Raw genomic sequence first — 55713 nt, 5'->3', positions numbered from 1 at the left:
AGCGCGGCTACCGCCGGGCGCTCGCGCTGAACCTCGCCCTCAACGCGGGGTGGAGCTGGGTCTTCTTCACGAAGCACGACACCGGCCTGGCCACGGTCACGGCCGCGGCGCTGACCGTCAGCACCGCCGATCTCGCGCGCCGGGCGGCGCAGGCACGGCCCCTGCACGGCGCCGCCCTGCTCCCCTACGCCGGCTGGTGCGGCTTCGCCACGGTCCTGAGCGCCCGCATCCACCAGCTCAACTTCTGAAGCGGGTCCGGGCGGCCCGGGCCCGCTCAGCGGGCGGAGACCGTGATCGCGCCGTGGCGGTAGCCGATCGATCCGCCCTGGAAGCGCTGGACGACCGTGTCCCCGGAGCGCTGCTCCGGGGTCACCGGGTAGCCCAGGCGGCCGTGCTCGCCCCGGAGGTCGGCGTGGGCCCGGCCGATCGCCCCGCGCACGGGCTGCGCGCCGGTCGCGGGCGACCACAGGATCCTGCCCCGCTCGAAGGACTGGTGCGCCCCGCCGGCCGGGCCGCGGTGCTCACCGCCCAGCGGGTGCCCCAGCAGACCCGTCTCCGCGCCGAGGGCCGCCCAGCGCGCGCCGACGGCGCCGTGCACGGGGGCCGCACCGGTCCCGGCGCTCCAGACGACCGTGCCCCGCTGGAAGTGCTGGTGGACGCCGCCGGCGCCGTTGTCGCGCTCCCCGGTCCGGGGATAGCCCAGGAGGCCGTTCACGCCGCCGGCGCGGTTCCAGGCGCCGCGCACACCGCCGTGCACCCACCGGGCGCCCGAGTCCGCGCTCCAGTAGACGGCTCCGCGCTCGAACTCCTGGTAGCAGCCGTCCCGGGCGAGGCCGCACCGTTCGTGCGAGCGCGGCGCCCCGGTGGAGGCGCCGATCCGGGCGTGGAGGGCGCCGATGGCGCCCTGGGTGCGGTAGCCCTCCTGGAGCGTGGCCCGGGCGACGGCGGCCCTGGGGTGCACGAGCCCTGCGCCGCAGCCGCCCGGGCAGGACCCGGGCAGGGGCCGGGCCGTGGCGGCCAGGACCTCCTTGACCTGGGCCGGGGAGAGGGACGGGTCCGTCTCGCGGACCAGCGCCACGACCCCCGCGACCGTGGGGCTGGCCATCGAGGTGCCGTACTTGTAGGAGTAGGTGCCGCCGCCGGGCCGGGCGCTCCCGGTGTCGGCGGTGGACAGGATCTGCCGGGAGGGGTCCCCGCCCGGGGCGGCCAGCGTGACCCGGCCCCAGTTGGAGTACCCGGCGCGGGCGCCCTGGGCGGTGCTGGCGGCCACGGTGATCACCCCCCGGCAGTTGGCCGGGGACTCCATCCTGGCGTCGCGGTCGTGGTTGCCCGCCGCCACGACCACGCTCGCCCCCCGGGACAGGGCCCGGTCGATCCCGTCCTGCAGGGCGGCCGGGCACGTGCCGGAGAGGAAGCCCAGGCTGAGGTTCACCACGGTCGCCGGGTGGGGGTTCACCGGGACGGCGTCGACGTCGTCGCCGGCGGCCCAGGCGATGGCCACGGCGATGTCGGACACGTACCCGTCCCCGCAGGCCCCGAGGGCGCGCACCGGCAGGAGCGCCGCGCCGTGGGCGACACCGGCCACACCGGTGGCGTTGTTGCCCCGCGCCGCCGCGATGCCCGCCGTGTGCGTGCCGTGCCAGGAGGAGGAGCGGGCGGCGGAGCCGGATCCGCACTCGCCGGCACCGGCGTGGTCCCCCTCGTCCCGCGGGTCCGGGTCCCAGCCGTCCCCGTCGCGGGAGTGGCCCGGCTGCACGCCCCCGGCGTGCAGGGAGACGAAGTCGTGGCCCGGCACCACGTTGGCGTCCAGGTCGGGGTGGGCCGTGATCCCGGTGTCGACGACCGCGATGGTCTGGCCCCGGCCGGTCGCCCGGTCCCAGGCGGTGGGCAGGTCGAGGCCCGCCGCGGCGGGCTGGAGGTTCCACTGCGACGTCGCGTAGTACGGGTCGTCGGGCACCGCGGTGATGCTCGCGAGGTGGTCCGGCTCGGCGTACTCGACGGCCGGGTCCTCCTCGAGGGCGCCGGTCAGGGTCTCGAGCTGTTCCGCGTCGAGGAGCCCGTCCGCCGCCACGACCCGGGCCGAGTCCACGGTCCGGCTGATCTCGTCCAGCAGGGGCGCCGCCGCCGGCTCGCCCGCCGCCGCGCCCCCGGGCGCGATCCGTTCCGCGGCCTCCGCGTAGACGCGCTCGCGGGCCCGCGGGGCGGGTTCCGCGCCGTCCTTGAACTTCACGATCACCCGGTCGGTCGCGCCGGGGCTCCCGGCCCCCTCCGCAGCGGGCGCGGGCGCGGGCGCCGGTGCGGCGGGCACGGTGGCCTCGGCCGGGGGCCGGGCCGCGGCGGGGGCCGCGGCGCCGGCCAGGATCAGGACCAGGGCGGCCGTCAGGGCGCGGCCGTGGAAGGACGTCATGGACTCTCCAGCCGGTGGGGGGGTGCAGCGCGCAGCGGGGGAGCTGCGGCGCGCCGACCACGGGAAGGGGAGTCGGCGCCGCTGCGCTCAGCGTACGGAGCGTTTCCTCTTGTTACCGAATGGGAAGATCCATGCTTTTCACTGGACTTTGAGGTCGCCCCGGAGGAACGGCCCGGGGACGACGACGGCGCCGCCCACCCCGAGCGGGTGGACGGCGCCGGCGGGCGGGGCGAGGGTCAGCCGGCGGCGGGGATCGCCCACCACTGGGCCGGGAGGACCTGCTGCCAGCGGGCCCCGAGGCCGGCGTTCCAGACGATCCAGCCGTTGGCGAACTCCTGGAAGCAGGGCGTGCCGCCCAGGGCGCACAGCTCCCGGGAGCGGGCCTCGCCGGTGGTCGCGCCGATCTTCCGGTGCAGCGCCCCGATGCCGCCCGCGGTGCTGAAGGGCTCGCCGCCCTGCACCGCGACCAGCGCGGAGACCGGGTCGACGATGCCGGCGCCGCAGCCGGGCGCGCACCCGCCGGGGGCCTGCCGGGCCGTCGAGGTCAGGGCGTCCTGGAGACCCGCCACGCCCAGCCCCGGGGCGAGCTCCCGGAGCAGCGCCACGGTGCCGGCGACCGCCGGGGCCGCCATGGACGTGCCGTTGCGCTCCGTGTACGTGGGTGCGCCGAGGCCCTGCGCCCCGGCGTTGCCGGTCGAGAGGATCTGCGCGTAGGGGTCCCCGCCCGGGGCCGCGACCGTGACCGAGCCGAAGTTGGAGTAGGGGGCCAGCGCGCCCGAGACGTCCGTCGCGGCGACCGAGATCACGCCGGCGCAGTTGGCCGGCGCGGACTGCGCGGCGTCCACGGCCTGGTTGCCCGCGGCCACGACCACGGGGATCCCGCGGTTCACGGCCTCGCTGATCGCGGACTGCAGCACCGCCGGGCACTCCCCCGGCACGCCGAGGCTGAGGTTGATGACCGTCGCGGGGTTCGGGTTGGCGGCGGCGCCCGCCACCGGGGCGCCGGCGGCCCACAGGACGCCGGCGGCGACGTCGGTGATGTACCCCTGGCTGCAGGCGCCCACGGCGCGCACGGGCAGGATCCTCGCGTCCGGGGCCACCCCCGCGACGCCCAGTCCGTTGTTCGCGTCGGCCGCGGCGATGCCGGCCGTGTGGGTGCCGTGCCAGGTGGAGCTCGGGGGCATGGGGCTGTTGGGGCACAGCACGGCGTCGGGGTAGTCGCCCATGTCCGTCGGGTCGGCGTCCCACCCGTCGCCGTCCCGGCCGTTCTGGGCCGTGGAGACGAAGTCGTAGCCGGGCAGGACGTTGGCGTCCAGGTCGGGGTGGGCGGTGATGCCGGTGTCCACGACGGCGATGGTCTGCCCGGCGCCGGTGGCCCGGTCCCACGCGAGGGGCATGCCCAGTCCGGCCGGGTCGTCCCACAGGCTCCACTGCAGCGCGGCGTAGGACGGGTCGTTCGGCACGGCGGTGGTGGTCGCCAGGAGGTCCGGCTCCGCGTACTCCACGGCGGGGTCCTGCTCCAGGGCGGTGGTCAGCGCCTCGAGCTCGGCGCCGGCCAGCATCCCGTCGGTCCGCACCACCTGGGCGCCGTCCGCGGTGGCCGTGGTCTCCACGAGCCTGGCGCCCCCGGACCGGCCGGCGGCCTGCGCGTACACGACGTCGCGGGAGTCCTCGGGGGCGGTGCCGTCCCGGAACTTCACGACGACGCGGTCGGTCGCCGCCGCCGTTGCCGAGTCGGCACCGGGAGCGGTTCCGGTGGTCGCCGGGACCGGCTGGACGGCCTGGCCCGCGGTCGCGGCGGCCCCGGGCTCCGCCGCGGCGGAGCCCAGCGGGACGAGGGCGAGGGCGGCCGCGAGCGCGAGGGAAGCGGTGGTGCTGCGGGTGGTGGTCAAGGATTCCTCCGGCCGTCGGGACGGGAGGCGGCATGGTGCGCACGGCCCACCCCCCGATGAACTGGAGCGAGAGCGATCCCCCTGCGGAAACGGAGCCCCCACTCCTGTGCTCTGCCCAGCGTAGGGAGGGTGTGCGTGTGTGACCGAATGCGAACCCCGCGGACCGGGGTCCGGAGGTCGCCCCGGGCCGGGCGGCGGGCGCTCAGCCCGCCCGGGCGATGCGCAGGGCTCCGGCGATCAGGGGGACCTGCAGGGGGAGCCGCACGAGCGTCACGGCCCGCCGCGCCGGGGAGCCGCGGCGGGCCCGCCAGGCCATGGTGACGTTGCCGGGCCACACGCCCACGAACAGGGCGGCCGCGGCCCAGCCGCCGGCGCGGCGGGTGCCGGGACGGAGCAGCAGCGACCCGACGCCGATCTCCGCCGCCCCGGAGCCCAGCGTCCAGGCGCGGGGCGGGCCCGGCAGGGACCGCGGGATCAGCCCGTCGAAGAGCGCGGGCCGGACGAGGTGGAGCACGCCCGTCCCGCACAGGGCCGCGCCCAGGCGGAGGGCGCGTGCCGCCTCGGCGCCGGAGCGGGCCGCGCGGCGGTCCGATCCGGACAGGAGCTGCGGGAGACGGAGGGGCATGGGGCCAGGGTACCCAGCGGGAGGCGCCGCGACGTGACGGACGGCACACGACGTCCCCGGCATAGACCCGCCCCGCTCTTTGTTGACGTGTACATCAAGATGACCGTGCCTCCGAAAGGACACCCCGTGGCCCCTGAGACCCTGCAGGACCAGCTCACCCTCGACGCCCTCTCCGCCGACCTCCTCTTCCGCGAGGCCCGCACGGCCTCGGATTTCCTCGACGAGCCCGTGGCCGACGAGCAGCTCCGGGCGGCCTTCGAGCTCGCCAAGATGGGCCCCACGGCCATGAACATCCAGCCGCTGCGCGTGACGTGGATCCGCTCCGCGGAGGCCCGGGAGCGTCTGCTCCCCCACATGGCCGAGGGCAACCGGGCGAAGACCGCCGCCGCGCCCGCTATCGCGGTGCTCAGCTACGACGTGGACTGGCACGAGCACCTGCCCGTCGTCTTCCCGCCCGCCGCCGGCAACCAGGAGATGTTCGCGGGCAACGAGGAGCTGCGCGCGCAGATGGGCCGGGACAACGCCCACCTGCAGGCCGGGTACTTCGTGCTGGCCGTGCGCGCCGTCGGTCTCGCCGCGGGCCCCATGGGCGGTTTCGACGCCCCCGGGGTGGACGCCGAGTTCCACGCGGGGACGAGCCTGCGCGCGCTGATGGTCGTGAACATCGGCGCCCCCGCCGCCCCGCGCCACGACCGGCTGCCGCGCCTTGGCTTCGACGCCGCGACCCGCACTGTCTGAGGCGGCCCCGGGCGGACCCGCCGGCCGCGGGTCCGCCCGGCCCCCGCGCGCCCTCCGTGGCACCTGTCGGCCCGAGGACGGATACTGGACGGGATGACGCCCGCACTCCTGTCCCTCGGCACGGCCCTCCCGCCGCACGTGCTCGAGCAGACCGACGCCCAGGACCTCTACCAGGCCCAGCCCGGCACCGACCGGCTCAACGCCCGGCTGCTGCGCACGGTGTTCGGCGCCTCCGGGGTTCGGCGCCGGCACACGGTGCTGTCCGAGCTGGTCGAGGACGGCGCCCGCGCCGGATCCCCGTACATCACGGAGGACGGCCGGTTCCTGACCCCCCTCACCGGCGTCCGGAACCGGACCTACGTGGAGCAGGCCCCCGCGCTCTTCGCCGAGGCCGCGCGGGACGCCCTCGCCCGCTGCCCCGGGCTCGACCCCGCGACCGTCACCGACGTGGTGACCGTCTCCTGCACCGGCTTCTTCGCCCCGGGCCCCGACTACCAGCTGGTCCGGGACCTCGGCCTCGACCCGGCCGTCCGCCGTGCGCACATCGGCTTCATGGGCTGCCACGGCGGGCTGATCGGGCTGCGCCAGGCCGCGGCCATCGCCACGGCGGACCCGGACGCCGTCGTCCTGCTCGTGGCCGTGGAGCTGTGCACGCTGCACCTGCGCCCGGCCCGGGACCCGGACGCCATCCGGGGGGCCGCGCTCTTCGCCGACGGCGCCGCGGCGGCCGTGGTCAGCGCGCGGGCCCCCGAGGGCGTCACCCCGCTGCTCGAGCTCGACCGGTTCCGCACCCTCGTGATCCCGGACGGGGAGGACGCCATGGCCTGGACCATCGGCGACGCCGGGTTCGAGATGATCCTCGGCGCCGCGGTGCCCCAGGTCCTCGAGGCCAACATCCACACCGCCCTCGCCGCGCTGCTGGACGGGCCGGAGGGGCCCGTCGACCGGGACCGCATCACCGACTGGGCCCTCCACCCCGGCGGCCGCGGCATCCTCGACAAGCTCGAGGACACCCTGGGGCTGCCGCCCGAGGCGCTGCGGGAGTCCCGCGACGTGCTCGCCACGCGCGGCAACATGAGCAGCGTGACCGTCCTGCACGTCCTGCGCCAGGTGATCGACGCGGCCCCCGCGGACGAGACCCGCACCGTCTGCGCCCTGGCGTTCGGGCCGGGCCTGACCGTAGAGTCGGCGCTGTTCACGATCCCCGCCCGGGCCGCGGCACCGGCCGCGGAGCTCGATCCCGCCGCGGCCGTCCCGATCCGCTAGGAGGTTCCCGTGGACCACGACGTCGTCGTCGTCGGCGCCGGGCTCGCCGGTCTGCAGTGCGCCCACCTGCTCGAACGGCACGGACTGGACGTGGTGGTGCTGGAGGCCTCCGACGGCGTCGGGGGCCGGATCCGCACCGACACGGTCGACGGCTTCCGCTGCGACCGCGGGTTCCAGGTGCTCAACCCCGCTTACACCGAGCTGCGGCGCAGCGTGGACGTCGCGGCCCTGGGGATCCAGAAGTTCGACGCCGCCGCCGGGGTCCGCCGCGGCGACGGCATCGACGTCCTCGCCGACCCCCGCCGCGTCCCCTCCCGGCTGCCGGGGACGCTGCGCAGCCCGCTCGTGGAGCTGCGCCGGCTGCCCGCCCTGGCGGCCTGGCTCGCCCCGGGCCTGGACCTCCGCGCACGGCGCCGGGAGCGGCGGGACCTGCCCTGGCACGAGTCCCTCGACGCCGCCGGGGTGCGGGGACCGCTGCGGGACCTGGTGCTCGAGCCGTTCCTGGCCGGCGTGATCCTCGAGGACGAGGGCCGCACCTCGGCCGCCTTCGTGCGCGAGCTCGTCGGCTGGTTCCTGCTCGGCACCCCCGGCCTGCCCTCCGGGGGCATGGGCGCGCTCCCGGCCTGGATCCACGACGGGCTCCGGTCCCCGGCCGTCCTCGGTGCCCGCGTGGACGCGGTGGAGCGCACCGGGAACGGGTGGACCGTGGGCGCCGGGGACGCCGCCTGGCGGGCGTCCTCCGTGGTCGTGGCCACCGAGGGCCCGGCCGCCGCCCGGCTCCTGGACCTGCCGGACACCCCCATGAAGGGCGAGGCGACCTGGTGGTTCGCGGCGGACGCCGCGCCCTCCGACCTCGGGTGCCTGGTCCTGCCGGGCGAGTCGACCGGCCCGCTCGTCGACACGGCCGTGGTCAGCAACGCCGCCCCCAGCTACGCCCCGGACGGCCGGGCGCTGATCCAGGCGACCGCCCTCCTGCCGCGGGGCGCCGAGCTCCCCGCCGAGGCCGACGTCCGCCGGCAGCTGGGCACGATCTGGTCCGCCGACGCCGCCGCCTGGGACCTGCTGACCGTGCACGAGGTGCGCCGGGCGCTGCCGGAGCAGCCGCCCGGGCTCGTGGCCGACCGGCCCGCCGCCCTCGGCGACGGCCTGTACGTGTGCGGCGACCACCGCACCGACGGCTCGACCCAGGGCGCCCTGCGCTCCGGGCGCCGCGCGGCCGAGGCCCTGCTGGCCTGAGCCCGCTGGTTGCGGGGGGGGTGACCCGGCCGCGCCGGGTCAGTCGTCGTAGGTGTCGGCGAGTCGGCGGCGCTGGTGCTCCCGGCGGCTGTAGGTGGCCTCGCGGATGGCCTCGTCGCTGTCGAAGTTCGAGCCCAGGGCGCCGGCCAGGGTGCCCAGCGACGCGGCGAGCCAGGACAGGTGCAGGTAGTCGAGGAGATCGACGGGATGGCCCAGCTGGGACTCGAGGTAGCCGGCCTCGATCACCGCCAGGCCCACGAGGAGCAGCATCGCCCACAGGAGTACGTACATCAGGGCCACGCTCAGCCACACGGTGATGACGGTGGAGGCGTTGTCCGACCGGGACCGCCAGGGTTCGCCGTCGTCCGCGGAACGGTTCCACAGGCCGTTGTGGAGGATGAGCCAGCCGCTGAGCGCGGCGGTGACCACCACGCTGATCGTGGCCAGCCGGAGCGGGGACAGGACGTCGGACATGTTCCAGATGGAGGCGTAGAAGATGCCGAAGGCGCCGGTGGCGGCCGCGGCCGCCACGCAGCTGGCCAGGGCCGGCAGCAGGCGCCCGGGCTGGTTGCTCAGGATCATGCCGATCAGCAGCCGCAGCCGGTTCATCCGCCCGGGAAGCACGACGTAGGCCGCGCCTCCCGCCTCCCCGGAGGAGACCTTGCGCGCCGCCGCCCGTCCCAGGGCCCCGTGCACCGCGGACGGCGAAGGGGCGTCCTCGGCGCCGTCCCGGATCGCGCCGACCAGGGCGGCCAGCAGCCGGCAGGCCTTGCGGGAGAAGTGGTCAGCGCCCAGGCCCGGCAGCGAGACCAGCGCCGCGGCGTCGGCCGCGCCGACCTCGCAGAGCAGCGGTTCCCCGTCGTGGACGCGCGGCAGGTCCGTCAGGTACACCACGAAGTCCCACCCGTGCTCCTCGCGCAGCCGGCCGGCCTTGTCCAGCAGCGGGATGTTCCCCTCGGCCGTCAGGGGCAGGGTCTCGCGGCTGACCTCCACCGTCCAGGAGATCTCCGGGCCGGAGCGTTCCCGGCCGGAGCGTTCCGCGAGCGCCCGCGGCAGGTCCTCGGCCACCCGGCGGGCCACCTTCTCCGGCAACCCCGGATCAGCGAGAACCCCTACGGTCAGTGACTGCACATGGCCTCCTCCCCCGAGCGCACGGCACGTGGCGCCGCGGCCTCGGAGGCTGCCCCGCGGAGCAGCTCGACGTCGTCCCCCGAGCTTAGCCATCGGCAGGCCGACGACCGGACGGAACCAGTGGGGCGCCGGTGCGCGAGGTTCCCGCCGCCGTTGCGGAGCCCCGTCCCCTGCCGAGGAGCAGGCCCCGCGGCCGCCGGTCGTCAGCGGGTTCGTCGAGCCGGTGCCGTGGTGGAGGGCGCGTCGGCGGGCCGGGCGGTGCGGTGGCCGCGGAGCACGGTCGGCAGGCCCGCGGCGGCCAGGAGCGCGAGCACGACCAGAGGCGCCCAGGGGGTGCCGGGCCACCAGTGGTGCCGGTCGGTGAGATCGAGCAGCTGCCCGAGCACGGCGTTGCCGGCCAGCACGGTGATGCCGCCGCAGGTGGCGGCCAGCCCGTAGTAGGCGCCCCGCCCCGAGGTGGGTCCGTGCGCCGGGACGAACGACGGGATCAGGGACAGGATCGTGGGGGTCAGGAGCATGTGGCCCAGGATCAGGACGGCGACGGCGCCCATCAGCGGCGCCATCGAGCCGGTGGCGGTCCCGGGGTGCATCGAGGTCGCGGCGACCAGGGCGAACGCGCCGGCTTCGAGCACGAAACCGACCGCCAGGGCGGCGCCGGGGCCCATGCGCAGACCGGCGGCGGAGACCGGCAGCTGCAGCAGCAGGGTCAGGACCGAGGCGAGCAGGAACAGCGCGCCGAGCCAGGCACCGTCGAGGCCTCGCCGTCCCAGCTCGACGGGCACGGCGAAGTAGAGCTGGTGGTAGGCCAGCATCTTCACCCCGGCCAGTGCGCAGAACGTCACGAAGCGCCGGTCCCGCAGGCAGGCCCACCGGGGGCCGGCCGCGGAGGGCGCCGCGGTGGGCGTCCCGGCCGCTCGGTCCGGTTGAGGGTGGGCCGGTTCGGCCGGGAGCAGGTACCAGAGCAGGACCGTCACCGCGGTGAACACCCCGATCCCCAGGAACAGGGCCGCGTCGAATCCCCAGCCCAGGAGGAACGATCCCAGCACCGGGCCCAGGACGGCGCCGATCTCTCCGGTGATCGCCAGCCACACGAACACCGACCGCCGGCGGCCGGTCCGGCGGCCCGGGCCCTCCGTCCCCGCCGGCTGGTCGGCGTGGGAGAGCCGGGACTCCAGGGCGGGTGAGAACAGGGCGCCCCCGGCACCGGTGAGCACCGCGCCCAGGAGGAACAGGGCGAAGTCGGACGCCGCCGCCAGCGTGGCGTAGCCGGCGATGCGCACCAGGCAGCCGGTGAGGACGGCCCGGCGGGCACCCCACCGGTCGGCCAGCATGCCGCCGAGCAGGAACATGCCCTGCTGGCTGAAGGTCCGGGCCCCCAGCACCAGTCCGATGGCCGCGGCGCCCAGGCCGTACTCGGTGCCCATGGCTCCGGCCAGGAAGGGCACCACGGCGTAGAAGCCGAGGTTGAACACCAGCTGGGCGCCCAGCAGGGTGCGCGTCTCGACCCGGTGGTCACGGAAGGACATCGAGGTGCTCCTCGGACAGGCGGTGGGTGTCCAGGATCGCGCACACCTGGGGCAGTGCCGCCGCCACCAGCTGCCTGCTGTGCTCGTGGCGCGGCCGGGCGAAGAGCTCGGAGGTCTCCGCGAGCTCGACCAGGCGGCCCCGGAAGAGCACCGCGACCCGGTGGCTCATGTAGCGGACGACGCTCAGGTCGTGGGAGATCATCACCAGGGACAGGCGCCGGTCCCGGTGCAGGCGCAGCAGCAGGTCCAGGACGGTGCGCTGGGTCACCGCGTCCAGGGCCGAGGTGGCCTCGTCGCAGATGAGCACCGACGGTTCCAGCAGCAGGGCTCTGGCGATGGTGAGCCGCTGCAGCTGGCCTCCGGAGCACTGGCCGGGACGCCTGTCCAGCAGCTCCGGCTCCAGTCCCACCTCCCGCACCACCTCGTGGATGCTCGCACGCCGTTGCTCGGGCGTGCCGTTCCGGTGCCGCAGGAGGGGGGCCTCCAGGCTGGTGCCCAACGGCATGCGGGGATCGAAGGAGTCGTGCGGGTCCTGGAAGACGAGCTGCACGTGCGAGGCCGCCGCGCCGGAGCCGGCGCGGCCGGCGCCCGGGGTGCTGGTGACCCGTCCGCCGTCCGGTGCCTCGAGTCCGACGACCAACCGGGCGAGCGTGCTCTTCCCGGAGCCCGACTGCCCCAGCACCCCGAGGATCTCGCCCTCCCGCAGGTCGAGGGACACCCGGTCCACCGCGGGACGGGCCTCCCGCCGCTTCGGTCCGAAGCGCTTGGTGAGCTCGTCCAGCACCACGAGGGGGCGCGCCCCGCCGGTGGCGGGCGGAGTCCCGGTGGGGGTGAGGGCAGATGCCTCCAGGAGGGCCTTCGTGCACGTGCTGCGCGGATCGTTGAGCACGGTGCCGGCCGGCCCGGACTCCTGCACGCGCCCGGCGTCCAGCACCACGACCCGATCGGCGTAGGCGGACACGGTGGCCAGGTTGTGGGTGATGTAGAGGACCCCCAGCCCTCGGTCGCGCCGTTCGCGGTCGATCAGCTCCAGGATCTGCCGCTCGAGCACCGTGTCCAGGGCCGACGTCGGCTCGTCGGCCAGCAGCAGTCCGGGGCGGCCGGCCAGGGCCAGGGCCACCATGGCCCGTTGGGCCATGCCGCCGGAGAGCTGGTGGGGACGTGCCCGGGCGCACCACCGGGGGTCCTCGAACCCCACCTCGGCCAGCAGTTCCAGCGTCCGTGCACGAGCCTGCGTGCCGCGGAGGCCGGCATGGAGTCCCAGCGGTTCCCGCAGGTGCTCGCCGACGGTCCGGCGGGGGTTGAACATGCGCTGGGGCTGCTGGTAGAGCATGCCGATCCGGCCGCCGCGCACACGGTTCAGCTCCGCTTCGCCGGCCCGGGCGAGGTCGGTGTCACCCAGCCGGATCGTCCCGGCGTCCCGGTGCACCTGCGGGGGCAGCAGGCCCAGGACGGACATGGCCGTCAGGGTCTTGCCCGACCCGGAGGCGCCCACCAGCGCCACGAACTCCCCCGGAGCCACGGTGAGGTCGACGCCGGACAGGAGGGGGCGGCCACCGGCGCCGTCCGCGCCCGGCCGGTGGCTGAGGTGCAGTCCCTCGACGACCAGGCGCTCAGACATCGCGTTCCGTCCGCGACGATGCCGGCAGCAGCATGCGGGTGCTGCTCATGTGCGCCAGCCGTTGGCCGATCAGGGTCACGCACAGCGCAACGGTGAAGACCACCAGACCCGGGGCGAGGATCGTCACCGGCGCCCGGACGGCGTACGGCTGGGCCGCGGCCAGCATCGCCCCCCAGTCCGACTGCGGCGGCTGCACCCCCAGCCCCAGGTAGGACAGGGCGCCGACGGTGATCAGGAACTGGCCGAACCGCAGCGCGGCCTGTCCGAGGAGGGGTCCGGACAGGTGCGGCAGGATGTGCCGGAGGACGATGAAGGACGGCGAGCACCCCAGGACACGCGCGGCCTCGACGAAGCCCCGGGCCGAGACGTCGTAGGCCAGTGCCCGGGCCAGCCGCGCGAAGGGCGTCCAGCCGGTCACGGTCAGGGCCAGGAGCAGGGACAGGGGGCCGGGTCCCAGCACGGCGACCAGGAACAGGGCCACCACCATCTCCGGCAGCGCCAGCAGGACGTCGTTGGTCCGGGTGAGCAGCTCGTCCACCCACCCCCGGCGGCGGGCGCTCAGCACCCCGATCCCCGTGCCGATCACAGCGGTCAGCACGGTGGCCACGGCGGCGGTCACCAGGGAGAACCGGCCGCCGTCGAGCAGCCGGCTCAGGGTGTCCCGGCCCAGGTGGTCCGTCCCCAGCCAGTGCGCCGGGCCGGGCGGGGCGAGCCGTGCCGTGAGGTCCTGGGCTGCCGGCGGGTACGGTGCGATCCAGGGCGAGAACACCACGGACAGCACGATCAGGGCCAGGAGCGCCGCCGCCACCCAGACCAGGACGGGCCGGTCACGCATGACGCCCCCTGATCCGGGGGTTGAGGATGCCGTGCACCAGGTCCGCCGCGGTCGTCAGGACGACCGCCAGTCCCACGACCACCACCACGCCGCCCTGGGCGAGGGGGATGTCGCTGTTGCGGACGGCGTCGAACAGCAGCCTCCCCATGCCCGGGATCGCGAAGACGACCTCCACGATGACGGACCCGCCCAGCAGACCGGCGAACCACACGGCCACCAGCGTGGTGAGGGGCAGCAGGCCGTTGGGGAGCACGTGGCTCCGCACAGCCTGCGCGTGGCTGAGCCCCCGGGCCCGGGCGGCCGCGACGTGCTCGGCGCCCAGCGCCTCGAGCATCCCCTCGCGCACCGCCGAGGTGAAGTAGCTGATGGGGCGCAGGGCCAGGACCGCCACCGGCAGGACCGCGGACGCGGGGCCCTCCCACCCGGCGGAGGGCAGCACGGACAGCTGCAGCGCGAAGACCAGCACGAGCATCGGGGCCAGCCAGTACTCCGGCATCGCGATGAAGGCCTGGGTGACCGTGGTGATCACCCGGTCGGCCGGGCGCCCCTCCTGCAGGGCGGCGACGGTCCCCAGCACCACGGACACCGCGGCCGCCACCCCGAGGGTCACGACCACCAGGCTCAGGGTGATCCACAGGGCGGGCAGCACCTGCTCGATCACCGGTGTCCGGCTGGCGTAGGACAGGCCCAGGTCACCCCGGGCGAGCCGGCCGAGCCAGCGCAGGTACTGCACGGCGAGAGGATCCTGGAGTCCCAGCTCGAGCGCCAGCCCCTGGGCGGCGGCGTCGTCGACCACCTCCCCCGCCACCCGCGAGCGGATGATCTTGCGCACCGGGTCCCCCGGGGTGACGTAGGGGATGAGGAAGACCACGAAGGACGCCAGTAGGACGGTGATCCCCAGGGTCGCCGTCCTCCTGGCGAGGAACGCCGTCATCGACGCCCCCGCGCTCGCGGGGCTCCGCGGCTGCCGGTCGTGCTCACGAGCCGGACTTCGTCGTCTCCGCGCGCAGCACGTACCGGGACAGCGGGTCCTGGACGTAGTTCTGCAGGTCGGTGCGGACCGCGTCGATGGCCTGCTCGTTGACGAGCCAGACGTTCACGGCTTCGTCCTCGAGGATCTGTCCTGCCTGGGCGTAGAGCTCGTAGCGCTGCTCGGCGTCGGCGGTCCCGGCGGCCCGGGCGATGAGCGCGTCGTAGTCCTCGTCGCAGAAGTGGCTGAGGTTGTAGCTGCCCTCGCACGTGTAGTCGGCGGTGAGGAACCCGATAGGGTCGGCGATGTCGATCAGGCGGTTGCGCTGGCTGAGCACCATGTCGTAGTCCCCGGACAGCAGGTCCGGCTCCACCGCGGCGTACTCCTTGGTCGTGATGGTGACGGGGACGCCGACGCTCTCCAGGTTCTCCTGGATGACGGTGGCCACGTCGGCGAACTCCGCCCGCTCCACGATCGCGATGATCTCCAGCGGGCGCTCGGCGGTGTAGCCGGCGCTGGCCAGGAGCTCCTTCGCCGCCGCCACGTCCTGCTGCGGCGTCTCGGCCTCCTCGCCCGCCCAGGGCTCGGACGAGGCGAAGGGCCCGGTGCTCGGCAGGGCCGCGCCCTCGTAGACGCTGCCGGCCAGGGCGTCCAGATCCAGTGCGGAGCGGACGGCCCTGCGGAAGTCGACGTCGTCGAACGGCGCCCTGCCGTTGTTCATGTACAGCGTCGCGGTCCGCGGGGACTCGGCCTTGAGGACCTCGACGCCGGGATCGGCCTCCAGTGCGGACAGGTTGGCGACGGGGATGGACAGGGAGACGTCGGCCTCGCCGGTCTGCACCTGCGTCGCCCGCGTCGCCCCGTCCGTGATGAACCGGACCTCGGCCCCGGCGAGCTGCACCGGTCCGCCCCAGTAGTCCTCGTTCCGGTCCAGGGTCAGTGACTGCTTGGGCTGCTCCGAGACCGGGGTGAACGGCCCGGTGCAGTGCCCGAACGGGTCCACCGTCCCGCCCTCGAAGGCGGCGGGGGCCAGCACGCCGGTGTTGACACTGGCCAGCCGGTAGGGAACCAGGGGGCTCTCCTCCGGAGTGGTGACCCGCACCGTGCGCTCGTCGACGGCCTCGACGCCGCTGACGACGGCCGGGCTGAAGGCCCGGGCCGGGACCTCCGCGTCCAGGACGTCCTGCAGCGAGGTCACCACCGCTTCGGCGGTGAGCTGGGTGCCGTCCTGGAACTGCACGCCGTCCCGCAGGGTGAAGTCCCACTCCGTGGGGGAGACCTGGTCCCACTCCGTGGCCAGGGCCGGGACGATCTCCCCCTGGGTCTCGTCGTAGCGGGTCAGGGTCTCCAGGCACCCGGACAGGGACAGGATGTAGGCGGCGTCGCTCTCGAGGGCCCAGTCGGCCACCGGTGCACGGAAGTTGTCCACCACGATCCGCTGGCCGGTATCCGCCGCCTGCTCGCTCCCTCCGTCCCCACCGCTGAAGCCGCATCCCGACAACGTGAGAACGGCGACGGCACCCGTTGATGCCGTTACCCGGAAAACTGCGCGCACAGAACCACCTCAGGTCGACGTCCCTGGACAGAGCGCCCGCCGAGGACATGTGAATGATCGGGGAATCCCCCGGAGGAGAGGTTAGGCTACCCTCAGTCTGCGGTCCACTCGGCGGACCGGGATCGTCACGAACGGGACCGGATCCGGCGTCCGCCACGGAGGTGCCGGTGCTCCGTCGGGGCCGTCCGCCCGATGGCGACGCCCCCGTCGGGCCCGTTCCGTCAGGATCCCGGCCGGCGCCGTCTCGGGGCGAAGGTGGCCGGCTTGTCGGCGGCGTGGAAGTCGGTGATCAGGCGCGCGCACAGCTGCGGCTTCTCGACCAGCACGCCGTGGGAGGCGTGCGGGACCACGGCCAGCTCCCCGCGGGGCAGGGCGCGGTACGCGGCCACGGCGTGCTCGAGCCGCACCTCGTCGTCGTCGCCGACGAGCACCAGGACGGGGAGGTCGAGGCCCGCCAGGTCCGGGTCCGTGAAGACCGGCCCCTCCTCGTGCATCCGCCGCAGCTTGGCCGCGACCTCGCCGTAGTGCTCGCGCCCGTCGGGGGAGACCTCCGCGTAGGCGTCGACCATGAAGGCCGGCACCTCCGCCTCGCCCGCCAGGACGCCGGGCTCCCACCCGTCGCGGTGGTGCACCCCCGCCGCGAGCACCAGGTCCCGGACCAGGTCGGGACGGCGCAGCGCCACGGTCAGGGCGACGACGGCGCCGTCGCTGTACCCCAGCAGGTGCACCGGGGCACCGGCCTGATCCTCGAGGAAGGCGATCGTGTCCTCGGCCATCGCCGCGTAGGAGAGCGGGCCCTCCCGGTCGGGGGTGCGGCCGTGCGCGCGCTGATCGGGGGTGATCACCCGGTACCGGCCGGCCAGTTCCGCGACCAGCGGGTCCAGGGCCCGGGAGTCCGTGCCCCCGGGGTGCAGCAGGACGAACTCCGGCCCGCTCCCCCGGGCGCGGGACCACAGTCCCCCGGCCCGCTCCTCGCTCATGTGGTCAGTATCGCCCCTCCCGGGGACACCGCACCAGCTCCGGGGCGGCGCCGCAGGTCAGTCGCGCAGCATCTCCCCCACCCGCCGGACCCCTTCGGTGATGTCCTCCGGCGAGGCCGCGGAGTAGGCGAGGCGCAGGCTCGTGGAGGCGCGCCCGTCCGCGTAGCAGGCGCCGCCGGGCACCAGCACCACGCCGTGCCCGATGGCCCGGCCCAGGAGGTCCCCGTGGTCGAGGGCCGGGTCCAGGTCCAGCCACGTGAAGAAGCCGCCGGCGGGACGCGTCCAGCGCACCCCCTCGGGCATGAACCGCTCGAGGGCGGTCATCATGGCGGCGCAGCGCGCGCGGTACAGGTCCACCGCGCGGTCGAGGGCGGGCCGCCAGTGCTCGCTGGCCACGTACTCGGCGGCGAGCTCCTGGCCGAGCACGGACGGGTGGATGGTCACGGCCTCGGCCGCGATCTGCAGCCGGGCCCGCACCGCCGGCGCCGCCGCGATCCAGCCGACCCGCAGCCCGGGCGAGAAGATCTTGGAGAAGCTGCCCAGGTGGATCACGGTGCCCGGGTCCAGCGAGTACAGGGACGGGAGCCGGTGGGCGCGGTCGAAGCCGAGCAGCGCGTACGGGTCGTCCTCGAGGATGAGCACCCCGCGCTCGGCGCAGACCTCCACGAGCCGGCGGCGCCGCTCCTCGGTGAGGGTCACCCCGGTGGGGTTGTGGAAGTTCGGGATGGTGTAGACGAACTTCACGCTCCGGCCGGCGGCCCGCAGCCCGTCGATCCGCCCGGCGACCGCCTCGGGGTCCAGTCCGTCGTCGTCGACGTCCACGTGGGCGACCTCGACCTCGTAGCTGCCGAACACGCCGAGGGCCCCCACGTAGGTGGGGCCCTCGGCCACGACCACGTCCCCCGGGTCGCAGAACAGCTTGGTCACGAGGTCGAGACCCGCCTGGGACCCGGCGGTGATCTGGATCGTGTCGGGCGTGGTCTCCGCGCCCTGCAGGCGCATGAGCTCCACGACCAGCCCCGGCAGGCGCCCGATCCCGGCCCCGGAGCCGTACTGGAGCACCTCGGGGCCGCGCTCGGCGAGGATCCGCGCCGACATCGCGGCCACCACGTCGTGCGGGAGCACGCTCATGTCCGGATTGCCGCCGGCCAGGGAGATGATCCCGGGGCGCATCGCGATCTCGAACACGGCCCGGACCGGGGAGGGGCGGAACTCCTCGGAGCGGTGGGCGAACAGCGAGGTGTGGTCGGGCCGGGGGGTCACGGCCGCGCCCCCGGTCACCGGTCCTCCCCCGCCGGGGCCTGCACCGAGCCCTGCGCCGGGACGGCGTCCCCGTAGACGTGCCCGGCCAGCCCGTAGGCGGGTCCGCCCGGCGCCGCGCCGGGTCCCAGCGCGAGGAGGCTGATGAGCTCGTAGGCCACGTGGGCGGCCGCCACCCCGGTGATCTCGGCGTGGTCGTAGGCCGGGGCGACCTCGACGACGTCGCAGCCGACCACGTTCGTCCCGCGCAGCCCGCGCAGGATCTCGAGCACCTCCCGGCTGGTCATGCCGCCGGCCTCAGGGGTCCCGGTGCCGGGGGCGTGGGCCGGGTCCAGCACGTCGATGTCCAGCGAGACGTAGAGCGGGCGGTCGCCGACGCGCTCGCGCAGGTGCGCGACGACGGCGTCCACCCCCAGCCGCATGACGTCGGCGGAGGAGACGATGCCGAAGCCGAAGCGGGCGTCGTCGTCGAGGTCCTCGGTGCCGTAGAGCGGCCCGCGGGTGCCGACGTGGCACACGGCGTCCGTGTCGAGCAGGCCCTCCTCGAACGCCCGGCGGAAGGGGGTGCCGTGGGTGTACTCGGCACCGAAGTAGGTGTCCCAGGTGTCCAGGTGGGCGTCGAAGTGCAGCAGCGCGACCTCGCCGTGGCGCGCGTGGGCGGCGCGCAGCAGCGGCAGGGCGATGGTGTGGTCGCCGCCGATCGCCACGAGCCGGGTGTCCTCGCCCATGAGCTCCTTGGCCTGGGCCTCGATGGAGGCGATCGCCTCGGGGATGTCGAAGGGGTTGGCCACGATGTCCCCGGCGTCGGCGACCTGCGCCCCGGCGAACGGCGAGACGTTCTGCGCGGGGTTGTAGGGGCGCAGCAGGCGCGAGGACTCCCGGACGTGGTTGGCCCCGAACCGGGCGCCGGGCCGGTAGGAGACGCCGGCGTCGAACGGCACGCCCACCACCGCGATGTCCGTGTGCTCGACCTCGTCCGTGCGCGGCAGGCGGGCGAACGTGCCCAGGCCGGCCCAGCGCGGGGTCAGGGCGGCGTTGACGGGTCCGACGACGGGGGTGCCGTCCGGGGTGGTGCCGGTGATGCGCTCGGGGTTCATGGTGTGCGGTCCTCTCGGTGGATGCTGACGGGGGTGCTGACGGGGGTGCTGACGGGGGTGCCGGCGGGGGCGGCGGACGGGCCGGGCGGGGGGCTCACGAGCCGAGGATCCACAGCAGCACGGCGTCCTCGGTGCCGGGGTTCTCCCAGGTGTGCGGTTCGGAGCCGGGGAAGGTGACGGTGTCCCCGGCCGCCAGGTCGAAGGTGCGGTCCGGGACGTGCAGCCGGAACCGGCCGCTGATCAGGTGCAGCACCTCGGTCTCGCAGTCCATGCTGTACATCGCGTCCTCGCCCCGGCCTCCGGCGGCCACGCGGGCCCGGATGACCTGGACCTGGCGCTGGGCCGACGGCGTGACGAGCTGCTCCTCGATGCCCTCGCCGCCGAGGTCGATGTGCGGGGCGTCCTCGAGCCGGACCAGCTCCACGTCGGCGGGCCCGGCGAAGAGCGCGCCCACGTCGATCCGCAGCACCTGGCACATCCGCACCAGGGAGTCCACGGACGGGGAGGTGATGTCTCGCTCCACCCGGCTGACGAAGCCCTTGGTGAGGCCCGCGGCGGAGGCGAGCTGGTCGATGGTCATGTGGCTGCGCCGCCGGTGGTTGCGCAGCCGCGACCCCACGGCGGCGGTGTGCCCGGAGCTCTCGATGGGCAGTGCTTTCACGACGACGACGCCTCCTCCCGGACGGTTTTACCCGCCCGTCACGACCCGGACCCGTTCCCAAAACATGATCTGCATCATACTATGTGGGACAACTTTTGTTTCTTGTAGAGCAACCCCGTTCCGGGGAGGCTCCCGATCGACCCCGTGGGCGCCCGCGCCCCGAGGAAGCAGCGACACCCATGAACGTGCTGATCATCGTGCTGTACCTGGTCGCCATGGTGGCGGTCGGGCTCTGGGCCAGCCGCCGGGCCCACGACGCCGAGGACTACCGGGTGGCCGGCCGCCGCCTGGGCCCCGGCTTCTACACCGGGACGATGGCCGCGGTGGTCCTCGGCGGCGCGTCCACCGTGGGCGGGGTGGGCCTCGGCTACACCTACGGCATCTCCGGGATGTGGCTGGTGGTGGCGATCGCCACCGGCCTGGCCGCGCTGAGCCTGTTCTTCGCCGGCCGCATCCAGTCCCTCAAGGTGTTCACCGTCTCCCAGATGCTGCAGCTGCGCTACGGCGAGCGCGGCGGGGCCAAGGCGTCCTCGTTCGTGATGCTGGCCTACACCGTGATGCTCTCGGTGACCTCCACCTCCGCGTACGCCGCGATCTTCTCGGTCCTCTTCCCGCTCGACCGGTCGTGGGCGATCCTGCTCGGCGGCGTGGTGGTCGTGGCCTACTCCGTGCTCGGCGGGATGTGGTCGATCACGCTCACCGACATGATGCAGTTCGTGTTCATGACGGTCGGCATCTTCCTGGTGCTGCTGCCGTTCTCCCTCTCCGCGGCGGGCGGCTGGACCGGGCTCGAGGACCGGCTGGACGCCACGTTCTTCACCTGGGACGGCATGGGCACGCAGGCGATCGTCACCCAGTTCGTGGTCTACGGCTTCGGCATGCTGATCGGCCAGGACATCTGGCAGCGCGTCTTCACCGCCCGCTCCCCGCAGGTCGCCCGCTGGGGCGGGCTCGCCTCCGCGGCCTACGTGGCGCTCTACGGCGTGGCCGGGGCCGTCATCGGGATGACGGCCGCCGCCGTGGCCCCGGACCTCTCCTCCCCGGACGACGCGTTCGCCACGATGGCGCAGCAGTACGTCCCGGCCGGGCTCGGCGGGATCGTGCTCGCGGCCGGGGTCGCCGCCATGATGTCCACGGCCTCGGGCGCGCTCATCGCCGCGGCCACGGTGGCCCGCGTCGACGTCGTGCCGACCCTGAGGTCCCTGCTCACCCGGCACGCGGCCCCCGCCCCGGAGGGCACCGCCGAGGCGCTGCGCGGGGACCAGATCTACGTGCTCGTCTTCGGCGTGGTGATCACGGTGATCTCGATCTTCGTCTCGGACACCGTCACCGCCCTGACCATCGCCTACGACATCCTGGTGGGCGGCCTGCTCGTCGCCATCCTCGGCGGGCTCCTGTGGCGGCGCGGCACGAGCCTCGGTGCGGCCCTGTCCATGCTCGTCGGGTCCGTGGTGACCGTGGCGTCCATGGCAGTCTTCGGCGTGCTGGCCAACGCCCCCATCTACCTGGGACTGGCGAGCTCCGCACTGGTCTACGTGGTGGTCTCGCTGCTGTCCCGCCCCACGCACGCCGGGGTGCTGCGGCAGTGGAACGAGCGCCTCGCGGGCTCCGGCGCCGACCGCGCGGAGGCCCGCCCGTGAGCGCCTGGTCCCGGCTCTCGGACCACCTGGACGAGAACTCCGAGGGCTACGGCCCGCTGCGCGGCACGCTGGGCGCGGGCCGGATCGGGATGATCTGGCTCGCGGCGAACCTGGTGGTGACCACCCTGCTGACGGGGACGCTGTTCGTGCCCGGGGTGTCCTGGCCCACGGCTCTGGCCATGATCGTCCTGGGCACGCTGATCGGCGGGGCGGTGCTGGTGCTCGTGGGGAACATGGGCACCCGCACCGGTCTCGCCACCATGTCCCTGACCAAGGGCTCCTTCGGCCTGCGCGGGTCCTTCCTGCCGGTGGCCGCGAACGTGGTCATCCTCATGGGCTGGAGCTGGGTGCAGGCGATGCTCGCCGGCGTCACCGTGAACTTCCTCGTGGCGCAGGCGACCGGCTACTCGAACCCGGTGCTGTTCTCGGTGCTCTGCCAGGCACTGGTCGTGGCGCTGGCCGTCCTCGGCCACGAGGGCATCGCCCGGGTGGAGCCGTGGCTGGCGGTGGTGATCCTGGGCATCATGGCCTGGGTGTTCACGGTGGCGTTCACGTCCTACCCCGTGGCCGACTTCGCCGCCCTGCCCGTGGACCCCGGGGCGGGCTGGTCCCCCATCGCGGTCCTCGACGTCGTCATCGCCACGGCCATCTCCTGGACCGTGCTCTCCGCGGAGTTCAACCGGCTCGCCCGCCGGCAGTCCGCGGGCATGATCGGCTCCGGTGCGGGGTACGTCCTGTCCACGGTCGCGGCCATGAGCCTCGGGGCCACCGCCGTCGCCTACGTGGTGCTCGACGGCGGGGAGGCGGTCGGGTTCGACCCGACGGTGCTCGTCGCCGCCTTCGGCGCGCCCCTGGCGGTGGTGGTCTTCCTGTCGGTGATGGCCACCAACACCATGGTCGTCTACGGCATGGTCTCCTCGGTGGTGAACCTCACGCCCTCGCGGAGGCTGCGGTTCCTGCCCACGGCGCTCGTACTGGGGGCCGTGTCGGTCCTCGGGTCCACCCGGCTGGGCCTGCTGGACCAGTTCACCGAGTTCCTGGTGCTGATCGGCTCGCTGTTCATCCCCGTCTTCGCGATCATGCTGGTGGACTACTACGTGGTCCAGCGCGGCGCCTACGCGGCGGACATCCTGCGCGGGCGCGGCGGCCGGTACTGGTACCGGGGCGGGGTCAACCCCGCCGCCGTGGCGGTGTGGGCCGTCGGCGCGGTCTGCTCGCTGGTGCTCACCTACGTGCTGCCGAGCCCCGTGGGCGCGACCATTCCCACGTTCGCCCTCTCCGCGGCGCTCTACCTGCTCTGGGCCCTGGCGGCGAAGCGGATCGTGCCGGGCCGGCCGGTCCAGCGACACCTCGCCGAGGCGGGGAGGACCGGGACGGACGGGGCCGGGGCGCGGGACGGGGCCGCCGCGCCCGAGCGGACCGGCGGACCCTGCACGGTCGGCACTGTCGGCACTGTCGGCGCGGCCGGCAGGCCGGAGGAGGCCGCCGATGCGCCTCGTTGACCTGAGCCACCCCGTGGAGGCCGGCATGCAGGTCTTCCCGGGGGACCCGGCCGTGGACTCCCGGCTCGCGGCGTCCGTCCCGCGGGACGGCTTCCAAGTGGCCGAGCTGCACCTGGGCACACACAGCGGCACGCACGTGGACGCCCCGCTGCACACCGTGGACGGCGGCTCGCCCGTGGACGAGCTCGACCTCGCCCGCCTGGTGGGACCGGCGCGCATCGTGCACGTGCCGGAGCTCCGGGAGCACGAGGTGATCCGCTGGGCGCACGTCCGCGCACAGCTGGAGGACGTGCGGGCCGGCACGATCGTGCTGTTCCGCACCGACTGGTCCCGGCACTTCGGCACCCCGCGCTACCTGGCGCACCCGGTGCTGGACGTGGAGATCGCCGAGCGCCTGCTGGCCGCGGGCGTGCACGTGCTCGGCACGGACACCCTCAACCCGGACCGCACCCCGGACGCCGGCGCGTCCGGCCCGCCCGAGCTGCCGGTGCACGCGGCGGTCCTCGGGGCGGGCGGGGCGATCGTCGAGAACCTGACGAACCTGCACGCCGTCGACTGGCGGGACCCGCTGGTGAGCGTCCTGCCGCTGCGGCTGCGCGGACTGGACGGCTCCCCGGTGCGGGCGGTGGCGATGCAGCCGTGAGCCCCGCGCCGCCGCTGCCCGGTCCCCGCCCCGGGACCACGACGCCACCGACGCCGACGCCGCCGACGCCGACGCCGACGCCGACGACGACATCCGATCACTCCCGAGGAGACCCCGCCATGACCGCTGACGCCCGATCCACCGCCCCGTCCTCCTACCGGTCCGTCAACCCGGCGACCGGCCGGGTCCTGGCGGAGCACCCGACCGCCACCGACGCCCAGGTCCAGGAGGCCCTGGCCGGCGCCGACGCCGCGTTCCGCGCCTGGCGGACCCTGCCGATCGAGGAGCGGGCGGCCGTCGCGGCCCGCGTCGGGACGCTGTTCGCCGAACGGGTCGAGGAGCTGGCCGCCGTCATCACCGAGGAGATGGGCAAGCCGCTCGCCGAGGCCCGGGACGAGGTCGCGTTCTGCGCCGAGATCTTCGCGTACTTCGCCGAGCAGGGCCCGGCCCTGGCCGCGGACCAGCCCATCACGGCCTCCGGCGGCGGCCGGGCGGTGGTCCAGAAGCGCCCCGTGGGGGTGCTGCTCGGGATCATGCCGTGGAACTACCCCTACTACCAGGTGGCCCGCTTCGCCGCCCCCAACCTGGTGCTGGGCAACACGATCCTGCTCAAGCACGCCGAGTCCTGCCCCCGGGCGGCCCTGGCCCTCCAGCAGCTGATGGACGACGCCGGGGTGCCGGCCGGCGCCTACGCCAACGTCTTCGCGAGCCACGACCAGGTCGCGGACATCATCGCCGACCCGCGGGTCCAGGGGGTGTCCCTGACCGGCTCCGAGCGGGCCGGGGCGAAGGTCGCCGAGATCGCCGGGCGGAACCTGAAGAAGGTCGTCCTCGAGCTCGGCGGCTCCGACCCCTACGTCGTGCTCGACACCGACGACGTGCGCGAGTCCGCCCGGACGGCCTTCGCCACCCGGATGGGCAACACGGGCCAGGCGTGCAACTCCAACAAGCGGATGATCGTCATGGCGGACCTCTACGACGAGTTCGTGGCCGAGCTGACCCGCCAGGCCGATGCGCTGACCCCGGGCGACCCGGCCGAGGCCGCCCCCGGGACCTTCGCCCCCCTGTCCTCCCGGGCCGCGGCCGAGGGACTGGCCCGTCAGATCCGGGCCGCCGTGGACGCCGGCGCCACCCTGCACGCCGGCGGGCGGCTGCTCGAGGGCCCGGGCGCGTACCTGGAGCCCACCGTGCTCACCGGGATCACCCCGGACATGGCCGCCCACCACGAGGAGCTCTTCGGCCCCGTGGCCGTGGTCTACCGGGTGGCCGACGACGCGGAGGCGCTCGCCCTGGCCAACGACACCCCCTACGGCCTGGGCGGGGCGGTCTTCAGCACGGACCCGGACCGGGCGCGCCGGCTCGCCGAGGGCCTGGACGCGGGCATGGCCGCCGTCAACGCCGCCGAGGCCGAAGGCGCCGAGATGCCCTTCGGCGGGGTCAAGCGCTCCGGCTACGGCCGCGAGCTGGGACCCCTGGGCATGGACGAGTTCGTCAACAAGCGCCTGCTCTACATCAAGGACCGGACCGCCGAGGAGGGCTGACCCCCGGCGCCCGCCGCGCGGCCCGCTCCGCCCGCCCCACCCCGCCCCACCCGTCCCGCTCCGCCCGCCCCACCCCTTGGAGGACCGCTCATGACCGCCCGCAGGACCACCGCCCGTGCCGTGCTGGAGACGCTCCGGGGCTACGGCGTCGACACCGTCTTCGGCATCCCCGGGACCCACTCGCTCGAGTTCTACCGCCCGCTGCGCGAGCTGGGCATCCGGGCGGTCACCACCCGCCACGAGCAGGGCGCCGCGTACGGCGCCGACGGGTGGAGCCAGGTCTCCGGGCTGCCGGGCGTCGTCATCACCACGTCCGGGCCGGGCCTGCTCAACTCGCTGTCCGGGGCGGCCACGGCCTACGCCGAGTCCCGCCCGATGATCATCCTGTCCCCCGGCCGTCCGGTGGGCCACGACTTCCGGGACATCGGCTCGCTGCACGAGACGAAGAACCCGTCCGCGGCCGTGGACGCGATCGTCGGCCGCAGCCGCCGGGTCACCAGCGGGGCCGAGGCCGTGACCATGGTCCACGACGCCTTCCGGGACTTCGCCCACTCCCGCCCCCGGCCGGTGCACATCGAGATCCCGCTGGACGTGCTGGAGGCGGAGCTCGACTACACCGACCGGCAGGTGGCCCCGCGCCGGCTCGGCGCCCCGCAGCCGGCGCCGGTCGACGACGTGCGCCGCGCCGCCGAGGTGCTGCGGGACGCCGAGCGGCCCGTCGTCCTGGCCGGCGGAGGCTCCCTGGCCGCCGGCGCGCGGCTGCTCGAGCTCGCCGAGCTGCTCGAGGCGCCGGTCATCACCACGACCAACGGCAAGGGTGCGATCCCCGAGCGGCACCGCCTCTCGCTGGGCGCCGACCTGCGCCTGTCCACCGCGCACGAGTTCCTGCGCTCCGCCGACGCCCTGCTGGTGATCGGCTCGAAGGTGGGCGAGGCCGAGCTGTGGGGCGGGGACATCACGCCGCGGGGCCCGGTCGTGCGCGTGGACATCATGCGGGACCAGATGCTGTGCAACCTGGACCCGGACATCGAGCTGCCCGGCCACTCCGCGGCCGTGGTCCCGCAGCTCCTCGAGGCGATCGGCCCGCTCGCCCCGCGCCCCCCGCGCGACCTCACCGAGGTCTTCGCCCGGCTCGACGACGAGGGCCGCCGCACCGCGCCCGAGCTCGCGGCGCTCAACGAGACGATCATGGCGGTGGTGCCCGAGGACACGATCATCGGCGGCGACTCCTCCCAGGTCACCTACCTGGGCTCCACCACGTTCTTCCGCGCCCAGCTCCCGCACTCCCTGCTCTACATGGGGACCTACGCGACCCTGGGCTACGGCCTGCCCGCCTCGATCGGGGCGAAGCTCGCCGCCCCGCACCGGCCCGTGCTGTGCCTCGTGGGCGACGGCGCCCTGATGTTCTCGATCCAGGAGCTGATGACCGCCGTGGAGCTCGGCGTGGACCTGCCGATCGTGTGCGTGGACAACGGCGGCTACGGCGAGATCCGGCAGAACATGACCGACCGGGACATCGACCCGCTCGCCGTGGACCTGCGGCAGCCGGACTGGCCCGCGCTCGCGGAGGCCTTCGGCGCGGTCGCGTTCGAGGCCACCCCGGAGAACCTGGCCGAGAAGGTCGTCGAGGCGCTCGCGGTCGAGGGGCCGAGCCTGGTGCACCTGAAGATCTGACCCCGCCGGGGGTCCAGTTCCACCCACATCCCTGCCGAGGGGTTGCCTCCTGTCGGAACACAGCCCGGATGGCCTCGGGACGAGACCCCTCGCGCAGGGGCAGGGATCGCGTCAGCGCGGGACCTGGTCCTCCGACAGCTCCGTCACGGGGGCGAGCACGACGTCCTCGATCTTCCAGTCCAGGTCCGCGCAGCGCTTCCGGGCGGCCGCGAGCTGCCCGAGCGTCGGGACGACCCCTTCGGCCGGGACCACGAAGGCCTCCACGTGGAAGACGTGGCCCTCGTCCCGGACCCGCACGCCCACGTCCTGCACCCACGGCTGCTGGCGCAGCACCGTCTCCACGTCCTGGACGAGCGGGTGGGGCGCGGCGTCGTCGTAGGTGGTCGGGCGGGAGTCCACGAGGTCGGCGACGGCCCCCTTGAGGTTCGTGGCCCCGTCCTTGAGGATCGACGTGGAGACCACGAGCGCCGCGACCGCGTCCGCCCACCACAGGCCCATCCCGATGCCCAGCACACCGAGCGCCGTGGCCAGGCCGGTCATCCAGTCCGCCTTGTTCATGTCGGCGTCGGCGTAGAGCACCTTGTCGTGGAGCTCCTCCGCGAGCCTCATCTTCATCCGGCCCAGGATCACGGGCGGGATGCTGGTGAGCGTCATCGCCGCCACCATCAGCCACCCGGACCACACCGGCGTGCCGAACAGGCTCGTGACCCCGATCGGGGGCCGCTCACCCCGCAGGAGCCCGGAGCCGGAGTCGACCACGAGGAACGCGCCCATCGCCAGGAGCGCGACCGCCGCCACGAGGTGGCCCACGCCCACGGAGCGGTGGTAGCCGTAGGGGTGGCGGGGCGTAGGGCGCCGGCCGGCGACGCGGACCGCCACGAGGAAGGCGAGGGGCGGCAGGAACGAGAGCGAGTCCTCGATCCAGGCGACCTTCATGGCCTGGGACTGCCCGGCCACGAGCGCCACGACGGCCACGGTCACGGCGAGCACCCCGAGGGTGATCTTCTCCAGGCGCACCGCACGCGCCAGGGTGCGCGCCTGGGCGCCGGTGAGCTCGGTGGACCCGAACCGGGCCTTCGCCCCGGACTGCGACATCACCCCTCCTCCCGTTCCACCAGGAACGTCTCGAGCTCGGTGAGGAAGCCGTTCTCCCCCAGCCGGGTGGCCAGCACGATCTTCTCGGTGCGGCCGTCCCCCGTCTCGATCTCCGTGTGCGGGCGGGTCAGCGCGGCGTGCTTCTCCCAGGGGGACGTCTCGGTGAGGCCTGCGACGACGACGTCGAGGTCGCCGCCCTCGAGCGAGCGGATCAGGTGGCTCTCGGCGCCGGAGGTCCAGACGACCTCGGCGTCGATTCGCTCGGCGAACTCCTCGACCAGCTCGACCTCCACCCCCGAGGGACGGCCGCTGTCGGCGACCTCCGTCCAGGGCGGGCTCTCCGAGACCCCGGCCCGCAGCTCACCGCCGCGCACCCGGTCGAGGGTGCCCTCCGGGTCCTTCGGGAACCCGGAGCCGCACCCCGTGACCAGGGCCGCGGCCAGCACCGCCACCGCGAGCGGGCGCACCGAGGGGGACATCGCCGCACGACCTTTCCAACCACCGGGGCGGTCCCGGCGGACCGCGCTCTCCATCGGTCCCGAGCATACGGAGTTGCGTCGGACGGCGCCGCTGCGGGACCGGGCGACACACGCCCGAAACCGGGCGCCGCGTCCGACATCGCCGGGAAACCTCTGCGCCGCACCCCGGAAATCCCGGCTGGCTAGCGTCGCTCCCATCCCGGCGGACCGGGTCCCGCCCCGCGCAGGACCACCGCCCGGCACCCAGCGACTCCTCCCCCGGAAAGCAGGACGGCATGACGGTCCCCGCACGGCGCGCTCTGATCCCGGCCCTCGTGGCGGCCACGCTCCTCACGGGGTGCGGCGCGAAGTACGACCCGCAGCCGAGCGCGCAGGCCGCCCAGGCGCCGTCGAGCTCGTGCGTGGACACCTCCGGGGACAGCGTGAAGGTGGGGCTGCTCAACTCCCTCTCGGGCACGATGGCCGTGAGCGAGACGACCGTCAACCGCTCCCTGAACCTGGCGATCGAGGAGATCAACGCCGACGGCGGGGTGCTCGGCAAGGAGCTGGACCCCGTCACCGAGGACGGCGCGAGCGAGCCGACGGTGTTCGCGGAGAAGGCCGCCAAGCTGATCCGGCAGGACTGCGTGGCCGCGGTGTTCGGCGGCTGGACCTCCGCGAGCCGCAAGGCCATGCTCCCGGTCTTCGAGGCCCAGGACTCGCTGCTGTTCTACCCGGTGCAGTACGAGGGGCTCGAGGCCTCCCCCAACATCTTCTACACCGGGGCCACCACCAACCAGCAGATCGTCCCGGCCCTCGACCACCTGCGGGAGCAGGGGCACCGGCGGATCTTCCTGGTCGGCAGCGACTACGTCTTCCCCCGCACGGCGAACCGGATCATCAACGCCTACGCCGCGGCCCACGGCATGGAGGTGGTGGGCGAGGAGTACGTGCCCATGGGCTCGACCGAGTTCTCGACCATCGTCAACAAGCTCCTGGCCTCGGACGCCGACGCGGTGTTCAACACCCTCAACGGCGACTCCAACGTGGCGTTCTTCCGCCAGTACTCCTCCGTGGGCCTCGAGGCCGGCGAGGTGCCCGTGGTGTCCGTGTCGGTCGCGGAGGAGGAGGTCCCCGGCATCGGCGTGGAGAACATCGCCGGCCAGCTGACCTCCTGGAACTACTACCAGACCGTCGACACCCCCGAGAACGAGCGGTTCGTGCGGGCGTTCCAGGACCGGTACGGCGGCGGGCGGGTCACCAGCGACCCCATGGAGGCCGCCTACACGTCCGTGCACCTGTGGCGGGCGATGGTCGAGAAGGCCGGGTCCTTCGACGTCGACGCCGTGCGCGAGGCCGCCGACGGGACCGTGGTCGAGGCCCCCGAGGGCACCGTCGAGGTGGACGGGGAGACCCAGCACATCACCAAGACCCCGCGCATCGGCCGGATCCGCGAGGACGGGCTGATCGAGACCGTCGAGGAGGCCGCCGAGCCGGTGGTCCCCGACCCGTTCCTGACCGGCTACGACTGGGCCGACGGCGTCTCCGGCTGAGCCGCCCCGCCACCGCCGGCACCGCCCCCCGACGCCCCGCAGACCGAGAGAAGAGCCGTCCATGGAAGTCATCGTCAGCCAGTTGTTCGCCGGGCTCAGCCTCGGCTCCATCCTCCTCCTCGCGGCCGTGGGGCTGTCCCTGACCTTCGGGCAGATGGGCGTCATCAACATGGCCCACGGCGAGTTCATCATGGCCGGCGCGTACACCGCGTTCACGGTCCAGCAGGTGCTCGGCCACGCCGGGGTCTCCCTGCTGCTGTCGATCCCCCTCGCGTTCCTCGTGGGCGGGGCCCTCGGCCTGCTGGTCGAGGGGCTGCTGCTGCGGCGCATGTACCACCGCCCGCTGGACACGCTGCTCGTCACCTTCGGGGTGTCCCTGGTCCTCCAGCAGGTGGCCCGGGACGTCTTCGGCGCGCCCAGCGTGGACGTGCGGCTGCCCGAGCTGCTGCAGGGCCCCGTGGAGGTCCTGGGCGTCCCCGTCCCGGCGTCCCGCGTGTTCCTGCTGGCCCTCGCCGTCGTCGTGGTCGCCGCCCTCGCGCTCGTGCTCCACCGCACCTCCCTGGGCCGCCGGATCCGCGCCGTGGTGCTCAGCCGCGACCTCGCCGAGGTCAGCGGGATCTCCTCCCGGCGCACCGACCAGCTGACGTTCTTCATCGGCTCCGGGCTCGCGGGGGTGGCCGGGGTGGCGCTGACCCTCGTGGGCTCCACGAGCCCCACCCTCGGCACCACGTACATCGTGGACGCCTTCCTCGTGGTCGTCGCCGGCGGCATCGGCCAGATCCGCGGGGCGGTGCTCGCCGCGGCGGGCCTGGGCGTGCTCCAGGCCTTCGTCGAGTACTCCACCACCGCCTCGATCGCCAAGGTCCTGGTGCTGGTCGCCGTGGTCGCCTTCCTGCAGCTGCGCCCCCAGGGGATCTTCAGCGTCCGAACGAGAGGTCTGGCATGAACACCACCACCGCACCCCGTCCCGCCGCCGCGTGGCGCGACCGGCTCACCGGCCCCCGGGGGGCCGCCGCCGGGCTGGCCCTCGGCGCGCTCCTGCTGCTCGTCCTGGCGCCCCTGACCCTCGGCGGGTTCGGCCTGGGCCTGCTCGGCAAGTACCTGTGCATCGCCATGGTCGCCGTGGGCATCGGCCTGGCCTGGGGCCGCGGCGGGATGCTCACCATGGGCCAGGGCCTGTTCTTCGGGCTCGGCGCCTACATCATGGCCATGCACCTGCAGCTCGCGGACACCCGCCTGCTGGGCGAGCAGGTCCCCGAGTTCATGCGGCAGAACGGCGTCACCGAGCTGCCCGCCGTGTGGGCCGTGTTCGCCCACCCGGCGGCCGCCGTGCTCGGCGTGGTCCTGGTGCCGGCGGCGGTGGCCGCGGCCCTGGGCCTGGCGATCTTCACCCGGCGGGTCAAGGGCGCCTACTTCGCGATCCTGTCCCAGGCCCTCGCCGCGGCCTTCGCGGTCTGGCTGATCGGGCAGCCCGTTCTCACCAACGGGTCCAATGGGCTGAGCAGCTTCCGCTCCCTCTTCGGCTACGACCTCGCCGACCCGCGCAACCAGCTGGTCCTCTACCTCGTCACCGCGGCGCTGCTCCTGGCCATGGTGGCCCTCACCTGGCAGCTCCACCGCAGCCGGTGGGGCGAGCTGCTCGTGGCCGTGCGGGACCAGGAGGAGCGCGTGCGCTTCCTCGGCCACGACCCGGCCCTCGTGAAGACCGCCGCCTACGTCCTCGCCGCGGTCATGGCCGGGATCGGCGGGGCGCTGTTCGTCCCGGTCGTGGGGATCGTCTCCCCCGCCGACGTCGGGGTGATCCCGTCCATCGCGTTCCTCATCGGCGTGGCCGTCGGCGGCCGCGCGACCCTGCTCGGGCCCGCGCTCGGCTCGATCGCCGTGTCCTTCGCCGAGACGTCCCTGGCCTCCGCGTTCCCGTCCTTCTGGGTGTACCTCCAGGGCCTGCTCTTCGTGCTGGTGGTCGGGTTCCTGCCCGGCGGCATCGCCTCGCTGCCCGGGGTGCTCCGGCGTCGTCGTCGCGCCCCCGCGCCCGCCCCCGGCGACGGAGACGGCCGCGGCCCCGGAGGGGCCACCACCCCCGACGACCCCGTCCCCACCCCGGCAGCGGCCCTGGCCGCGGAGGAGGCCCGATGAACGCCGCCGCACGCCCCGAGATGCTGTCCGCGCGCCGCCCCGAGTGGAGGAGCACCCTGCTGGGGCACACCCCGCCGCAGCCCGGTGGGCTGCGCACGGGCCGCCCCTCCTACCTCGAGATCACGGACCTCACCGTGTCCTTCGGGAGCTTCACGGCCGTGGACGGCGTGGACCTCGTGGTCAACCAGGGCGACCTGCGCTTCCTCATCGGCCCCAACGGCGCCGGGAAGACCACCCTCATCGACGCGGTGACCGGGCTCGTCCCCGCGCGCGGGTCGATCGACCACGACGGCCACCAGCTGGTGGGCCGCAGGACGCACCGGATCACCCGGCTGGGCGTGGGCCGCACCTTCCAGACCGCGAGCGTCTTCGAGCAGCTCACGGTCCTGCAGAACCTCGACATCGCCGCGGAGGCCGGCCGGCCGCCCCTGTCCCTGCTCGCCGCCCGGCGGTCCGTGTCCCGGGAGGTGGAGGAGGCCCTCGAGATCATCAACCTCTCGGCCCTGCGGGACGTCCCGGCCGGGGTGCTGGCCCACGGGCAGAAGCAGTGGCTCGAGATCGGGATGCTGCTCGTGCAGAAGGCGCAGGTGCTGCTGCTCGACGAGCCCGTGGCCGGGATGAGCCACGAGGAGCGGGAGCAGACCGGTGAGCTGCTGCGCCGGATCGGCGGCGACCGGATCACGATCGTGGTGGAGCACGACATGGAGTTCCTGCGCCGCTACGCCACCTCCGTCACCGTGATGGCCGACGGCCGGGTGATCAGCGAGGGCTCCGTGGCCCACGTGCAGGCCGACCCGCGAGTCCAGGAGATCTACCTGGGCACCGCCGCCACCGCCGCCGCCGCGGCCGACCCCCGGGAGGGAGACTCCTGATGCTCGAGCTCCAGGACGTGCACACCGGCTACGGCCGCACCGAGGTGGTCCACGGCGTGGACCTCACCGTCGGCGGGGACGCCGTGGTCGCCCTACTCGGCCACAACGGGGCGGGCAAGACCACGCTGCTGCGGGCGGTCGTGGGCCTCAACAGGGTGACCTCCGGCCGGATCCTGCTCGACGGCGAGGACATCACCGGGCTCAGCGGGCACGCCCGGGTCCGCCGCGGCATGGCCTACGTCCCGCAGGGCCAGCGCTCCTTCGGCGGGCTCAGCGTCCGGGAGAACCTCCAGGTGGTGGCCGACGGCCGGCGGAACGGGCGGGCCGCCGTCGACCGGTCCCTGGCGATGTTCCCGGCCCTCGAGGGGCTGCTCGAGCGCCGGGCCGGGCTGCTCTCGGGCGGGCAGCGCCAGCAGCTGGCGATCGCCCGCGCCCTGATCACCGAGCCGTCCCTGCTGATCCTCGACGAGCCCACCGAGGGCATCCAGCCGTCCGTGGTCCAGGAGATCGAGCAGAAGATCCTGCAGCTGGCCGCCGGCACCGGGATCCGGGTGCTCCTGGTGGAGCAGCGGATCGGCTTCGCCCTGGGCTCGGCCACGGACTGGTACGTCCTGGACTCCGGGCGGGTCAGCGCCTCCGGCCGCGCCGGGGAGCGGGCCGAGGAGCACGCCCGGGCGGCGCTCGCCCTCTGAGCCGGCGCGGGCGCACGTGCCGGGGCGCCTGCCCGGGCGCCCGCGCCCCGGCACGTGCCGGAAACACCCGGTGAACCTCGCCGAAACACGGAGCCCCTACGGTGACGACTGTCCCTGAGCACCCGCCGTCCCGAGGAGAGCCGTGCACCTGACACCCCGTGAGCAGGAGAAGCTGCTGGTCGTCGTGGCCGGCGACCTCGCCCGGCGGCGCCGGGACCGGGGGCTGCGGCTCAACCACCCGGAGGCGGTCGCCCTGATCACCGCCGAGCTTTTGGAGGGCGCCCGGGACGGCCGGACCGTGGCCGAGCTCATGTCCTGGGGCTCCACGATCCTGGCCCGGGCGGACGTCATGGAGGGCGTGCCGGAGATGGTCCACTCCGTCCAGGTCGAGGCGACCTTCCCGGACGGCACCAAGCTCGTCACCGTCCACGACCCCATCCGCTGACCCGCCCGCCCCCGGCACCGAAGGAGCGCCCGTGATCCCCGGAGAGTACGTCCTGCGGCCCGAGCCCGTCGTGATCAACGCCGGCCGGCCCACCACGGAGCTGGACGTGGTCAACCGCGGCGACCGCCCCGTGCAGGTGGGCTCGCACTTCCACTTCGCCGAGGCCAACCCCGGCCTCGAGTTCGACCGGACGGCGGCCCGCGGCTTCCGCCTGGACGTCCCCGCCGGCACCGCGGTGCGCTTCGAGCCCGGCGACCGCAAGCGCGTCCGGCTCGTCGCCCTGGCGGGGCGCCGCGAGGTCCACGGCCTCGCGAACCGGGTGAACGGGCCCCTCGACGCCCCCGGCACGGACGCCCCCGGCACCGACGGCGGCCCCCGCCCCGACGCTTCCGGGAAGGAGCATGCATGAGCCACGAGATGTCCCGCGCCCAGTACACGAGCCTCTACGGGCCCACCACCGGGGACCTGGTGCGCCTGGCGGACACCGAGCTGTTCCTCGAGGTGGAGCACGACCGCACGGTCCCCGGGGACGAGGTGGTCTTCGGCGGGGGCAAGGTGATCCGGGACGGCATGGGCCACAACGGGCGGCTGACCCGGGACGACGGCGTGGTGGACACCGTGGTCACCAACGCCGTGGTGCTCGACGCCTCCGGGATCTACAAGGCGGACGTCGGCATCCGGGACGGGCACATCAGCGGGATCGGCAAGGCCGGCAACCCGGACATCATGGACGGCGTCGACATCCTGATCGGCGCCTCCACCGAGGTGATCGCCGGCGAGGGCCGGATCCTCACCGCGGGCGGGATCGACTCCCACATCCACTTCATCGGCGCCGACCAGATCGGCACGGCCCTGTCCTCCGGGATCACCACGATGTTCGGCGGCGGCACGGGCCCCGCCGAGGGCTCCAACGCCACCACGATCACCCCCGGTGCGTGGCACCTCGCCCGGATGTTCCGGGCCCTCGACGGCTACCCGATGAACTTCGGGCTGCTCGGGAAGGGCCACGCGAGCACCGCCGAGCCCCTCGCGGAGCAGATCCGCGCCGGCGCCGTGGGGCTCAAGATCCACGAGGACTGGGGCGCCACCACGGCGGCGATCGACACGGCCCTGGGCGTGGCCGACGAGTTCGACGTGCAGGTGGCCATCCACACCGACACCCTCAACGAGTGCGGGTTCCTCGAGGACACGGTGGCCGCGATCGACGGGCGGGTCATCCACACGTTCCACACCGAGGGCGCCGGCGGCGGCCACGCCCCGGACATCATCCGCATCGCGGCCCTGCCCCACGTGCTGCCGTCCTCGACGAACCCCACGCTGCCCTTCACCCGGAACACGGCGGAGGAGCACCTGGACATGCTCATGGTCTGCCACCACCTCAACCCGGACATCCCGGAGGACGTGGCGTTCGCGGACTCCCGGATCCGGCCCGAGACGATCGCCGCCGAGGACGTGCTGCACGACCTGGGCGTGTTCTCCATGACCTCCTCCGACTCCCAGGCCATGGGCCGCGTGGGCGAGGTGGTGCTGCGCACCTGGCAGCTGGCCGACCAGATGAAGCGGCGCACCGGGCCCCTGCCCGAGGAGACGGGCCGCGGGGACAACGCCCGGCTGAAGCGCTACGTGGCCAAGTACACGATCAACCCGGCGGTCGCGCACGGGATCGCCGACGTGGTGGGCTCGGTCGAGCCGGGCAAGTTCGCGGACCTGGTGCTGTGGGACCCGGTGTTCTTCGGGGTCAAGCCCCACGCCGTGCTCAAGGGCGGGCAGATCGTGCACTCGCTCATGGGCGACCCCAACGCCTCGATCCCCACCCCGCAGCCGCAGCTGATGCGGGACGCGTTCGGCGCGAAGGGCACCGCCCCGCACGCCAACTCCATCACCTTCATGTCCCGCGCCGCCGTCGAGGCGGGCGTCGGCGAGCGCCTGGGCCTGCGCAAGCGGGTGCTGCCCGTGGGCGGGATCCGCGGCCTGACCAAGCAGGACATGCGGCACAACCACGCCACCCCGGAGATCGAGGTGGACCCGCAGACCTACGAGGTCCGCGTGGACGGTGAGCTCGCCACGTGCGAGCCCGCCGAGGAGCTGGCCATGGCCCAGCGGTACTTCCTGTTCTGACCGGCCCGCCGGCCGGGCCCCGCACGCCCTGAGACACCCCGAAGCCCCACGAGAGGACCCGCACCCGTGATCGTCGAAGCCGTCCTCGGCAACCTGGCCGAGCTCACCGAGCCGGAGCGCGCCGGCCTGCACCTGGAGCGGGTCGCGCTCTCCGGGCCCGAGCTGCGCAAGCGCGTCCAGCGGGTCGTGACCGACCACGGCACCGAGGTGGGGATCCGGCTGAGCTCGCGGCGGGAGCTCAGGGACGGCGACATCCTGCACCGGGACGGCCACAGCGCCGTCGTCGTCTCGACCCTGCCCACCGACGTCCTGGTGGTCGCGCCCGCCACGATCGAGCAGATGGGCTTCGTGGCCCACTCCCTGGGCAACCGGCACCTGCCCGCCCAGTTCCTCGGCCCCGCGGCCGGGGTCCCCGAGCTGCCCGGCCACGACGGGGTCATGGTGCTCCAGTACGACCACACGGCCGAGGCCTTCCTGCAGGGCGCCGGGGTGCGCTTCGCTCGCGTCGAGCGGCAGATGGAGGTCCCCTTCCGCCATGCCGAGCACACCCACTGAGCACTCCCCCGCGGGCGCCGCCGGATCGCTCGCCGGGACGCTCGCCGTGCTGCAGCTGGCCGACTCCGCCCTGCCCACCGGCGCGTTCGCCCACTCCCTGGGGCTCGAGACCTACGTGGACGACGGCACGGTCCACGACGAGCCGAGCTTCCTGGCCTGGGTCCGGCACTGCCTGCACCACCAGGTGGTGCCGGCGGAGGGCTGGGCGGTGCGCGCGGTCGCCACGGCGGCCGACGACGACGCCGTGTGGCGCGCCGACGACCTGCTGGCCGCCCAGGCCCTGCCCGTCCAGGTGCGGGACGCCGCGACCGCGATGGGCCGGCGGATGACCGACATCGGCGCCGAGAACTTCCCCTCCCCCCGGCTGCTGGCCTACGCGCAGCGCCAGCGCGCCGGGACGAGCCGCGGCAGTCCCGCGGTGGCCTTCGCGCTCGTGGGCGCCGGCCTGGGCGTGACCTGGGAGCAGCTGGCCGGCGCGTACCTCTTCTCGACCGTGACCTCCCTGACCCAGAACGCCGTGCGCGGCATCCCCATCGGCCAGAACGCGGGCCAGCGCGTGCTGCGCGCCCTGCACGAGGACGTCGCCCGCGGCGTCGAGCGGATCGGGTCCATGGCCGACCACGAGGCCGGGGCGACCAGTCCCGGCCTGGAGATCGCCCAGATGCGCCACGCCTGGCAGCGGGCCCGCATGTTCATGTCCTGACCCACCACCGCACCGACCGCACCGACCGCACCGACCGCACCGACCCAGGAGCTCACCATGACCACCGTCTCCCCCGCCCCCTCCGCGCCGACCGGCCGCGGCCCCGTGCGCATCGGCGTGGGCGGGCCCGTGGGCGCCGGCAAGACCCAGCTCGTGGAGCGGGTCACCCGCGCGCTGATCCACGAGGTCTCGATGGCCGCGATCACCAACGACATCTACACGATCGAGGACGCCAGGATCCTGGCCCGCAACGGCGTGCTGCCGCTGGACCGGATCGTGGGCATCGAGACCGGCGGCTGCCCGCACACCGCGATCCGCGAGGACACCTCGATGAACGAGGCCGCGATCGAGAAGCTGTGCGCCCAGCACCCGGACCTGCAGATCGTGTTCGTCGAGTCCGGCGGGGACAACCTCTCCGCCACGTTCAGCCCGGAGCTGGTCGACTTCTCCATCTACATCATCGACGTGGCCCAGGGCGAGAAGATCCCCCGCAAGGCCGGGCAGGGCATGATCAAGTCCGACCTGTTCGTCATCAACAAGACCGACCTCGCCCCGCACGTCGGCGCCGACCTCGACGTCATGGCCGCGGACTCCGCCGTGTTCCGCAAGGACCGCCCGTTCTGCTTCACCAACCTCCGGACCGACGAGGGCCTCGAGCGGATCCTCGCGTGGATCCGGCACGACGTGCTGATGCTGGACATGGTCCCGTGACCGCCGCCGCGCCGGCCTCCGCGCCGACGGGCCGGCTCGAGCTGGTGCTGGTGCCCCGCGGGGACCGGACCGTGGCGGCCCACCAGTTCCACGCCGGCGCCCTGCGCGTGCTGCGCCCGCACCACCTGGACGGGTCGGGGCAGCCGTGCTTCGTCGTCGTCAATCCCGGCGGCGGGTACCTCGGCGGGGACCGCTACGAGCTGGACGTCACGGTCGGGGCCGCCGGCACCGCTCTGGTCACCACCCAGTCCGCGACCAAGGTCTACCGCACCCCGGCCGCTCCCGCCCGCCAGGACGTACGTCTCGCGCTCGGTCCCGGCGCGGTCCTCGAGTACCTGCCGGACCAGCTCATCGCCTACGAGGACGCCGACTACGTGCAGTCCACGACCGTGACGATGGACCCCTCGGCCTGCCTCGTGGCGGGCGAGGTGGTCACCCCCGGGTGGGCGCCGGACGGCACCGTCTTCCGCTACCGCGGCGTGGTGCTGCGCACCGAGGTGCTGATGGGCGGGCGCACGGTGGTCCTCGACAACCTCCGCCTGCGCCCGGGCGAGGATGCCGTGGCCGGGCTCGGCTTCCTGGAGGGACGCACGCACCTCGGCTCCCTGCTGGTCGTGGACCCCCGGGCGGACCGGGAGCTGGTGGAGGAGGTCCACGGCCTGCTCGCCGCGGCCGAGGCCCGGGTGCCGGGGCTGCGGTGCGGGGTCTCCGAGCTGCCGGTGCCCGGCCTCGTGGTCCGCGCCCTGGGCCCCGGCTCCGCGGAGCTCACGGACCTGCTCCTGGACGTCTCGGCGCTGCTGCGCGCGCGGTGGACGGGACAGCCGCGCGTGGCGCTGCGGAAGTACTGAACCCCGCCGGCCCTCCCTCCGGGCCCGGGGCGGCCCTCGGGACCGAGGAGAGGACATGGGACGTCAACCCGCCGGAAACGCCGCGGCCACATGCCGGGACGAGGATGGGGGAACCGGGCGCACGAGACGGAAGGGGCTCCCCATGACCGCGAGCAGCAGATGGATCCTGGGCCTGGCCCGGGTGCGGCCGGGTGATCGGATCGAGGCCTGGGAGCACCGGCAGCCCCGCTTCACCGGCACGGTCAGCGAGGTGGTCCCGCAGCTGGGGATCGCCTGGGTCCTCGAGGACCGCACGGGACTCCGGCGGCTGGTCTCGATCCGGGGCCACCGGCTGCGTCGGTCCGAACTGGTGACCTCGGCCTGACCGCCCGGGGCCCTGGCACCGGCGCCGGAACGCGCGCACGATGGACCCCACGGGCGGGCACCAGGACCCGCCGCGGCCGGTGGAGGACACGATGCCAGAGGCTCTCACGTTCGACTCGGGCGGCGTCCCGTGCGCCGCCGCGCTGTACCGCCCGGCGCCGGCCGGCGCCGCGGTGCCCTGCGTGGTCATGGGCCACGGCTTCACCGGTACCCAGGACCAGCTGGCCGAGCACGCCGCCGGCCTCGCGGAGCACGGCCTGGCCGTGCTGACCTTCGACTACCGGCGGTTCGGCCGCAGCGGCGGCGCACCCCGGCAGATCGTGGACGCAGCGGAGCAGCTCGAGGACTGGCGGGCAGCCGTGCGCCTGGCCCGCTCCCTGCCCGGCCTCGACCCGGCCCGCACCGCGCTGTGGGGCAGCTCGCTGTCCGGCGGGCACGTCCTGCGGCTGGCCTCCGAGGACCGGCGGGTCCGGGCCGTGGTCGCCCAGGTGCCGGAGTTCGGCAAGGGCTCCGAGGGCACGGCCGGCGAGATCCGGGTCAAGAAGCAGCAGGAGCACATCCCGCTCGGGCTGCTCCTGCGGACCACCGTCCGGCTGCTGGCCGCCGCGGTCCGCGACGAGCTGCGGGGACGGCGCGGGCTCCCCCCGCGCTGCATCCCGGTGTTCGCGCTCCCCGGGGACGTGGGCGCGATCATCGACCCGGACAGCGACCGGTACCTGGAGCACGCCGTGAGGACGGGTCCGTCCTGGCGCAACGAGTTCGCGCCCCGGCTGCTCCTCCACCCTCCCGTGTACCTGCCGGGCACCGCCGAACGGGTGCGGGCGCCGCTGCTCGTGTGCGTCGCGGAGCAGGACACCGAGACGGATCCGCGGCGGGCCGCGCGGATCGCCCGGGCGGCGCCGCGGGGCGAGGTCGTGACGTACCCGGTGGGGCACTTCGCGGTCTACGAGGACCCCGTGCGCTCGCGCGTGCTCGAGGACCAGGCCCGGTTCCTGGTCCGCCACCTCCGCCCCGGGGCGGAGCCGGCCGGCGGCCGCTGACGGTTCCCTCGCCCGGAGCGGCCGAGGCTCCGTCTGCCGGGGGAGGCCCCGGGGCGGGCCGCGCCGATAGCGTGCTGGGAGCGGCCCCGGCGACGGACGCGGGCCGGCCGCGCCGACCTCCCCCGGAAGGACCCCGATGATCGACGCCCTGCAGGAATTCACCTCCTCCCTGCCGCCGCTGCTCCAGTGGCTGGGGGTGGTGGTGGCAGGAGCGATCCCGTTCGTCGAGTCCTACTTCGGGTCCGTCGTCGGCGTCCTGGCCGGCCTCGACCCGGCGATCGCCGTCGGGGCCGCCGTCGTCGGCAACGTCGCCTCCATGCTGGCGCTGGTCCTGGGCGCGCACGGCCTCCGCCGCAGGTTCGCCGGCGACCCCCGGGAGCCCTCGCCCCGGCAGCAGAGACTGCGCCGGGCCTTCGACAAGTACGGTGTGGCCGGTGTAAGCCTGCTCGGCCAGACCATCCTGCCCAGCCAGATCACGGCCACCGCCATGGTCTCCTTCGGCGCGGACCGCAACGCCGTCATCCGGTGGCAGATCGTCTCCATCGTCCTGTGGGGCGTCGCCTTCGGCACCCTCGCGGCCATGGGAGTCGGCCTGCTGGACGCCGGCTGAGCCGCGCCGGCGCCCGGAGCGCCGGACCGGGGTGCGGAAAACCGCAGGCGTACCAGGTGGAGAACGTCGCTGCGGCGACGACCCCCGCGACCGTAGCGTGAAGGCATGAGCACACCGCACGAGACCCGGCCCCTTCCACCCGTGCCGTGGGGCAGCCCCGGCACCGATCCCGGCAGCGGTCGTGGGACCCCGGACGACGCCCCCCGCCCCGCGGGCGGTTCCCGGCCCGCGGGCCCCGCCGCCGGGGCCCGGTCCCGGGAGTGGGGACCGTGGTCCCCCAGGACCCTGTTCTTCGGCACCACCGACCTCGTGGTGGACGCCGCGCTCGGCACGCTGTGGCTGACGGCCCTGGTCTCCCTGGTCTCCGCCGGCTTCGCCTCGCTCGCCGCCCTGGTGGGCGTGGTCCTGCTCGTGGCCGCGATCTACGCGGTCCGCGGGATCGAGTGGGTCGAGCGCCGCCGCACGCAGGCGGCGTTCGGGCTGCACCTGCCCGCCCCGCGCCGGCGCCGCTCGCCCCGCACCGACGGTTGGCGGATCGTCCACCAGTGGTGGCTGGACGTCTCCGACGCCGCGTTCTGGACGGGACTGCTGCACCTGCTCCTCACCACGGTCCTGGGCTGGGTCGCCGTGGCGGCCCTGGCCGGCACCGGCGCCGCCGTCGCCCTGGCCTTCGCGCCGCTCTACGCGGCGCCGAACAACCCGCTCTGGCCCTCCGAGGTGGTCGGGACCTGGCCGGACTGGGCCGTGGTCCTGACCGGGATCACCCTGACCCTCCTCGGGCTGCTCGTCGTGGTCCTCGCCGTGGCCGCGCACCGGGGCCTGTCCCGGCTGCTGCTCCGGGTGGACGAGGCGGCGGAGCTGCGCCGCCGGGCCGCCGAGGCCGCGGCCGCCCGCGAGACCGCCGTCCGCGGCGCCCGCACCGAGCGCTCCCGGATCGAACGCGACCTGCACGACGGCGTGCAGCCCCAGCTCGTGTCCGTGGCCATGAACCTGTCGATGGCCCAGCGCCGGATCGACCACGACCCCGCCGGGGCCAAGGACCTCATCGGGGAGGCGCATGCCACCACCAAGGCCGCGATCGCCGAGCTGCGCCGCCTGGCCCGGGGCTTCCACCCGGCGGTCCTGGAGGACCGGGGCCTCGATGCCGCCCTCTCCGCCGTGGCCGCCCAGTCCCCCGTCCCGGTCGCCGTGGACGTGCGGGTGCCGCGGCTGGCGCCGGAGACCGAGGCCGCCGTGTACTTCGCGGTCTCCGAGGGCATCGCCAACATCGTCAAGCACGCCCAGGCCGGCGCCGCGTCGGTGCGGGTGGGCCTCGAGACCGATCCCGCGGGAGGCACCCGCGTGGTCGCCCGGATCGCCGATGACGGCCGCGGCGGCGCCGTGGTGGTCCCCGGCGGCGGCCTGTCCGGGATCGCCGACCGGATCCGCTCCGCGGGCGGGCACTTCTTCCTCGACTCCCCCGCGGGCGGGCCGACCGAGCTGACCGTCGAGCTGCCGGTCGACCGGGGGGCGGGATCCTGATGCGCATCGTCATCGCCGAGGACGCCGTCCTCCTGCGCGCGGGCCTCGTCCGCCTGCTCACCGAGGCCGGCCACGAGGTGGTCGCCGACGTCGACACCGCGGAGGACCTGCTCCGGGCCGTCGAGGAGCACGAGCCGGACTTCGCCCTCGTGGACGTGCGGCTGCCGCCGACGTTCACGGACGAGGGCATCCGCGCCGCCGTCCTCGTCCGCTCCCAGCACCCGCGGATCGCGGTGCTCGTGCTCTCGCAGTACGTCGAGGAGCGCTACGCCTCGGAGCTCATCGCGTCCCGCCGGGACGGGCTGGGGTACCTGCTCAAGGACCGGGTCGCGGACGTCGACCAGTTCCTCGAGTCCGTGGAGACCGTGGGCGCGGGCGGCACCGTCCTGGACCCGGAGGTCGTCTCCCAGCTGCTCGTGCGCTCGCGGCACCGCCAGGACCTGGAGCTCCTCTCCCCGCGGGAGCACGAGGTGCTCGGGCTCATGGCCCAGGGGCTCTCCAACGCCTCGGTCGCCGCGAATCTCTTCCTCACCGAGTCCTCGGTGGAGAAGCACATCCGCTCCGTGTTCACCAAGCTGGGCCTCGCCCACGAGGACGGCGGCAACCGCCGCGTCCGTGCGGTCCTGCGCTACCTCGGCTACCCGGACCCCGGGCCCGGCCACACCCCGTCCGCAAACCCGTCCCACCAGGAGCACCGGCCATGAGCACCCACCCCGAGCACCCCGCCGCCCACGACTCCTCCCACGACGTCGTCAGCGACAACGAGCGCACGGCCTGGCTCGTCCCCACCGCCGTGCTCGGCGGCATCGGCGCCCTCCTCCTGCTGGGCGCCGGCGGCGCCACGGCCGCCGCGTCCCTGTCCGTCCAGGAGCACCGGGTGGACACCACCGTGACCGAGTCCGTGGACACGGTCGTGGTCGACAGCCGGTCGGCGGTCGTCGAGGTCGTGACGGCCGACGTCCCCGATCTGCGGGTGGAGTCCGTGTACGCCGGGTTCAGGCTCGAGAGCGCCCCCGAGCCCCGGGTCGAGGACGGCCGGCTGAGCATCGACGCCCTCCCGTCCCGCTCCTGGCCGGGCGCCGGCAGCGGGATGCACGTGCGGATCACCGTCCCGGCCGGGAACGAGCCCGTGGACCTGCGGCTCTCCGGGGACGCCGGCGCCCTGAGCGTCGAGGGCGACTTCGGCGACGTCCGGCTCGACACGGAGGCCGGCGTGATCGAGGCGAGCGGCAGCGCCCGCACCCTGTGGGCGTCCTCGGAGGTCGGCGCGGTGGACCTCGACGGGATCCGGGTGCGCGAGGACCTGGACGTGCACACCGAGGTCGGGGCCACCGAGGTCCGGCTCGTGGGCGAGGCCCCGCGGCGCGTGGCCGTCACGACCCGGGCGGGGGCCGTCGAGGCCGCGGTCCCGGACGCCGACTGGTGGACCCCCGCGGTGGCCGGCGCGGACGACCGCGACCCCGAGGACCTCACGGCGGCCACGGTCTGCGCCGCCGTCCCCGACGACCGCCCCTGCCTGTACGTGGCCTCGGCCGTGGGCGCGGCGGAGATCACCTACGGCGGCCGGTCCGCCGCCCCTAGCAGCGGGGCGTCCGGGCGGTAGACTGGACCCTGTTGTCCGGGTCGGGCGCACCGGGAGGGGGGACGGTGCGCACATCCTCCGAGGACCCCTGTGAACCCCCTGACCACCCCTTCCACGGCCGAGCGCGCGGCCCGCGTGCCCGCCGCCCCGGCCCCCGCCGCGGAGCACCCCGCGGCCGCCCCGCACGACACCGGCCGCCGGACGACGCCCTCGTCCGGCGGCCGGTACGCCCGGCTCGTGCAGCTCGCCGGGCGCGACTTCCTGCCGATCGCCTTCGCGGCCCGCCTGCCCCTGGCCATGCTCACCGTCGGGGCGCTCACCCTCGCCACCGCCGTCAGCGGCTCCTACGTCGTCGGAGGGCTGGCCGCCGGCGCCGTCGGGGTCGGTTCGGCGCTGGGCGGGCCCCTGATGGGCCACCTCGCCGACCGCCTGGGCCAGCAGGCCGTGCTGCTGGTCTCCGCCCTCGCCCACGCCGTGGCCATCGCGCTGCTGCTGGTCACCGCCTACGCCCCCGCGGGCCCGGACGCGCCGGCCGTGCCGCTGCTCGTCGGCGCGTCCCTGCTCGTGGGCGCCACCTGCCCCCAGGTCGGCCCGCTGGCCCGGGTGCGGTGGCGCGGCCTGGTCGGCGGGAACCGGCGCGAGCTGGACACCGCCCTGTCCTACGAGTCCACCGCCGACGAGCTGACCTTCGTGCTCGGCCCGGCCCTGGTCGGTGTCCTGGCCTCCCTGGTCGCCCCCTGGTCCCCCTTCGTCCTCGCGGCCGTCCTGACCCTCACCATGGTCACGCCCTTCGCCGTGCACCCCACGCGCCTGGCGGTCCCGGCCGTCTCGCGCGAGGACCGGCGCCGTGCGGCGGCCCGTCCCGTTCCCGTCCGGGAGCGGGTCCTCGTGCTGCTCCCCGTCCTGGGGATGGTGGCCATGGGCGCGTTCTTCGGCGCCGTGCAGAACGGTCTCAACGCCTTCGGCGGCGAGTTCGGGATCCAGAGCGCGACCGGTCTGCTCTACGCCGTGCTCGGCATCAGCTCGGCGGCCGCGGCCCTGTCGGTGGCGTGGTGGCCGCAGCGCTTCCGGCCCGCCTCCCGCTGGCTGGTCAGCTCCGGCGCCATGGCCGCCCTGAGCCTGCTGTTCCTGCTGCCGAGCGGGATCGGGTCGATGCTCGTGGTGCTGCTGCTCGCCGGTCTGCCGCTGGGGCCCGCCATGGTCACGATCTACACCATCGGCGGGGACGTCGCCCGGCCGGAGCGGCTGGGCACGGTCATGACGATGCTCGCGAGCGGCGTGGTCCTCGGCTCCGCCGTGGGCGCGGCGTCGGCCGGGCTCCTGGCCGAGACCGCCGGGCACCGGGGCGCGTTCGCCGCCGCGGTCGGCGCGGCCTGCGCCATGGTGCTGATCAGCGCGGTGCTGGCCGTGCTCCGGCGCCGGGACCGCTGACCGGCGGGACGTCCGGGTCCACGGACCCGTCCGGCGGGACCGGCGCGGTCAGACCAGCGGCGACTTGGGCCGGTGCTCCTTGTTGCCCAGGCCCTCCCGGCCGTCCAGGTTGTCGACGAGCTCCCGCAGCGCCTCGAGCGAGCTCACGCTCTCCGACCAGCCGGTGACCTCGCGGATCCGCGTGGTGTCCATGATCGGCACGGCGCCGGCCAGGTCGATCCATCCGGGGTCGGTGGGCTGCAGCCGCAGCCGGTAGGTGATCGCCACGAGCGCGCGCACCAGGGCCGGCGGCACGGGCAGCACGCGCCGGGCGCCGAGCACCTTCGCCACGCCGTCGGCGCCGAGCACCGGCTCGGCGGCGACGTTGAACGCCCCGCCGGCCCGGTGCTGGACGACCCGCCAGAACGCGTCCGCGACGTCGTCGGTGTGCAGCGTCTGGAAGCGGAACTTCTCGGGGAACGGCAGCATGGGCAGGCGCAGCCGGGCGATGAGCTTCCTGGGCACGAGGGCGCCGAAGAAGTAGTCCCCGATCTCGGGGGCGGCGTCCGCCTGGAACAGGAAGCCGGGCCGCAGCCGGGTCACCACGATCCCGGGGTGGGCCTCCTCGAACCGGTTGAGCAGCGCCTCCGTCTCGGCCTTCTGCACGTTGTAGTGCGAGGTCTCGACCCCGCCGACCGGCCAGGACTCGTCCACGGCCCGGTCCTTGGGGCCGGGGCTGTAGGCGCCGAGCGAGGAGGGGTAGACGATCTGGGGCACACCGGCGAGCACCACGGCGTCGAGCACGTGGACGAGGCCGTCCACGTTCGTTTCGTGCATCAGCGCGAAGTCCCGGTTCGGGCGGATGAGCCACACGAGGTGGATCACGGCGTCCGCGCCGGCCATGATCTCCGCCAGCGCCGCGGTGGACTCCTTCGCGGCGACGTCGACGGTGTGCCACTCCACGCCGTCGTAGGGCTCCCCGTCCCGCTCGGGCCCCTCGCGGGAGACCCCGACGATGTGGGTGACCTCCGGCGCGGCGTGCAGCCGGCGGAGCACCGCGGTGCCCACGTTGCCCGTGGCTCCCAGGACGACGATCTTCACGGTGCTCCCCCTCCGCCGGTGCAGGACCTACTGGTCCTGGACCCTGCCGCTCTCGCCCTGCAGGCGGTCGATGTGCTTGGACGCCTCGGCCTTGGTGAGGTCCGCCGGCAGCTCCTCGCCGGCCTCGCGGGCCAGGGTGTCGAGGTAGCTGCGCTGCGCGCTGGTCATCGGCTCCTCGCCGGTGGCCCACTCGTCCGGGTCGCGGTCGAGCCCGCTGCCCGGTTCGGGGCTGGAGGCGCCGATGGTCTGCTGCTCGTCGGGGTCCGGGGATCCGCTCGCGTTCTCAGTCATGCGCCCCATGATAGTCACATCCCTTATGGTTTCCGCCCGGCCCGGCGGCCCCGCACCCCGTCCTGCCGCACCCCTCCTGCCGCGAGGGGGACGGAGTCAGTAGGCTGGTGGCCCCGGGGAGATCCGTGCTGGGCCCCGGCGACGCCCTTCCCACGAGCGAGGAGTAGCAGATGAGCGAGCAGCCGCCCACCGGCCCGAACGGCGCCGCGGGCGCCGGAGTCCGGTCCGACAAGCTCGAGGCCTACATGCTCGGGCACTACATGGGGGCCCTCTCCGGGGTGCGGCTCTTCGACGAGGCGGCCACCACGTGGGCCGGCACCCCCTACGAGGGCCGGTTCGCGGTGTTCGTCGACGAGATCAAGGACGACATCGGCCGCCTCGAGGCAATGATCGACCGCCTGGGCTCCGGCCGGCGCACGGTGGCCAAGGGGCTCGGGACCGTCACCGGCATCGCCTCCCGGCTCAATCCGCTGAGCCGGATCCGGGAGCGGACCGGCATCGCCGCCCACGGTGAGCTCGAGATGTTGCAGTCCCTGGTGGTCGCCAAGCGCAGCATGTGGGTCACGCTCCTGGAGCTCGCCCCCGCCGAGCCGCGCCTCGACGCCGAGGAGCTGAGGACCCTCGAGGCCGGGGCCGCCGACCAGTACGACCGTCTGCGGGCCATCGCCGCGGAGACGGCACAGGACCGGTTCCTCGCCCGGGACTGACCCCGTGATCGACAGCTCCGCGCCCCGCGGCACCGGGGCCGCTCCACCGCCCGCGGACGACGACGCCTCCGGCCCGGCCGCCCCGGACGCCTCCCCCGCCGCCGCCTGGGAGGCGCTGCTCGCCGGCCGGACCGGCCCCGTGCCGCCGCCGGGGGCGGAGCTCGTCGAACGCTACGGACCGCTCGTGGCGCACCGGGGCCCCCTCGTCCTCGCCCAGCTGGGACAGAGCCTGGACGGGTTCATCGCCTCGCGCACCGGGCACGCCGAGTTCGTGACCGGCCCGGAGGACCGGGAGCACCTGCACCGGTTGCGCGCACTCGTGGAGGCCGTGGTCGTGGGCGTCGGCACCGTGGTCGCCGACGACTGCCGGCTGACCGTCCGCGCCGTGCCCGGCCCCCATCCCACCCGGGTGGTCCTGGACCCCTCGGCGCGCGCCCCGCTGACCTCGGCCGTGCTCACGGACGGAGCCGCGCCCACGCTGTGGGTCGTGGGCGAGGACGCGGACGTGCCCGCGGCGCCGGCGCCGCACGTCGCGGTGCTGCGGGTGCCCGTGGGCGAGCACGGGCTGGCACCCCGGGCCGTGCTCGAGGCGCTGGCCCGGCGGGGCCTGCGGCGGGTGCTCGTGGAGGGCGGCGGGCGCACCGTCTCGGGGTTCCTCGCGGCCGGGACGCTGCACCGTCTCTACCTCACCACCGCGCCCATGCTCATCGGGGACGGGGTGCCGGGCATCCGGTTCCCCGGCGCGGACCACCTCTCCGGGGCGCTGCGCGCCCCGGTGCGCCGCTTCGTGCTCGGCGACGACCTCTGCACCGAGCTGACCTTCCGGGCCTGAGCCCATCCGGGTCCGACGACCGGTGCGGCTCAGGCGCCCAGCCGCTCCCGCAGGCTCTTGACGTGGCCCTCGGCCTGGACGTTGTACTCCGCGGAGCTCACGGTGCCGTCCTGCTCGATGATGAAGGTCGAGCGGAGCGGGCCGGTCCGGGTCTCCCCGTTGACCGTCTTCTCCCCCCAGGCACCCCATGCCCGGGCGGCCTGACCGTCGGGGTCGGAGAGCAGCCGGTAGGGAAGGTGGTACTCCTCGGCGAATCGGGACAGGGTCTCGGGGTCGTCCCCGGAGACCCCGAGCACGGTGTAGCCCAGGTGCTGGAGCGAGGCGAGGCTGTCCCGGAAGTCGCACGCCTCGGAGGTGCAGCCGGGGGTGAAGGCCTTGGGATAGAAGTAGACGATCACCTTGTGGTCGCGCAGCTCGGAGAGCCGGACCTGCTGTCCTTCGTGGTCGGTCAGTGCGAGGTCGGGGGCCTGCCGGCCGGTCCGGATCTGCTGGGTCATGGGTTCTCCTCGAGGGGTGGATCGGTGGAGCGAGCCGGCGCGCTGGTCTGCACCGGCTCCTGGAGGACGTGGTTACGGGAGGCGTCGAGCGGCCGCGCGGCCCACCATCGCGCCCACGCAGGCCGAGGACACCGCGAGCGCCCACAGCGGTGCGGTCCGCCGGTGCCGGTGCAGCGGGCGGCTGAGGTCCGGGTCGCAGTCGATGGCGGTGTAGTCGAAGAAGATCGCGGGTGCGGGCGACGGCGCGGTGTGGTTCACGGGTTCCTCCAGGATTCGTACTATGGAATCAAGTTTCCACAATATGAAATTAGTACCTCCTGGGGCGCTCGTCAAGAGGGGTCGCGAGAACGGGTGCCCCCGGAGACAGTGTCGCGGAGGTCCCCGGCGCGGAGTGCGGCACCGATCCGTCAGCCGCGGCCGGCGAACGGCATCCCCGAGGCGGTCAGCACGAGCGAGTTCACCGTGGCGGAGGCGGGCAGCTCGGCCATCATCAGCACCGCCCGCCCCACCTCCTCGACGGGGAAGCTCGGTTCCGGTCGCAGCGTGCCGTCGGCCTGCAGGGCGCCGCCGTCCGTGCCCAGGCCCGCCAGCAGCTCCGTGGCCGCGTTGCCGATGTCGATCTGCCCGCAGGTGATGCCGTAGGGGCGCCCGTCCAGGTCCAGGGACCGGGTGAGGCCGGTGACGGCGTGCTTGCTCGCGGTGTAGGCCGCGGACAGGGGCCGGGGCGCGTGCGCGGAGATCGAGCCGTTGTTGATGATCCGCCCACCCCGGGGCTGCTGCCGCTTCATGATCCGGACGGCCTGTGCCGAGCACAGGAACGTGCCGGTGAGGTTGACCTCCAGGGTGCGCTGCCACTCCGCGGGATCGATCTCGTCCGCCCCGCCGCGGGGCCCGAACGTGCCCGCGTTGTTGAACAGGACGTCGATCCGCCCGGTCAGCTCCTCGATCTCCCGGAAGGCCGAGGCCACGCTCTCGGCGTCGGCCACATCCACCGGGACGATCCGGGCGCCCGGCGCCCCGGCGGCGGTCTCCACCAGGGCGGCACGCCGCCGGCCGGCCAGCACCACCACCCACCCGGCCGCCAGGAAGGCGCGCGCCACCGCGCGGCCGATCCCCGAACCGGCTCCCGTCACCACGAGCACCCTCTCCTCCGCACCCGGACCGCCGTGCCGATCCCCTGCTCCATCCATGACGTTCCTTCCGCACTCCCTCGGCATGGCCGCAATCCTCCTGCCCCGCGGTGAAACCGAAGTTTCACTCCCGGCATCTCTCTGCAAAAAATCAGTAACACAAGGATGCGACCATTGACTTCCAGCTTGTGAGCCAGTTCACTATACGTAGTGAAAGTTTTCTTCCACATTACGGAATACAGAGAGGTGACAGGCACACTCCATGAAGCTCACCGCGTTCAACTCCCTCAACAGGACCCAGGCGGCCGAGGTCGTCCGTCCGGCGCTCGACATCCCGCGCTGGGTGGAGGCCGTGGTCGACGCCCGGCCCTACGCCCACCATGATGCCCTGCTCAGCACGGCCCGGACGGCCGCGAAACCGTTCGGCGCCGAGGAGATCGAGAGAGCCCTGTCCCACCACCCTCGCATCGGCGAGCGGGCCGAGGGCGACCACGCGGAGGCCGGGCTGTCGCGAGCGGAGCAGTCCGCGGTCGACCCCACGGACACCGACGTCCAGCAGCGCCTGCGCGAGGGCAACCTCGCCTACGAGGAGCGGTTCGGCCAGGTGTTCCTCATCCGCGCCGCCGGGCGCAGCCCCGAGGAGATCCTCGACCAGCTCTCCGCCCGCATGGACAACGACCCCGGGACGGAGCAGGCCGTGGTCGCCGACCAGCTGCGCCAGATCGCCCTCCTCCGACTCGAAGGACTCGTCACCCCATGAGCTACGTCACCGCCCACGTCCTCGACTCCGTCACCGGCACCCCCGCCCAGGGGATCGCCGTGGCCCTCGAGGCCGCCGACGGCACCTCCATCGCGACCGCCGAGACCAACGCCGACGGACGCGTGCCCGAACTGGGCCCAGAGACCCTGGAATCCGGCGACTACCGGATCACCTTCGCCACGGGACAGTACTTCGCCGGCCGGAACCAGCCGACGTTCTACCCGTTCGTGACGGTGAACTTCACGGTGCAGGCCGAGGAGAGGCACTACCACGTGCCGCTCCTGCTGAGCCCGTTCGCCTTTTCCACCTACCGGGGCAGTTGACCCAGGAGTCGACGGGTCAGCCCGTCTTCGACCGCCCCGATCAGCAGATACCGCCTTCCACACTCCAAGGAGAAACGTCATGACCGACGTCATCACCGAGAAGACCACGGACACCGTCGTCCTGGGCAAGAACCAGTACGGCAAGGCCGAGAACCACGTGGTGCGCATCAACCGCGACACCGACCGCCACGAGATCCGCGACCTCGTGGTCACCTCGCAGCTGCGCGGCGACCTGGAGGAGGTGCACACCCTCGGCGACAACGCCCACTGCGTGCCCACGGACACGCAGAAGCAGACCGTGTTCGCCTTCGCCCAGCAGTACGGGATCGAGTCCCCCGAGCAGTTCCTGCTCGAGCTCGCCGACCACTTCACCGGCGAGTTCGAGTGGATCACCGGTGGTCGCTGGGCGGCCCAGGAGTACGCGTGGAACCGCATCAACGACCACGACCACTGCTTCGTGCAGCACAAGGACGAGGTGCGCACCGCGGTGGTCGTCGCCGACGGCGAGGAGCGCACGGTGATCTCCGGGTTCAAGGACCTCACCGTCCTGAAGTCCACGCAGTCCGGCTTCACGGGCTACCCGAAGGACAAGTACACGGTCCTGCCCGAGACCGAGGACCGGATCATGTCCACGGACGTGGCCACCCGGTGGCGCTACAACACCACCGACGTGGACTACGACGCCGTCTACGAGAACGTCAAGAAGATCATCCTGGCCAAGTTCACCGACCACTACTCCAAGGCCCTGCAGGAGACCCTCTACCTGATGGGCAAGGCCGTCATCGAGGCCCACCCGGAGATCGACGAGATCAAGTTCTCGTGCCCGAACAAGCACCACTTCGTGTACGACCTCGGCTTCTGCGGCCTCGAGAACGACAAGGAGACCCACTGGGCGGCCGACCGTCCCTACGGGCTCATCGAGGCCACGATCCAGCGCAAGGGGGCCGCGGAGAACGAGGCCGCCTGGATGGGCATCGCCGGCTTCTGCTGAGTACCGCACTCCCCGGTGCCGCCCACAGCGGCACCGGCCGGGGTCCGTCGTCGTCCGTGCGCGACGACGGCGGGCCCCGCACCCTCCTGCGAGCGGCGCCCACGCTGCCGGCTCACCCGGCGCCCCGCGGCGCCCACCGGGCATCGCGCACCTCTCCACCTCCTCGCTCCGCCCCGGTCCCGCTCCGACGCCGGCACCGGGTCTCTCCCGTCACCAGGATCCTTAGGAGAACACCATGGCCAGGTCACGCACCGCCGAGCCGCCCACCACCACCCGCGCCCGCCCCGAGGACGAGTACCTCGGCGCGGGCGCCAGCCTCGGCTACGGGCTGCAGCACGTGCTCACCATGTACGGCGGCATCATCGCGCCGCCGCTCATCATCGGCGGGGTCGCCGGCATGACCCCGCAGGAGCAGGGTCTGCTCATCGCGGCCTCGCTGTTCGTGGGCGGACTCGCCACGGTCCTGCAGTCCTGGGGCTTCAAGTTCTTCGGCTCGCAGCTGCCGCTCGTGCAGGGCACCTCCTTCGCCGGCGTGGCCACCATGACCGCGATCGTCCAGAGCGGCGGCGGCATCCAGGCCGTCTTCGGCGCCGTCATCGTCGCCTCGGTCGTCGGCTTCCTCATCACACCGTTCTTCGTGAGCATCATCCGCTTCTTCCCGCCGGTCGTCACCGGCGTGGTGATCACGTCCATCGGCCTCACGCTGTTCCCGGTGGCGGCCCGCTGGGCCATGGGCGGCAACGCGCAGTCGCCCGAGTACGGCTCGGTCGGCAACATCGCCCTGGCCGGCCTGACCCTGCTGATCATCATGCTGCTCTCCAAGCTGGGCAGCGCCGCCATCTCCCGGCTCTCCATCCTCATCGGCCTGGTGCTCGGCACGGCCGCGGCCGCGGCGCTGGGCATGGCGGACTTCAGCCAGGTGCTCAGCGGCGACATTTTCGCCGTCCCGCAGCCACTGGCCTTCGGTCCCCCCGTGTTCGAGGTGGCGGCCATCATCTCCATGTTCATCGTCATCCTCGTGACCCTCACCGAGACCACCGCCGACATCATCGCGGTCGGCGAGATCGTCGACACGAAGGTCGACAAGAAGCGCATCGCCGATGGCCTGCGCGCGGACATGGCCTCCTCCGCCCTGGCCCCCCTCTTCAACGGCTTCACCCAGAGCGCCTTCGCCCAGAACGTGGGGCTCGTGGCCATCACCGGCGTCAAGAGCCGCTTCGTGGTCACGGCCGGCGGCCTCATCCTCGTGACCCTCGGCCTGCTGCCCGTGCTCGGCCGGGTCGTCGCGGCGGTCCCGCCGCCCGTGCTCGGCGGGGCCGGCATCGTGCTCTTCGGCAGCGTGGCCGCCTCCGGCATCCGCACCCTGGCGAAGGTGGACTTCGGCAACGGCGCCAACCTGATCATCGTGGCCACCTCCCTCGGGTTCGGCATGCTGCCCATCGCCGTGCCCGAGATCTACGCGAACTTCCCGTCCTGGTTCGAGACGATCTTCCACTCCGGCATCAGCTCGGCGGCCGTGATGGCGATCCTGCTCAACATCCTGTTCAACGAGTTCCGCGCCGGCAACCCGCCGAGGGGCACCGGCTCCGTCTTCGCCAACGCCCCGGTGCGCGCGGTGCGCTACGAGAGCATCGAGCACCTGCAGGACCACCTCCAGGAGGGTGACACGATCCGGAACGGCAAGCTCGTGGACTGCGACGGCAACGAGGTGCCCGTCATCACCGCCGCCGGCGAGATCATCGACACCAGGGTCTGCAAGCCCCAGGACGGCCCCGGCGGCTCGTCCGCGCACTGACCCGCCGGCGAACCTCCACCGGTCTTCTGCGGCGCCGGGGATCCCGGCGCCGCAGGAGGCCGGTCGGACACGCCTCTCCTCCACCCCTGGCTTTCTCCACCCATGACCACTGAGAAAGAGTTGACGTGACCCCTGAGCACATGGTTGAACACCGCAACCGGCCGACCCCCGACACCCCGGACAGCACATCGGTCGCAGCCGCGCAGTGGCTGGGTTCGTTCGAGGACCTCGTCGAGAAGCAGGTGCGGGAGCGGACGCAGTACCTCCTGCAGTCGTCGGCACCACGACCCGGGTCCGCGGGCCCGGCCGCGCCGACGGTCACCACGGACTACGTGAACACGATCCCCGTGGACCAGGAGCCGGAGTTCCCGGGCGACGAGGAGATCGAGCGCACCTACCGCCGCTGGCTGCGCTGGAACGCCGCCGTGATGGTGCACCGGGCCCAGCGCCCCGAGATCGGCGTGGGCGGACACATCTCCACCTACGCCGGCGCGGCCACCCTCTACGAGGTGGGCTTCAACCACTTCTTCCGCGGCCCCGACCATCCCGGCGGCGGGGACCAGGTCTTCTTCCAGGGCCACGCCTCCCCGGGCATGTACGCCCGGGCGTTCCTGGAGGGGCGGCTCACCGAGGAGCAGCTGGACGGGTTCCGGCAGGAGAAGTCCAAGGGCAGCAACGGCATCCCGTCCTATCCGCACCCCCGGTCCATGCCGGACTTCTGGCAGTTCCCCACGGTCTCGATGGGCATCGGGCCGATGAACGCGATCTACCAGGCGCAGTTCAACCGCTACCTGCACCACCGCGGGATCAAGGACACCTCCGAGCAGCAGGTCTGGGCGTTCCTGGGCGACGGCGAGATGGACGAGCCGGAGTCGCGCGGGCTGCTGCAGCTGGCCGCCAACGAGAAGCTGGACAACCTCAACTTCGTGATCAACTGCAACCTGCAGCGCCTGGACGGGCCGGTGCGCGGCAACGGCAAGATCGTCCAGGAGCTGGAGGCCTTCTTCCGCGGGGCGGGCTGGAACGTGGTCAAGGTGCTGTGGGGACGGGAGTGGGACCCCCTGCTGGCGGCCGACACGAACGGCGAGCTGGTCCGGGTCATGAACGAGACCCTCGACGGGGACTACCAGACCTTCAAGGCGGAGTCCGGCGGGTTCGTCCGCGACCACTTCTTCGGCCGGTCCACCACCACCAAGGAGCTCGTCGCGGACATGACCGACGACGAGATCTGGGCCCTCAAGCGGGGCGGCCACGACTATCGGAAGGTCTACGCCGCCTACCGGGCAGCCACCGAGTTCCGGGGCAAGCCCACGGTGGTGCTCGCGATGACGGTGAAGGGCTACGGCCTGGGCGCCTCCTTCGAGGCGCGCAACGCGACCCACCAGATGAAGAAGCTGACCCTGGAGGACCTCAAGGCCTTCCGCGATCTCTTGCGCATCCCGGTCACCGACGAGCAGATCGACGACGACCTCTACGGCGCCCCGTACTACCACCCCGGCCCCGACGCCCCGGAGATCCGGTACCTTCTCGAGCGGCGCAAGGAGCTGGGCGGAGGCCTGCCCGTGCGCCGAGCCCGGCACGCACCCGTGGTGCTGCCCGGCGACGACGCCTACCGGTTCGGCAAGAAGGGCTCGGGCAAGCAGATGGCGGCCACCACCATGGCCTTCGTGCGCGTCCTGCGGGATCTCATGCGGAGCAAGGACTTCGGCCACCGGATCGTGCCCATCGTCCCCGACGAGGCCCGCACCTTCGGCATGGACTCGTTCTTCCCCAC

General features: G+C 74.0%; 55 protein-coding genes and 1 pseudogene (1 of these 56 only partly in view). 35 read left to right on the top strand and 21 right to left on the bottom strand.

Features of this window, described 5'->3' with window-relative positions:
- On the top strand, positions 1 to 248 hold the 3' end of the coding sequence (locus RF640_RS15100) for a TspO/MBR family protein (protein WP_109221309.1). 301 nt of this gene lie to the left of the window's left edge; the window shows 248 of its 549 coding nt (coding positions 302–549); the start codon falls outside the window, past its left edge; the stop codon is at positions 246 to 248.
- Between the two features lie 26 nt (positions 249 to 274).
- Here RF640_RS15100 and RF640_RS15095 read toward each other — a convergent pair whose 3' ends face one another.
- The 4 genes from RF640_RS15095 to RF640_RS15080 form a co-directional block, all read right to left on the bottom strand.
- Positions 275 to 2407: a S8 family serine peptidase gene (locus RF640_RS15095; RefSeq protein WP_368828343.1), complete on the bottom strand. Its 2133-nt coding sequence runs from the start codon at positions 2405 to 2407 to the stop codon at positions 275 to 277.
- A gap of 138 nt (positions 2408 to 2545) precedes the next feature.
- Positions 2546 to 2668, bottom strand: a complete 123-nt coding sequence (locus tag RF640_RS15090) for a hypothetical protein (protein WP_368828342.1) — start codon at positions 2666 to 2668, stop codon at positions 2546 to 2548.
- Positions 2644 to 4299 carry a S8 family serine peptidase gene (locus RF640_RS15085; protein ID WP_368828341.1) on the bottom strand — a complete coding sequence of 552 codons (1656 nt, stop codon included), beginning with the start codon at positions 4297 to 4299 and terminating at the stop codon, positions 2644 to 2646. The genes RF640_RS15090 and RF640_RS15085 overlap by 25 nt, the downstream gene beginning before the upstream one ends.
- A 202-nt stretch (positions 4300 to 4501) precedes the next feature.
- Complete coding sequence (locus tag RF640_RS15080) at positions 4502 to 4924, bottom strand: hypothetical protein (RefSeq protein WP_368828340.1); 423 nt, start codon at positions 4922 to 4924, stop codon at positions 4502 to 4504.
- 126 nt (positions 4925 to 5050) lie between these two features.
- Between RF640_RS15080 and RF640_RS15075 the strand changes: the two genes are divergently transcribed.
- The 3 genes from RF640_RS15075 to RF640_RS15065 all read left to right on the top strand — a co-directional run bounded on the left by RF640_RS15075 (position 5051) and on the right by RF640_RS15065 (position 8164).
- The gene (locus RF640_RS15075; protein WP_368828338.1) at positions 5051 to 5662 is read left to right on the top strand and encodes a malonic semialdehyde reductase; all 612 of its coding nucleotides are present in this window, start codon (positions 5051 to 5053) and stop codon (positions 5660 to 5662) included.
- A 93-nt stretch (positions 5663 to 5755) separates the two neighbouring features.
- A complete protein-coding gene (locus RF640_RS15070) occupies positions 5756 to 6928 on the top strand; it encodes a type III polyketide synthase (protein WP_368828337.1) in 1173 nt (390 codons plus the stop codon).
- A gap of 9 nt (positions 6929 to 6937) precedes the next feature.
- Positions 6938 to 8164, top strand: coding sequence for an NAD(P)/FAD-dependent oxidoreductase (locus tag RF640_RS15065; RefSeq protein ID WP_368828336.1), 1227 nt, complete (start codon positions 6938 to 6940; stop codon positions 8162 to 8164).
- Positions 8165 to 8203: 39 nt separating this feature from the next.
- Here RF640_RS15065 and RF640_RS15060 read toward each other — a convergent pair whose 3' ends face one another.
- From RF640_RS15060 to RF640_RS15015, 10 genes are all read right to left on the bottom strand, one after another.
- Positions 8204 to 9295, bottom strand: coding sequence for a DUF2267 domain-containing protein (locus tag RF640_RS15060; protein WP_136341376.1), 1092 nt, complete (start codon positions 9293 to 9295; stop codon positions 8204 to 8206).
- A 203-nt stretch (positions 9296 to 9498) separates the two neighbouring features.
- Positions 9499 to 10821 carry an MFS transporter gene (locus tag RF640_RS15055; RefSeq protein WP_368828335.1) on the bottom strand — a complete coding sequence of 441 codons (1323 nt, stop codon included), beginning with the start codon at positions 10819 to 10821 and terminating at the stop codon, positions 9499 to 9501.
- Entirely contained in the window at positions 10808 to 12442 is a 1635-nt protein-coding gene (locus RF640_RS15050; protein ID WP_368828334.1) for an ATP-binding cassette domain-containing protein, read from the bottom strand. Before RF640_RS15050 ends, RF640_RS15055 begins: the two co-directional genes overlap by 14 nt.
- Positions 12435 to 13277, bottom strand: coding sequence for an ABC transporter permease (locus RF640_RS15045; RefSeq protein WP_368828333.1), 843 nt, complete (start codon positions 13275 to 13277; stop codon positions 12435 to 12437). Before RF640_RS15045 ends, RF640_RS15050 begins: the two co-directional genes overlap by 8 nt.
- A complete protein-coding gene (locus RF640_RS15040) occupies positions 13270 to 14211 on the bottom strand; it encodes an ABC transporter permease (protein WP_368828332.1) in 942 nt (313 codons plus the stop codon). Before RF640_RS15040 ends, RF640_RS15045 begins: the two co-directional genes overlap by 8 nt.
- A gap of 43 nt (positions 14212 to 14254) precedes the next feature.
- On the bottom strand, positions 14255 to 15802 hold the full coding sequence (locus tag RF640_RS15035; RefSeq protein WP_368828331.1) for an ABC transporter substrate-binding protein: 1548 nt from the start codon (positions 15800 to 15802) through the stop codon (positions 14255 to 14257).
- Between the two features lie 221 nt (positions 15803 to 16023).
- Positions 16024 to 16782, bottom strand: coding sequence for an alpha/beta fold hydrolase (locus RF640_RS15030; RefSeq protein WP_368828330.1), 759 nt, complete (start codon positions 16780 to 16782; stop codon positions 16024 to 16026).
- A gap of 57 nt (positions 16783 to 16839) precedes the next feature.
- Complete coding sequence (locus RF640_RS15025) at positions 16840 to 18063, bottom strand: PLP-dependent aminotransferase family protein (RefSeq protein ID WP_109243083.1); 1224 nt, start codon at positions 18061 to 18063, stop codon at positions 16840 to 16842.
- Entirely contained in the window at positions 18060 to 19139 is a 1080-nt protein-coding gene (speB, locus tag RF640_RS15020; protein ID WP_368828329.1) for an agmatinase, read from the bottom strand. The genes RF640_RS15025 and speB overlap by 4 nt, the downstream gene beginning before the upstream one ends.
- Before the next feature lie 94 nt (positions 19140 to 19233).
- Positions 19234 to 19800, bottom strand: coding sequence for a helix-turn-helix domain-containing protein (locus RF640_RS15015; protein WP_017834812.1), 567 nt, complete (start codon positions 19798 to 19800; stop codon positions 19234 to 19236).
- 179 nt (positions 19801 to 19979) lie between these two features.
- On the opposite strand from RF640_RS15015, the gene RF640_RS15010 reads away from it, so the two are divergent.
- From RF640_RS15010 to RF640_RS14990, 5 genes are all read left to right on the top strand, one after another.
- Positions 19980 to 21440, top strand: a complete 1461-nt coding sequence (locus tag RF640_RS15010) for a sodium:solute symporter (protein WP_109221321.1) — start codon at positions 19980 to 19982, stop codon at positions 21438 to 21440.
- Complete coding sequence (locus RF640_RS15005) at positions 21437 to 22942, top strand: cytosine permease (RefSeq protein ID WP_109221322.1); 1506 nt, start codon at positions 21437 to 21439, stop codon at positions 22940 to 22942. The genes RF640_RS15010 and RF640_RS15005 overlap by 4 nt, the downstream gene beginning before the upstream one ends.
- Positions 22929 to 23585: a cyclase family protein gene (locus tag RF640_RS15000; RefSeq protein ID WP_095651243.1), complete on the top strand. Its 657-nt coding sequence runs from the start codon at positions 22929 to 22931 to the stop codon at positions 23583 to 23585. Before RF640_RS15005 ends, RF640_RS15000 begins: the two co-directional genes overlap by 14 nt.
- A 119-nt stretch (positions 23586 to 23704) precedes the next feature.
- The gene (locus tag RF640_RS14995) at positions 23705 to 25126 is read left to right on the top strand and encodes an NAD-dependent succinate-semialdehyde dehydrogenase (protein WP_368828328.1); all 1422 of its coding nucleotides are present in this window, start codon (positions 23705 to 23707) and stop codon (positions 25124 to 25126) included.
- A 90-nt stretch (positions 25127 to 25216) separates the two neighbouring features.
- Positions 25217 to 26800: a thiamine pyrophosphate-binding protein gene (locus RF640_RS14990; protein ID WP_368828327.1), complete on the top strand. Its 1584-nt coding sequence runs from the start codon at positions 25217 to 25219 to the stop codon at positions 26798 to 26800.
- Between the two features lie 111 nt (positions 26801 to 26911).
- Here the strand turns inward: RF640_RS14990 and RF640_RS14985 are convergent, their stop codons facing one another.
- Together RF640_RS14985 and RF640_RS14980 are read right to left on the bottom strand one after the other, a co-directional pair.
- Complete coding sequence (locus tag RF640_RS14985; protein WP_153227007.1) at positions 26912 to 27895, bottom strand: cation diffusion facilitator family transporter; 984 nt, start codon at positions 27893 to 27895, stop codon at positions 26912 to 26914.
- Positions 27895 to 28374, bottom strand: coding sequence for an ABC transporter substrate-binding protein (locus RF640_RS14980; protein WP_109221324.1), 480 nt, complete (start codon positions 28372 to 28374; stop codon positions 27895 to 27897). The genes RF640_RS14985 and RF640_RS14980 overlap by 1 nt, the downstream gene beginning before the upstream one ends.
- A gap of 275 nt (positions 28375 to 28649) precedes the next feature.
- On the opposite strand from RF640_RS14980, the gene urtA reads away from it, so the two are divergent.
- From urtA to RF640_RS14885, 19 genes are all read left to right on the top strand, one after another.
- Entirely contained in the window at positions 28650 to 29906 is a 1257-nt protein-coding gene (gene urtA / locus RF640_RS14975; protein WP_109221325.1) for an urea ABC transporter substrate-binding protein, read from the top strand.
- A 61-nt stretch (positions 29907 to 29967) separates the two neighbouring features.
- Positions 29968 to 30852 (top strand): urea ABC transporter permease subunit UrtB, encoded by an 885-nt coding sequence (urtB, locus tag RF640_RS14970; protein ID WP_368828325.1) that lies wholly within the window; start codon positions 29968 to 29970, stop codon positions 30850 to 30852.
- Complete coding sequence (gene urtC / locus RF640_RS14965) at positions 30849 to 32042, top strand: urea ABC transporter permease subunit UrtC (protein ID WP_109221327.1); 1194 nt, start codon at positions 30849 to 30851, stop codon at positions 32040 to 32042. Before urtB ends, urtC begins: the two co-directional genes overlap by 4 nt.
- Positions 32039 to 32914 (top strand): urea ABC transporter ATP-binding protein UrtD, encoded by an 876-nt coding sequence (gene urtD, locus RF640_RS14960; RefSeq protein ID WP_109221328.1) that lies wholly within the window; start codon positions 32039 to 32041, stop codon positions 32912 to 32914. Before urtC ends, urtD begins: the two co-directional genes overlap by 4 nt.
- Positions 32914 to 33606: an ATP-binding cassette domain-containing protein gene (locus tag RF640_RS14955; protein WP_035923281.1), complete on the top strand. Its 693-nt coding sequence runs from the start codon at positions 32914 to 32916 to the stop codon at positions 33604 to 33606. The genes urtD and RF640_RS14955 overlap by 1 nt, the downstream gene beginning before the upstream one ends.
- Positions 33607 to 33748: 142 nt before the next feature.
- On the top strand, positions 33749 to 34051 hold the full coding sequence (locus tag RF640_RS14950) for an urease subunit gamma (RefSeq protein ID WP_017834798.1): 303 nt from the start codon (positions 33749 to 33751) through the stop codon (positions 34049 to 34051).
- 31 nt (positions 34052 to 34082) lie between these two features.
- Complete coding sequence (locus RF640_RS14945; RefSeq protein ID WP_368828324.1) at positions 34083 to 34460, top strand: urease subunit beta; 378 nt, start codon at positions 34083 to 34085, stop codon at positions 34458 to 34460.
- The gene (gene ureC / locus RF640_RS14940) at positions 34457 to 36169 is read left to right on the top strand and encodes an urease subunit alpha (RefSeq protein ID WP_368828323.1); all 1713 of its coding nucleotides are present in this window, start codon (positions 34457 to 34459) and stop codon (positions 36167 to 36169) included. The genes RF640_RS14945 and ureC overlap by 4 nt, the downstream gene beginning before the upstream one ends.
- 66 nt (positions 36170 to 36235) lie before the next feature.
- On the top strand, positions 36236 to 36724 hold the full coding sequence (locus RF640_RS14935) for an urease accessory protein UreE (protein WP_017834795.1): 489 nt from the start codon (positions 36236 to 36238) through the stop codon (positions 36722 to 36724).
- Entirely contained in the window at positions 36705 to 37427 is a 723-nt protein-coding gene (locus RF640_RS14930) for an urease accessory protein UreF (protein ID WP_095651217.1), read from the top strand. Before RF640_RS14935 ends, RF640_RS14930 begins: the two co-directional genes overlap by 20 nt.
- A 57-nt stretch (positions 37428 to 37484) precedes the next feature.
- A complete protein-coding gene (gene ureG, locus RF640_RS14925; RefSeq protein WP_109221331.1) occupies positions 37485 to 38138 on the top strand; it encodes an urease accessory protein UreG in 654 nt (217 codons plus the stop codon).
- Positions 38135 to 38986 carry an urease accessory protein UreD gene (locus RF640_RS14920; RefSeq protein WP_242630488.1) on the top strand — a complete coding sequence of 284 codons (852 nt, stop codon included), beginning with the start codon at positions 38135 to 38137 and terminating at the stop codon, positions 38984 to 38986. The genes ureG and RF640_RS14920 overlap by 4 nt, the downstream gene beginning before the upstream one ends.
- Before the next feature lie 142 nt (positions 38987 to 39128).
- Entirely contained in the window at positions 39129 to 39350 is a 222-nt protein-coding gene (locus RF640_RS14915; protein ID WP_109221332.1) for a hypothetical protein, read from the top strand.
- A gap of 91 nt (positions 39351 to 39441) precedes the next feature.
- Positions 39442 to 40389 (top strand): alpha/beta hydrolase, encoded by a 948-nt coding sequence (locus RF640_RS14910; RefSeq protein WP_158279179.1) that lies wholly within the window; start codon positions 39442 to 39444, stop codon positions 40387 to 40389.
- Positions 40390 to 40525: 136 nt separating this feature from the next.
- Positions 40526 to 40999: a hypothetical protein gene (locus tag RF640_RS14905; protein ID WP_017834789.1), complete on the top strand. Its 474-nt coding sequence runs from the start codon at positions 40526 to 40528 to the stop codon at positions 40997 to 40999.
- 105 nt (positions 41000 to 41104) lie between these two features.
- Positions 41105 to 42520 carry a histidine kinase gene (locus RF640_RS14900; protein WP_081994023.1) on the top strand — a complete coding sequence of 472 codons (1416 nt, stop codon included), beginning with the start codon at positions 41105 to 41107 and terminating at the stop codon, positions 42518 to 42520.
- Positions 42520 to 43224 (top strand): response regulator transcription factor, encoded by a 705-nt coding sequence (locus tag RF640_RS14895; protein ID WP_017834787.1) that lies wholly within the window; start codon positions 42520 to 42522, stop codon positions 43222 to 43224. The genes RF640_RS14900 and RF640_RS14895 overlap by 1 nt, the downstream gene beginning before the upstream one ends.
- Positions 43221 to 44123, top strand: a complete 903-nt coding sequence (locus RF640_RS14890) for a hypothetical protein (RefSeq protein WP_272026707.1) — start codon at positions 43221 to 43223, stop codon at positions 44121 to 44123. Before RF640_RS14895 ends, RF640_RS14890 begins: the two co-directional genes overlap by 4 nt.
- Before the next feature lie 69 nt (positions 44124 to 44192).
- On the top strand, positions 44193 to 45533 hold the full coding sequence (locus tag RF640_RS14885) for an MFS transporter (protein WP_368828322.1): 1341 nt from the start codon (positions 44193 to 44195) through the stop codon (positions 45531 to 45533).
- A 48-nt stretch (positions 45534 to 45581) separates the two neighbouring features.
- On the opposite strand, the gene RF640_RS14880 is transcribed toward RF640_RS14885, so the two are convergent.
- On the bottom strand, positions 45582 to 46613 hold the full coding sequence (locus RF640_RS14880) for an NAD-dependent epimerase/dehydratase family protein (protein WP_272026704.1): 1032 nt from the start codon (positions 46611 to 46613) through the stop codon (positions 45582 to 45584).
- 27 nt (positions 46614 to 46640) lie between these two features.
- Complete coding sequence (locus RF640_RS14875) at positions 46641 to 46904, bottom strand: DUF3072 domain-containing protein (RefSeq protein WP_017834783.1); 264 nt, start codon at positions 46902 to 46904, stop codon at positions 46641 to 46643.
- Between the two features lie 170 nt (positions 46905 to 47074).
- Between RF640_RS14875 and RF640_RS14870 the strand changes: the two genes are divergently transcribed.
- Complete coding sequence (locus tag RF640_RS14870; RefSeq protein ID WP_272026703.1) at positions 47075 to 47611, top strand: hypothetical protein; 537 nt, start codon at positions 47075 to 47077, stop codon at positions 47609 to 47611.
- Positions 47612 to 47615: 4 nt separating this feature from the next.
- Entirely contained in the window at positions 47616 to 48443 is an 828-nt protein-coding gene (locus RF640_RS14865; protein ID WP_229587324.1) for a RibD family protein, read from the top strand.
- Between the two features lie 29 nt (positions 48444 to 48472).
- On the opposite strand, the gene bcp is transcribed toward RF640_RS14865, so the two are convergent.
- The 3 genes from bcp to RF640_RS14850 all read right to left on the bottom strand — a co-directional run bounded on the left by bcp (position 48473) and on the right by RF640_RS14850 (position 50130).
- Positions 48473 to 48940: a thioredoxin-dependent thiol peroxidase gene (gene bcp, locus RF640_RS14860; RefSeq protein ID WP_109268303.1), complete on the bottom strand. Its 468-nt coding sequence runs from the start codon at positions 48938 to 48940 to the stop codon at positions 48473 to 48475.
- A gap of 72 nt (positions 48941 to 49012) precedes the next feature.
- Complete coding sequence (locus RF640_RS14855; protein WP_095651226.1) at positions 49013 to 49198, bottom strand: hypothetical protein; 186 nt, start codon at positions 49196 to 49198, stop codon at positions 49013 to 49015.
- Between the two features lie 149 nt (positions 49199 to 49347).
- On the bottom strand, positions 49348 to 50130 hold the full coding sequence (locus RF640_RS14850) for an SDR family oxidoreductase (RefSeq protein ID WP_368828320.1): 783 nt from the start codon (positions 50128 to 50130) through the stop codon (positions 49348 to 49350).
- A 202-nt stretch (positions 50131 to 50332) separates the two neighbouring features.
- On the opposite strand from RF640_RS14850, the gene uraD reads away from it, so the two are divergent.
- The 5 genes and pseudogenes from uraD to RF640_RS14825 all read left to right on the top strand — a co-directional run.
- On the top strand, positions 50333 to 50830 hold the full coding sequence (gene uraD / locus RF640_RS14845) for a 2-oxo-4-hydroxy-4-carboxy-5-ureidoimidazoline decarboxylase (protein WP_229587327.1): 498 nt from the start codon (positions 50333 to 50335) through the stop codon (positions 50828 to 50830).
- Positions 50827 to 51153, top strand: a complete 327-nt coding sequence (gene uraH, locus RF640_RS14840; protein WP_017834776.1) for a hydroxyisourate hydrolase — start codon at positions 50827 to 50829, stop codon at positions 51151 to 51153. Before uraD ends, uraH begins: the two co-directional genes overlap by 4 nt.
- A gap of 79 nt (positions 51154 to 51232) precedes the next feature.
- On the top strand, positions 51233 to 52144 hold the full coding sequence (gene pucL, locus RF640_RS14835; protein WP_272026699.1) for a factor-independent urate hydroxylase: 912 nt from the start codon (positions 51233 to 51235) through the stop codon (positions 52142 to 52144).
- Between the two features lie 235 nt (positions 52145 to 52379).
- Positions 52380 to 53939 (top strand): nucleobase:cation symporter-2 family protein, encoded by a 1560-nt coding sequence (locus tag RF640_RS14830; protein ID WP_368828319.1) that lies wholly within the window; start codon positions 52380 to 52382, stop codon positions 53937 to 53939.
- Between the two features lie 140 nt (positions 53940 to 54079).
- Positions 54080 to 55713: pseudogene (locus RF640_RS14825) on the top strand (pyruvate dehydrogenase (acetyl-transferring), homodimeric type); the annotation flags it as partial.

It is taken from the genome of Kocuria sp. CPCC 205231 (assembly GCF_040980965.1).
Taxonomy (GTDB): domain Bacteria; phylum Actinomycetota; class Actinomycetes; order Actinomycetales; family Micrococcaceae; genus Kocuria; species Kocuria rosea.
The sequence above is the reverse complement of the archived record's forward strand: the minus strand, read 5'-3'. Positions and strand labels throughout refer to the sequence as shown.

Bases quoted from the DNA above. Each gene is read 5' to 3' on its own strand.
- RF640_RS14905 (WP_017834789.1), top strand. From the start codon at position 40,526: ATGATCGACGCCCTGCAGGAATTCACCTCCTCCCTGCCGCCGCTGCTC.
- RF640_RS15050 (WP_368828334.1), bottom strand. From the start codon at position 12,442: ATGTCTGAGCGCCTGGTCGTCGAGGGACTGCACCTCAGCCACCGGCCG.
- RF640_RS14980 (WP_109221324.1), bottom strand. From the start codon at position 28,374: ATGTCCCCCTCGGTGCGCCCGCTCGCGGTGGCGGTGCTGGCCGCGGCC.
- ureC (WP_368828323.1), top strand. From the start codon at position 34,457: ATGAGCCACGAGATGTCCCGCGCCCAGTACACGAGCCTCTACGGGCCC.
- RF640_RS15000 (WP_095651243.1), top strand. From the start codon at position 22,929: ATGCGCCTCGTTGACCTGAGCCACCCCGTGGAGGCCGGCATGCAGGTC.
- RF640_RS14930 (WP_095651217.1), top strand. From the start codon at position 36,705: ATGCCGAGCACACCCACTGAGCACTCCCCCGCGGGCGCCGCCGGATCG.
- RF640_RS15095 (WP_368828343.1), bottom strand. From the start codon at position 2,407: ATGACGTCCTTCCACGGCCGCGCCCTGACGGCCGCCCTGGTCCTGATC.
- RF640_RS14955 (WP_035923281.1), top strand. From the start codon at position 32,914: ATGCTCGAGCTCCAGGACGTGCACACCGGCTACGGCCGCACCGAGGTG.
- uraH (WP_017834776.1), top strand. From the start codon at position 50,827: ATGAGCTACGTCACCGCCCACGTCCTCGACTCCGTCACCGGCACCCCC.
- RF640_RS15030 (WP_368828330.1), bottom strand. From the start codon at position 16,782: ATGAGCGAGGAGCGGGCCGGGGGACTGTGGTCCCGCGCCCGGGGGAGC.
- uraD (WP_229587327.1), top strand. From the start codon at position 50,333: ATGAAGCTCACCGCGTTCAACTCCCTCAACAGGACCCAGGCGGCCGAG.
- pucL (WP_272026699.1), top strand. From the start codon at position 51,233: ATGACCGACGTCATCACCGAGAAGACCACGGACACCGTCGTCCTGGGC.
- urtA (WP_109221325.1), top strand. From the start codon at position 28,650: ATGACGGTCCCCGCACGGCGCGCTCTGATCCCGGCCCTCGTGGCGGCC.
- RF640_RS15040 (WP_368828332.1), bottom strand. From the start codon at position 14,211: ATGACGGCGTTCCTCGCCAGGAGGACGGCGACCCTGGGGATCACCGTC.
- RF640_RS15080 (WP_368828340.1), bottom strand. From the start codon at position 4,924: ATGCCCCTCCGTCTCCCGCAGCTCCTGTCCGGATCGGACCGCCGCGCG.
- RF640_RS15055 (WP_368828335.1), bottom strand. From the start codon at position 10,821: ATGTCCTTCCGTGACCACCGGGTCGAGACGCGCACCCTGCTGGGCGCC.
- RF640_RS14995 (WP_368828328.1), top strand. From the start codon at position 23,705: ATGACCGCTGACGCCCGATCCACCGCCCCGTCCTCCTACCGGTCCGTC.
- RF640_RS14915 (WP_109221332.1), top strand. From the start codon at position 39,129: ATGACCGCGAGCAGCAGATGGATCCTGGGCCTGGCCCGGGTGCGGCCG.
- urtB (WP_368828325.1), top strand. From the start codon at position 29,968: ATGGAAGTCATCGTCAGCCAGTTGTTCGCCGGGCTCAGCCTCGGCTCC.
- RF640_RS14830 (WP_368828319.1), top strand. From the start codon at position 52,380: ATGGCCAGGTCACGCACCGCCGAGCCGCCCACCACCACCCGCGCCCGC.
- RF640_RS14895 (WP_017834787.1), top strand. From the start codon at position 42,520: ATGCGCATCGTCATCGCCGAGGACGCCGTCCTCCTGCGCGCGGGCCTC.
- RF640_RS14990 (WP_368828327.1), top strand. From the start codon at position 25,217: ATGACCGCCCGCAGGACCACCGCCCGTGCCGTGCTGGAGACGCTCCGG.
- RF640_RS15010 (WP_109221321.1), top strand. From the start codon at position 19,980: ATGAACGTGCTGATCATCGTGCTGTACCTGGTCGCCATGGTGGCGGTC.
- urtD (WP_109221328.1), top strand. From the start codon at position 32,039: ATGAACGCCGCCGCACGCCCCGAGATGCTGTCCGCGCGCCGCCCCGAG.
- RF640_RS15045 (WP_368828333.1), bottom strand. From the start codon at position 13,277: ATGCGTGACCGGCCCGTCCTGGTCTGGGTGGCGGCGGCGCTCCTGGCC.
- RF640_RS14850 (WP_368828320.1), bottom strand. From the start codon at position 50,130: ATGGATGGAGCAGGGGATCGGCACGGCGGTCCGGGTGCGGAGGAGAGG.
- RF640_RS14985 (WP_153227007.1), bottom strand. From the start codon at position 27,895: ATGTCGCAGTCCGGGGCGAAGGCCCGGTTCGGGTCCACCGAGCTCACC.
- RF640_RS14870 (WP_272026703.1), top strand. From the start codon at position 47,075: ATGAGCGAGCAGCCGCCCACCGGCCCGAACGGCGCCGCGGGCGCCGGA.
- RF640_RS14875 (WP_017834783.1), bottom strand. From the start codon at position 46,904: ATGACTGAGAACGCGAGCGGATCCCCGGACCCCGACGAGCAGCAGACC.
- RF640_RS14890 (WP_272026707.1), top strand. From the start codon at position 43,221: ATGAGCACCCACCCCGAGCACCCCGCCGCCCACGACTCCTCCCACGAC.
- RF640_RS14910 (WP_158279179.1), top strand. From the start codon at position 39,442: ATGCCAGAGGCTCTCACGTTCGACTCGGGCGGCGTCCCGTGCGCCGCC.
- RF640_RS14900 (WP_081994023.1), top strand. From the start codon at position 41,105: ATGAGCACACCGCACGAGACCCGGCCCCTTCCACCCGTGCCGTGGGGC.
- RF640_RS15070 (WP_368828337.1), top strand. From the start codon at position 5,756: ATGACGCCCGCACTCCTGTCCCTCGGCACGGCCCTCCCGCCGCACGTG.
- ureG (WP_109221331.1), top strand. From the start codon at position 37,485: ATGACCACCGTCTCCCCCGCCCCCTCCGCGCCGACCGGCCGCGGCCCC.
- urtC (WP_109221327.1), top strand. From the start codon at position 30,849: ATGAACACCACCACCGCACCCCGTCCCGCCGCCGCGTGGCGCGACCGG.
- speB (WP_368828329.1), bottom strand. From the start codon at position 19,139: ATGAACCCCGAGCGCATCACCGGCACCACCCCGGACGGCACCCCCGTC.
- bcp (WP_109268303.1), bottom strand. From the start codon at position 48,940: ATGACCCAGCAGATCCGGACCGGCCGGCAGGCCCCCGACCTCGCACTG.